This is a genomic window from Qipengyuania gelatinilytica, assembly GCF_019711315.1.
GTDB classification, from domain to species: Bacteria; Pseudomonadota; Alphaproteobacteria; order Sphingomonadales; family Sphingomonadaceae; genus Qipengyuania; species Qipengyuania gelatinilytica.
This window is the reverse complement of sequence record NZ_CP081294.1, coordinates 339,613-395,761: the sequence shown is the minus strand read 5'-3', so window position 1 is coordinate 395,761 and position 56,149 is coordinate 339,613. Positions and strand designations below refer to the sequence as shown.

55 protein-coding genes and 1 tRNA gene (2 of these 56 running past the window's edge) are annotated in these 56,149 nt (G+C 62.1%); 21 read left to right on the top strand and 35 right to left on the bottom strand.

The genetic code is table 11. The features are described 5' to 3' along the window. The 4 genes from carA to greA form a co-directional block, all read left to right on the top strand. Positions 1-449 carry the end of a glutamine-hydrolyzing carbamoyl-phosphate synthase small subunit gene (gene carA / locus K3136_RS01955; RefSeq protein WP_221431257.1) on the top strand. It extends 727 nt beyond the left edge of the window, so the window shows 449 of its 1,176 coding nt (coding positions 728-1,176); the start codon falls outside the window, past its left edge; it ends in the stop codon at positions 447-449. Next, positions 449-943 carry a hypothetical protein gene (locus tag K3136_RS01950; RefSeq protein ID WP_221431256.1) on the top strand — a complete coding sequence of 165 codons (495 nt, stop codon included), beginning with the start codon at positions 449-451 and terminating at the stop codon, positions 941-943. Before carA ends, K3136_RS01950 begins: the two co-directional genes overlap by 1 nt. A 12-nt stretch (positions 944-955) precedes the next feature. Continuing rightward, positions 956-4,279, top strand: coding sequence for a carbamoyl-phosphate synthase large subunit (carB, locus tag K3136_RS01945; RefSeq protein ID WP_221431255.1), 3,324 nt, complete (start codon positions 956-958; stop codon positions 4,277-4,279). Between the two features lie 114 nt (positions 4,280-4,393). Beyond that, positions 4,394-4,861 (top strand): transcription elongation factor GreA, encoded by a 468-nt coding sequence (gene greA / locus K3136_RS01940; RefSeq protein ID WP_221431254.1) that lies wholly within the window; start codon positions 4,394-4,396, stop codon positions 4,859-4,861. A 55-nt stretch (positions 4,862-4,916) separates the two neighbouring features. Here greA and K3136_RS01935 read toward each other — a convergent pair whose 3' ends face one another. The 6 genes from K3136_RS01935 to K3136_RS01910 all read right to left on the bottom strand — a co-directional run bounded on the left by K3136_RS01935 (position 4,917) and on the right by K3136_RS01910 (position 7,736). Further along, positions 4,917-5,417, bottom strand: coding sequence for a GNAT family N-acetyltransferase (locus K3136_RS01935; RefSeq protein WP_221431253.1), 501 nt, complete (start codon positions 5,415-5,417; stop codon positions 4,917-4,919). An 11-nt stretch (positions 5,418-5,428) separates the two neighbouring features. After that, entirely contained in the window at positions 5,429-5,659 is a 231-nt protein-coding gene (locus K3136_RS01930) for a DUF4170 domain-containing protein (RefSeq protein WP_221431252.1), read from the bottom strand. A 107-nt stretch (positions 5,660-5,766) separates the two neighbouring features. Beyond that, positions 5,767-6,276, bottom strand: coding sequence for a hypothetical protein (locus K3136_RS01925; RefSeq protein WP_221431251.1), 510 nt, complete (start codon positions 6,274-6,276; stop codon positions 5,767-5,769). Between the two features lie 49 nt (positions 6,277-6,325). Beyond that, the gene (locus tag K3136_RS01920) at positions 6,326-6,652 is read right to left on the bottom strand and encodes a hypothetical protein (protein ID WP_221431250.1); all 327 of its coding nucleotides are present in this window, start codon (positions 6,650-6,652) and stop codon (positions 6,326-6,328) included. Beyond that, entirely contained in the window at positions 6,645-7,076 is a 432-nt protein-coding gene (locus K3136_RS01915) for a phage holin family protein (protein ID WP_221431249.1), read from the bottom strand. Before K3136_RS01915 ends, K3136_RS01920 begins: the two co-directional genes overlap by 8 nt. 24 nt (positions 7,077-7,100) lie before the next feature. Then, on the bottom strand, positions 7,101-7,736 hold the full coding sequence (locus K3136_RS01910) for a hypothetical protein (RefSeq protein WP_221431248.1): 636 nt from the start codon (positions 7,734-7,736) through the stop codon (positions 7,101-7,103). Positions 7,737-7,911: 175 nt separating this feature from the next. Between K3136_RS01910 and eno the strand changes: the two genes are divergently transcribed. Continuing rightward, positions 7,912-9,201: a phosphopyruvate hydratase gene (gene eno / locus K3136_RS01905; RefSeq protein WP_221431247.1), complete on the top strand. Its 1,290-nt coding sequence runs from the start codon at positions 7,912-7,914 to the stop codon at positions 9,199-9,201. Between the two features lie 4 nt (positions 9,202-9,205). Here eno and K3136_RS01900 read toward each other — a convergent pair whose 3' ends face one another. Next, positions 9,206-9,457 (bottom strand): hypothetical protein, encoded by a 252-nt coding sequence (locus tag K3136_RS01900; protein WP_221431246.1) that lies wholly within the window; start codon positions 9,455-9,457, stop codon positions 9,206-9,208. 76 nt (positions 9,458-9,533) lie between these two features. On the opposite strand from K3136_RS01900, the gene K3136_RS01895 reads away from it, so the two are divergent. Continuing rightward, the gene (locus tag K3136_RS01895) at positions 9,534-10,568 is read left to right on the top strand and encodes an aminoglycoside phosphotransferase family protein (RefSeq protein WP_247711398.1); all 1,035 of its coding nucleotides are present in this window, start codon (positions 9,534-9,536) and stop codon (positions 10,566-10,568) included. Positions 10,569-10,579: 11 nt separating this feature from the next. Beyond that, on the top strand, positions 10,580-11,671 hold the full coding sequence (locus K3136_RS01890; protein WP_221431244.1) for an Rv3169 family protein: 1,092 nt from the start codon (positions 10,580-10,582) through the stop codon (positions 11,669-11,671). Here K3136_RS01890 and ribH read toward each other — a convergent pair. The 4 genes from ribH to K3136_RS01870 form a co-directional block, all read right to left on the bottom strand. Next, the gene (gene ribH / locus K3136_RS01885) at positions 11,668-12,090 is read right to left on the bottom strand and encodes a 6,7-dimethyl-8-ribityllumazine synthase (RefSeq protein WP_221431243.1); all 423 of its coding nucleotides are present in this window, start codon (positions 12,088-12,090) and stop codon (positions 11,668-11,670) included. The genes K3136_RS01890 and ribH overlap by 4 nt on opposite strands. 5 nt (positions 12,091-12,095) lie before the next feature. After that, on the bottom strand, positions 12,096-13,334 hold the full coding sequence (ribB, locus tag K3136_RS01880) for a 3,4-dihydroxy-2-butanone-4-phosphate synthase (protein WP_221431242.1): 1,239 nt from the start codon (positions 13,332-13,334) through the stop codon (positions 12,096-12,098). A gap of 117 nt (positions 13,335-13,451) precedes the next feature. Next, positions 13,452-13,527, bottom strand: a tRNA-Lys gene (locus K3136_RS01875). A 107-nt stretch (positions 13,528-13,634) separates the two neighbouring features. Then, positions 13,635-13,961 carry a hypothetical protein gene (locus K3136_RS01870; RefSeq protein WP_221431241.1) on the bottom strand — a complete coding sequence of 109 codons (327 nt, stop codon included), beginning with the start codon at positions 13,959-13,961 and terminating at the stop codon, positions 13,635-13,637. Positions 13,962-14,088: 127 nt separating this feature from the next. On the opposite strand from K3136_RS01870, the gene K3136_RS01865 reads away from it, so the two are divergent. Next, on the top strand, positions 14,089-14,799 hold the full coding sequence (locus tag K3136_RS01865) for a helix-turn-helix transcriptional regulator (protein ID WP_221431240.1): 711 nt from the start codon (positions 14,089-14,091) through the stop codon (positions 14,797-14,799). A 4-nt stretch (positions 14,800-14,803) separates the two neighbouring features. Here the strand turns inward: K3136_RS01865 and rodA are convergent, their stop codons facing one another. From rodA to K3136_RS01840, 5 genes are read right to left on the bottom strand one after another with little or no spacing between them, the layout of a single operon-like run. After that, positions 14,804-15,922: a rod shape-determining protein RodA gene (gene rodA / locus K3136_RS01860; RefSeq protein ID WP_221431239.1), complete on the bottom strand. Its 1,119-nt coding sequence runs from the start codon at positions 15,920-15,922 to the stop codon at positions 14,804-14,806. Next, positions 15,919-18,054, bottom strand: coding sequence for a penicillin-binding protein 2 (mrdA, locus tag K3136_RS01855; RefSeq protein WP_221431238.1), 2,136 nt, complete (start codon positions 18,052-18,054; stop codon positions 15,919-15,921). Before mrdA ends, rodA begins: the two co-directional genes overlap by 4 nt. Then, positions 18,054-18,605, bottom strand: coding sequence for a rod shape-determining protein MreD (locus K3136_RS01850; RefSeq protein ID WP_221431237.1), 552 nt, complete (start codon positions 18,603-18,605; stop codon positions 18,054-18,056). Before K3136_RS01850 ends, mrdA begins: the two co-directional genes overlap by 1 nt. Further along, complete coding sequence (locus tag K3136_RS01845; RefSeq protein WP_221431236.1) at positions 18,605-19,495, bottom strand: rod shape-determining protein MreC; 891 nt, start codon at positions 19,493-19,495, stop codon at positions 18,605-18,607. The genes K3136_RS01850 and K3136_RS01845 overlap by 1 nt, the downstream gene beginning before the upstream one ends. A 16-nt stretch (positions 19,496-19,511) precedes the next feature. Then, a complete protein-coding gene (locus tag K3136_RS01840; RefSeq protein WP_221431235.1) occupies positions 19,512-20,555 on the bottom strand; it encodes a rod shape-determining protein in 1,044 nt (347 codons plus the stop codon). Between the two features lie 196 nt (positions 20,556-20,751). Between K3136_RS01840 and mutL the strand changes: the two genes are divergently transcribed. Beyond that, on the top strand, positions 20,752-22,554 hold the full coding sequence (gene mutL / locus K3136_RS01835) for a DNA mismatch repair endonuclease MutL (protein ID WP_221431234.1): 1,803 nt from the start codon (positions 20,752-20,754) through the stop codon (positions 22,552-22,554). Beyond that, positions 22,554-23,039, top strand: a complete 486-nt coding sequence (locus tag K3136_RS01830; RefSeq protein WP_221431233.1) for a hypothetical protein — start codon at positions 22,554-22,556, stop codon at positions 23,037-23,039. The genes mutL and K3136_RS01830 overlap by 1 nt, the downstream gene beginning before the upstream one ends. A gap of 1 nt (position 23,040) precedes the next feature. Here K3136_RS01830 and K3136_RS01825 read toward each other — a convergent pair whose 3' ends face one another. The 11 genes from K3136_RS01825 to K3136_RS01775 all read right to left on the bottom strand — a co-directional run bounded on the left by K3136_RS01825 (position 23,041) and on the right by K3136_RS01775 (position 33,127). After that, positions 23,041-23,499 (bottom strand): MaoC family dehydratase, encoded by a 459-nt coding sequence (locus K3136_RS01825; RefSeq protein ID WP_221431232.1) that lies wholly within the window; start codon positions 23,497-23,499, stop codon positions 23,041-23,043. Positions 23,500-23,514: 15 nt separating this feature from the next. After that, the gene (locus K3136_RS01820; protein ID WP_221431231.1) at positions 23,515-24,255 is read right to left on the bottom strand and encodes a MauE/DoxX family redox-associated membrane protein; all 741 of its coding nucleotides are present in this window, start codon (positions 24,253-24,255) and stop codon (positions 23,515-23,517) included. A gap of 37 nt (positions 24,256-24,292) precedes the next feature. After that, positions 24,293-25,105 carry a DUF1206 domain-containing protein gene (locus K3136_RS01815; protein WP_221431230.1) on the bottom strand — a complete coding sequence of 271 codons (813 nt, stop codon included), beginning with the start codon at positions 25,103-25,105 and terminating at the stop codon, positions 24,293-24,295. A 63-nt stretch (positions 25,106-25,168) separates the two neighbouring features. Then, entirely contained in the window at positions 25,169-26,437 is a 1,269-nt protein-coding gene (locus tag K3136_RS01810) for an alkaline phosphatase family protein (RefSeq protein ID WP_221431229.1), read from the bottom strand. A 20-nt stretch (positions 26,438-26,457) separates the two neighbouring features. Beyond that, entirely contained in the window at positions 26,458-27,558 is a 1,101-nt protein-coding gene (gene ychF / locus K3136_RS01805; RefSeq protein WP_221431228.1) for a redox-regulated ATPase YchF, read from the bottom strand. Positions 27,559-27,623: 65 nt separating this feature from the next. Continuing rightward, positions 27,624-28,619, bottom strand: a complete 996-nt coding sequence (locus K3136_RS01800) for an SDR family oxidoreductase (protein WP_221431227.1) — start codon at positions 28,617-28,619, stop codon at positions 27,624-27,626. Between the two features lie 35 nt (positions 28,620-28,654). Then, on the bottom strand, positions 28,655-29,224 hold the full coding sequence (gene pth, locus K3136_RS01795) for an aminoacyl-tRNA hydrolase (RefSeq protein ID WP_221431226.1): 570 nt from the start codon (positions 29,222-29,224) through the stop codon (positions 28,655-28,657). A 90-nt stretch (positions 29,225-29,314) separates the two neighbouring features. Then, the gene (locus K3136_RS01790; protein WP_221431225.1) at positions 29,315-30,007 is read right to left on the bottom strand and encodes a 50S ribosomal protein L25/general stress protein Ctc; all 693 of its coding nucleotides are present in this window, start codon (positions 30,005-30,007) and stop codon (positions 29,315-29,317) included. Positions 30,008-30,132: 125 nt separating this feature from the next. Continuing rightward, positions 30,133-31,023 carry a TraB/GumN family protein gene (locus K3136_RS01785; RefSeq protein WP_221431224.1) on the bottom strand — a complete coding sequence of 297 codons (891 nt, stop codon included), beginning with the start codon at positions 31,021-31,023 and terminating at the stop codon, positions 30,133-30,135. 37 nt (positions 31,024-31,060) lie between these two features. Continuing rightward, positions 31,061-31,999: a TraB/GumN family protein gene (locus K3136_RS01780; protein ID WP_221431223.1), complete on the bottom strand. Its 939-nt coding sequence runs from the start codon at positions 31,997-31,999 to the stop codon at positions 31,061-31,063. A gap of 87 nt (positions 32,000-32,086) precedes the next feature. Continuing rightward, positions 32,087-33,127, bottom strand: coding sequence for a TraB/GumN family protein (locus tag K3136_RS01775; RefSeq protein ID WP_221431222.1), 1,041 nt, complete (start codon positions 33,125-33,127; stop codon positions 32,087-32,089). Between the two features lie 110 nt (positions 33,128-33,237). Here K3136_RS01775 and K3136_RS01770 point away from each other — a divergent pair, with 110 nt between their 5' ends. From K3136_RS01770 to ppdK, 3 genes are all read left to right on the top strand, one after another. Beyond that, positions 33,238-34,137 (top strand): glycine--tRNA ligase subunit alpha, encoded by a 900-nt coding sequence (locus K3136_RS01770; protein WP_221431221.1) that lies wholly within the window; start codon positions 33,238-33,240, stop codon positions 34,135-34,137. Further along, positions 34,134-36,305, top strand: a complete 2,172-nt coding sequence (gene glyS, locus K3136_RS01765) for a glycine--tRNA ligase subunit beta (RefSeq protein WP_221431220.1) — start codon at positions 34,134-34,136, stop codon at positions 36,303-36,305. The genes K3136_RS01770 and glyS overlap by 4 nt, the downstream gene beginning before the upstream one ends. Before the next feature lie 72 nt (positions 36,306-36,377). Then, positions 36,378-39,086: a pyruvate, phosphate dikinase gene (ppdK, locus tag K3136_RS01760; protein ID WP_425594357.1), complete on the top strand. Its 2,709-nt coding sequence runs from the start codon at positions 36,378-36,380 to the stop codon at positions 39,084-39,086. On the opposite strand, the gene K3136_RS01755 is transcribed toward ppdK, so the two are convergent. Then, positions 39,083-39,841 (bottom strand): class I SAM-dependent methyltransferase, encoded by a 759-nt coding sequence (locus tag K3136_RS01755; protein ID WP_221431218.1) that lies wholly within the window; start codon positions 39,839-39,841, stop codon positions 39,083-39,085. The genes ppdK and K3136_RS01755 overlap by 4 nt on opposite strands. Positions 39,842-39,856: 15 nt before the next feature. Between K3136_RS01755 and K3136_RS01750 the strand changes: the two genes are divergently transcribed. From K3136_RS01750 to K3136_RS01735, 4 genes are all read left to right on the top strand, one after another. Beyond that, positions 39,857-40,660: a double zinc ribbon domain-containing protein gene (locus K3136_RS01750; protein ID WP_345725179.1), complete on the top strand. Its 804-nt coding sequence runs from the start codon at positions 39,857-39,859 to the stop codon at positions 40,658-40,660. Positions 40,661-41,007: 347 nt separating this feature from the next. Then, on the top strand, positions 41,008-41,382 hold the full coding sequence (gene hisI / locus K3136_RS01745; RefSeq protein ID WP_221431217.1) for a phosphoribosyl-AMP cyclohydrolase: 375 nt from the start codon (positions 41,008-41,010) through the stop codon (positions 41,380-41,382). Between the two features lie 32 nt (positions 41,383-41,414). Beyond that, positions 41,415-41,858, top strand: coding sequence for a MerR family transcriptional regulator (locus K3136_RS01740; protein WP_221431216.1), 444 nt, complete (start codon positions 41,415-41,417; stop codon positions 41,856-41,858). 58 nt (positions 41,859-41,916) lie between these two features. Then, the gene (locus K3136_RS01735) at positions 41,917-43,722 is read left to right on the top strand and encodes an acyl-CoA dehydrogenase C-terminal domain-containing protein (RefSeq protein WP_221431215.1); all 1,806 of its coding nucleotides are present in this window, start codon (positions 41,917-41,919) and stop codon (positions 43,720-43,722) included. Between the two features lie 71 nt (positions 43,723-43,793). On the opposite strand, the gene K3136_RS01730 is transcribed toward K3136_RS01735, so the two are convergent. From K3136_RS01730 to tyrS, 5 genes are all read right to left on the bottom strand, one after another. After that, the gene (locus tag K3136_RS01730) at positions 43,794-46,208 is read right to left on the bottom strand and encodes an alpha/beta hydrolase family protein (protein ID WP_221431214.1); all 2,415 of its coding nucleotides are present in this window, start codon (positions 46,206-46,208) and stop codon (positions 43,794-43,796) included. A 104-nt stretch (positions 46,209-46,312) separates the two neighbouring features. After that, positions 46,313-47,233, bottom strand: coding sequence for a cysteine synthase A (gene cysK, locus K3136_RS01725; RefSeq protein WP_221431213.1), 921 nt, complete (start codon positions 47,231-47,233; stop codon positions 46,313-46,315). Next, positions 47,230-48,552, bottom strand: coding sequence for an MFS transporter (locus K3136_RS01720; RefSeq protein ID WP_221431212.1), 1,323 nt, complete (start codon positions 48,550-48,552; stop codon positions 47,230-47,232). The genes cysK and K3136_RS01720 overlap by 4 nt, the downstream gene beginning before the upstream one ends. A 74-nt stretch (positions 48,553-48,626) precedes the next feature. Next, positions 48,627-48,965: a PilZ domain-containing protein gene (locus K3136_RS01715; RefSeq protein WP_221431211.1), complete on the bottom strand. Its 339-nt coding sequence runs from the start codon at positions 48,963-48,965 to the stop codon at positions 48,627-48,629. Between the two features lie 112 nt (positions 48,966-49,077). Next, positions 49,078-50,307, bottom strand: a complete 1,230-nt coding sequence (gene tyrS, locus K3136_RS01710; protein ID WP_221431210.1) for a tyrosine--tRNA ligase — start codon at positions 50,305-50,307, stop codon at positions 49,078-49,080. Positions 50,308-50,339: 32 nt separating this feature from the next. Here tyrS and K3136_RS01705 point away from each other — a divergent pair, with 32 nt between their 5' ends. Genes K3136_RS01705 through K3136_RS01695 form a run of 3 tightly spaced genes read left to right on the top strand, consistent with a single transcriptional unit; the run spans position 50,340 to position 52,883 of the window. Then, the gene (locus K3136_RS01705) at positions 50,340-50,882 is read left to right on the top strand and encodes a DOMON-like domain-containing protein (protein WP_221431209.1); all 543 of its coding nucleotides are present in this window, start codon (positions 50,340-50,342) and stop codon (positions 50,880-50,882) included. Further along, the gene (locus tag K3136_RS01700; RefSeq protein WP_221431208.1) at positions 50,879-52,081 is read left to right on the top strand and encodes an exo-beta-N-acetylmuramidase NamZ family protein; all 1,203 of its coding nucleotides are present in this window, start codon (positions 50,879-50,881) and stop codon (positions 52,079-52,081) included. The genes K3136_RS01705 and K3136_RS01700 overlap by 4 nt, the downstream gene beginning before the upstream one ends. Positions 52,082-52,094: 13 nt before the next feature. Beyond that, positions 52,095-52,883 (top strand): energy transducer TonB, encoded by a 789-nt coding sequence (locus K3136_RS01695; protein ID WP_221431207.1) that lies wholly within the window; start codon positions 52,095-52,097, stop codon positions 52,881-52,883. A gap of 54 nt (positions 52,884-52,937) precedes the next feature. On the opposite strand, the gene K3136_RS01690 is transcribed toward K3136_RS01695, so the two are convergent. Next, positions 52,938-54,119: a vWA domain-containing protein gene (locus K3136_RS01690; protein ID WP_221431206.1), complete on the bottom strand. Its 1,182-nt coding sequence runs from the start codon at positions 54,117-54,119 to the stop codon at positions 52,938-52,940. 160 nt (positions 54,120-54,279) lie between these two features. On the opposite strand from K3136_RS01690, the gene K3136_RS01685 reads away from it, so the two are divergent. Further along, positions 54,280-55,680, top strand: coding sequence for a methyl-accepting chemotaxis protein (locus tag K3136_RS01685; RefSeq protein WP_221431205.1), 1,401 nt, complete (start codon positions 54,280-54,282; stop codon positions 55,678-55,680). 77 nt (positions 55,681-55,757) lie between these two features. Here K3136_RS01685 and K3136_RS01680 read toward each other — a convergent pair whose 3' ends face one another. After that, positions 55,758-56,149, bottom strand: the 3' end of a protein-coding gene (locus K3136_RS01680) for an AAA family ATPase (RefSeq protein ID WP_221431204.1). It continues 475 nt past the right edge of the window; only the last 392 of its 867 coding nucleotides appear in the window; its start codon lies beyond the right edge, outside the window; its stop codon occupies positions 55,758-55,760.

The following is a 56,149-nucleotide window of genomic DNA, read 5'->3' as shown; positions in this document are numbered from 1 at the left end:
CCGACGGGGTGTTCCTGTCGAACGGCCCCGGCGATCCGGCTGCAACCGGCGAATACGCTGTCCCGGTCATCCAGGGCCTGCTTGAACGCGATATCCCGCTGTTCGGTATCTGCCTTGGTCACCAGATGCTCGGCCTCGCGGCTGGCGCCAGGACCGCCAAGATGTTCCAGGGCCATCGCGGCGCCAATCACCCTGTCCAGCGTGTAGGCGAGGGCTGGGGTGAGAGCGAGGGGCTCGTCGAGATCACCAGCATGAACCACGGTTTCGCCATCGATGCCGAGACGCTGCCGGAAACGGTCGAGCAGACCCACGTCTCGCTCTTCGACGGCACCAATTGCGGGATCACGATCAAGGGCAAGAAGGCCTTCGGGGTCCAGTATCACCCCGAGGCGAGCCCCGGGCCGCAGGACAGTTTCTACCTCTTCGAAAAATTCGTGGGGATGCTTTGATGATTACTTTCAAGCGCACGCACTCGGCTGTCGTAGCAGCGGTACTGGCTTTGTCGCTCGCAGCTTGCGGTAGTTCCGATACTGCGTCGCATGCGGCAAATGGCGAGGCAGGTCCTGCAGCAGTCCCTCAGGTCGATACCGGCTGGGCCGTAGGGACCGACGATGATGGCGCCTTCCAGCTGAAGCGCCAGCTAAACCAGCTTACGCTGGCCTACTCGCTCGCACCCGGTTCGGATGGCCCGCGTGCTACCGTGCGGGCCTCGGTGTTCCCGTGCATGAACGGCGAGGGGAACGAGATGGCGGAGGAAAGCTTCACCCCCATCGATGACGAGAGCGGCCAGATCATGACCGTGCGCGACCGGATCGACAGCGTCATCGGAAGAGTGGCTTCCAAATGCCGCATCCCGGAAGAGGTCCGGACCGACATCACCGCCGGTTTCGACGGCAAGTATTTCTCCACCGACAGCCAGCGCGCAGCGATCAGCGGATCATAGACGAAAGCTCCCATGCCCAAACGCACAGACATTTCCTCGATCCTCGTAATCGGCGCCGGCCCGATCATCATCGGCCAGGCCTGCGAGTTCGACTATTCCGGCACGCAGGCGATCAAAGCGCTGAAGGAAGAGGGATACCGGGTCATCCTGGTGAACTCGAACCCTGCCACGATCATGACCGATCCGGAAATGGCCGATGCGACCTATGTCGAGCCAATCACGCCCGAGATCGTCGCCAAGATCATCGAAAAGGAACGCCCCGACGCGGTCCTGCCCACGATGGGCGGGCAGACGGCGCTGAACTGCGCGCTGTCGCTCTTCAATGACGGCACGCTGGAGAAATACGGCGTGCAAATGATCGGCGCCGATGCCGATGCGATCGACAAGGCCGAAAACCGCCAGCGTTTCCGCGAGGCGATGGACGCGATCGGGCTGGAAAGCGCGCGCAGCGGCGTCGCGAACACGGTCGAGGAAGCCTATGCCGTGCTCGAACGCACCGGCCTGCCCGCGATCATCCGCCCCAGCTTCACGCTCGGCGGCACCGGGGGCGGCATTGCCTACAACAAGGCCGAGTTCGAACGCATCGTGCGCGAAGGTCTCGACGCATCGCCCACCACCGAGGTCCTGATCGAGGAATCGCTCCTCGGCTGGAAAGAGTACGAGATGGAGGTGGTGCGCGACCGCAAGGACAATTGCATCATCATCTGTTCGATCGAGAACGTCGATCCGATGGGCGTGCATACCGGCGACTCCATCACGGTCGCTCCCGCGCTGACGCTGACCGATAAAGAATACCAGATCATGCGCACCGCCTCGATCGAGGTGCTGCGTGAAATCGGGGTGGAAACAGGTGGTTCGAACGTACAGTTCGCAGTCAATCCCAAGGATGGCCGCCTTATCGTGATCGAGATGAACCCGCGCGTTTCGCGGTCCTCGGCGCTCGCATCCAAGGCCACCGGCTTCCCGATTGCTCGCGTCGCCGCGAAACTCGCCGTCGGCTACACGCTGGACGAAATCCAGAACGAGATCACCGGCGCGACCCCAGCCAGCTTCGAGCCGACCATCGACTATGTCGTGACCAAGATCCCGCGCTTCGCATTCGAGAAGTTCAAGGGTTCGAAGAACGAGCTGTCGACCGCGATGAAGTCGGTCGGCGAGGTCATGGCGATCGGTCGCTGCTTTGCGGAATCGATGCAGAAGGCGCTGCGCGGTCTGGAAACCGGCCTCGACGGGTTCAATCGTGTTCCCGAGCTCGAAGGCGTGTCCAAGGAAAAGATCACCGCCTCGCTCAGCCAGCGCACCCCTGATCGTATCCTCAAGATCGCGCAGGCATTCCGCGAGGAATTCACGGTCGAGGAAATCGCGCAGATCACTGGCTTCGACCCCTGGTTCCTGCGCCAGATCGAAGCGATCATCTACGAAGAGAACATGCTCGGCCACAACGGCCTGCCGCGCGATGCGACGGAGATGCGCCGCCTGAAGGCAATGGGCTTCTCCGACAAGCGTCTTGCAACGCTTGCGGTGCGTTCGGTGGGTGTGGCTGGCGGCATGGCTGAAACGCAGGCCCGCCGCTCGGGCCTGCTGCACGACGCGCTGCGCGCCATGGCGGGCGCGACGAGCGAACAGGAAGTGCGCAAGCTGCGCCACAAGCTGGGCGTCTACCCGGTCTACAAGCGCATCGACAGCTGCGCCGCCGAATTCGAGGCGATCACGCCCTACATGTACTCGACCTACGAAGCGCCCAGTTTCGGTGAGAGCGAGGACGAGGCCGACCCCAGCGACCGCAAGAAGATCGTCATCCTCGGCGGCGGCCCGAACCGTATCGGGCAGGGCATCGAGTTCGATTACTGCTGTGTCCACGCCTGTTTCGCGCTGGCCGAAGCCGGGTTCGAGACCATCATGGTCAACTGCAACCCGGAGACGGTTTCGACCGACTACGACACATCGGACCGCCTCTATTTCGAGCCGCTGACCGAGGAGGACGTCCTCGAAATCATGCGCACGGAAATGTCCAGGGGCGAAGTGGTCGGCACGATCGTCCAGTTCGGTGGCCAGACGCCTCTGAAGCTTGCGGCTGCGCTTGAGCGGGAAGGCATCCCGATCCTCGGCACTTCGCCGGACGCGATCGACCTCGCCGAAGACCGCGAGCGGTTTGCCAAGCTGGTCAACAAGCTCAACCTCAAACAGCCGCTCAACGGTATTGCCAAGAGCCGTGACGAGGCCGCCGCAGCCGCTGCGCGCATCGGATATCCGGTCCTCCTCCGCCCGAGCTATGTGCTGGGCGGCCGCGCGATGGAGATCGTCGACAGCGAACCGCAGCTCGATGACTACATCAACACCGCAGTGAACGTGTCGGGCGACAGCCCCGTTCTGGTCGATCAGTACCTGCGCGATGCGATCGAATGCGATGTCGACGTCATTTCGGATGGCAGCGAAGTCCGCATTGCTGGCGTCATGCAGCATATCGAGGAAGCGGGCGTCCACTCGGGCGACAGTGCCTGCACGCTGCCGCCGTACAGCCTCCCCGACGAAATCGTGGAGGAAATGGAACGCCAGGCCACTGCGCTTGCCCAGGCGCTCGACGTACGCGGCCTCATGAATGTGCAGTTCGCAGTCAAGGATGGCGAGGTCTACCTGATCGAGGTCAACCCGCGCGCCAGCCGCACCGTGCCTTTCGTCGCCAAGGCGATCGGCCAGCCGGTCGCCAAGGTGGCAGCACGCGTCATGGCAGGCGAGCCGCTTTCGAATTTCGAACCCTTCAACCTGCGGCCCGATCATATGGCCGTGAAGGAAGCCGTCTTCCCCTTCGCCCGTTTCCCGGGTGCGGACCCCGTGCTCTCGCCCGAGATGAAATCCACCGGCGAGGTGATGGGCATCGACCGCAGTTTCCCGGCAGCCTTCTACAAGTCGCAGCTCGGGGCCGGTATGCGCCTGCCGACCGAAGGGACGGTGTTCGTTTCGGTCAAGGACAGCGACAAGGAAGTCATCCTTCCGGCGGTCAGGACCATCCTCGAACAGGGCTTCAAGGTTATCGCGACCGGCGGAACCCAGCGGTTCCTGTCCGAGCAGGGGCTCGACGTGGAACGGGTCAACAAGGTCGCCGAAGGACGTCCGCATATCGTCGATGCGATCATCGACGGCGAAGTGGCGCTGATCTTCAATTCCACAGAGGGCTGGCAGTCGCTCCTGGACAGCAAGTCCATCCGTGAAGCGGCGCTCGAAAAGAAGCTTCCCTACTACACGACCGCGGCCGGGAGCCTGGCCGCGGCACGTGCGATTGCGGAGGTTTCGACCGAGCAGCTTGAAGTGCGTTCCTTGCAAGACTATTATAGCTGACAAGAACACACGCGTACCCCTTCCTCACATTCGACCGCGCAAGGTTCCGCAAATTCGCGGACCGGGGTCGAATTGTCCGGGGAAGGTTCGCAAAGCAGGAAGGATTGAAGCCCCATGGATAAAGTGCCCATGCTGGCAGAGGGCTATGAGAAGCTGACCGCAGACCTCAAGCTTCTGCGCGCGGAACGGCCCCGTATCGTCGACGCGATCGAGGAAGCACGCGCGCACGGCGACCTCTCGGAAAACGCCGAATACCATGCCGCCAAGGAACGCCAGGGCCAGGTAGAGGCGATGATTGGCGACCTTGAAGACAAGATCAGCCGCGCGCAGATCATCGATCCGACCACGCTGTCGGGCGACAAGGTTATCTTCGGCGCGACGGTGACGCTGCTCGACGAAGACGACAAGCCGGTCAAATACCAGATCGTCGGTCAGACCGAAGCAGACGCCAATAAGGGCCGCATCAGCTACACCTCGCCGATTGCGCGTGCCCTGATCGGCAAGCAGCTGGAAGATGAAGTGGAAGTCACCGTGCCCAGCGGCGACAAGTTCTACCTGATCGAAAAGATCGAATTTATCTGATCTTCTCAGCGCGACCGAATATGCAAAAACCCCGCCTCGTGCGGGGTTTTTCTGTTCAGGCGGTGCGCCTGCCTCGTGCCGGGTCGATCGTCTTCACCATCGCCCAGTTCGTGATTTCCACACCATCGATCTCGAAGGTCCGCTTTTTCATCGCGTTATAGCCGGCTTTTTCGAAAGCGGGCTTTGCGATGTGGCTCGCCTCGGTGAAGAGGTGGGTGATCCCGTGATACTTGGCGTATAACGCTGCCGTCTCGAGCAGGCTGGTGGCCAGCCCTTCCTTCGTGTGGTCGGGATGGCAATAGAGATGGTCGAGATGGCCGGTCTGCTCCAGCATCGCATAGGCAACCGGTTCATCGTCCTCATCAGTGGCGATGAAGATCTGCGTACCTGCATCTGCCTGCGCCTGGTAGACCTCGGGCCCGGCGAAATTCGCCAGCCAGGCCTCTACCTGTTCTTCGCTATAGGCGTCCGGTCCGATGGCTCCGATCGCAGCGCGGCCGAGTTCGGCGAGCGCTTCCGCATCGCCGTCCTCGAATGAGCGGATCGAATAACCCATCGTGTTTGTCCTCAGGCGTCGGGATCGAGCAGCTTGTGGAGGTGGACGATAACGTACTTCATTTCGGCATCGTCGACCGTGCGCTGCGCGTTACCGCGCCATGCGCTTTCTGCATCTTCATAGGTGGAGTAAACACCGGCGACGTGGATGCTCTCGGGATCCGAGAAGGTAACGCTGCGCGGATCGGTCACGCGGCCACCCATCACCAGGTAAAGCGTCTGCTTGCTCTCTTTTTCTTCCATGATCGGTTCTTTCGCTTGGGGAGGAGGAAATTTGGCCACGCCAATAACGAAAGCGGCGCGACAGGCAAGCCCGTCACGCCGCTACGTGGTTTTGGTTTAGATTCGGTTTAGTTGGTCAGACGCGCGCGAAGGTCGCGATAGGCGCGCGAGGATTTGCGGCTTGCACGGCGACTGCTCGAGCGGACGGTGTCGCCCATCGAGTCGAGCCGATAACCGGCGTCGCGCTTGATGCGGCGGGCCTGCGTTCCGGCTGCGTCGCTGAAATCTTCGAACTTGTCGCCGGCACCTTCGATCATCGAAAGACCGTAGGCGATAGCGGCATCCGTCGCATAGGATGCAAGCGATCCACCACGACGGCCAAGCTCGCGGCCGCGGCGGGTCATGGCGCCGATAGCAAGCCCGACGACGACTGCGCCCGCAACGGTTGCAACCGGGTGCTTCTTTGCAAATTCGATGGCGCTGTCGGCGACGTCCTTCGCCTGATCGGCAAACGAGCGTTCTTCATTGCGACGTTCGCCTGCTTCGATGCGCGCGCGCAGCTGATCGCGCTTTTCAGCGTCGGTCAGCTTGCTGTCTGCGCTGATCGGGGTGACGTTGGTCTTTGCTGTGTCGGACATGGGTAAACCTCTTGAATTTGTGTTCGTAGCTATAACGGTTCGCGGGGGGTCAGCGTTCCGAGCCGTCTGAGGTTTCGTCCCAATCCTCGTCCTCTTCGTCGTTCACAATTCCCAACAGCTCCAGCAGCGGGTTCCTTGCGAACCACACAACGATGGCGGCGACCAAGGCGGCGAGGGCGCCCTTGTTGTCCTCCGCCACGTCGATGGCTTCTTCGTAGAGGTCCATCGCGCCCTCGGTCACGCGGTCCATCGCGCGTTCGCCAAGGCCCTTGTGGGCGAAGTCGGCCTTGATGTGCTTGATATCGGCTTCGACCAGCGCCCGCGCGGAGTCGCGCAGGTACTTGTCTTCGAGCATGCGAGCCTTGCGATCACTCATTGTTGCCGTCCGTGAAAGCATCGCGGATGTCGTCGATGCGGCCCTTGAGCAACATGAGCAGGACCACTCCGGCAATTATCAGGGCCAACGTTACCACTCCCGTTGCGCCCCACGGGCCGAGCAAGGGCATGAGCGCGATGACGGCACCGACGGTGAAGGAGATCAGGGCTAGGTGGAGCACGCCAAAGGCGCCAAGCCCGAAAGCAATGGCGCCCTTAAGGCGATTGGCCGTGAAGCCGGCGCGGCTCTTTTGGTAGGCGACTTCCGCCTCGGCGTAAGTCTTCCCGTCTTCGAGAAGAGCGAACAGGTCGTCGGTAAGCGAAGGACCGTGCTGTCCCTCGCCATCCTCTTCCGGATCGTAATCGTCGGGCAGGTCGAGCGGACCTTCGTAGTCCGCCCGATCCTGTGTTTCACTATCTACCATCGGGCCCCCAGCTGCTGATCGTTATCAGCGACGGAACAGGCGCGAGATCAGGAAGCCTGCAACAGCAGCGATGCCGATTGCAGTACCCGGGCTCTTGCGGACGAATTCGCGGCCGTCTTCGACGAGATCGTCGACGCTCTTCTGGTCGAGCTTGGATGCGTAATCGTCGAGCGCGCTCGAGGCGCTACGTGCGTAGTCGCCATATTTCGCACCGAGCTTCTCATCGACCTGGTGCGCGTTTTCGGTGATGGTCTTGCTCAGCGAACGCAGGCCTTCGCTGGTCTTCACCTTGCCTTCGGTGGCGAGTTCCTTGCCCTTGACCTTGGCATCGGCGCCATAGGCCTTGGCATCGGCAACCCAGTCTTCGCTCTTGCCCTTGGCCTGGCCGCGGTAAGCTGCGGCGCGTTCCTGACCTTCGGCCTTGAGCGCGGCTGCACCTGCCTTGGCTTCTTCGAGAGCGGCATTGAAACGGCTCTTGGCTTCGGCACGATGCGGGTTGGCGGTGGTGGTGTCGGTGGTTGCGGTGTTGGTCACGGGTGTCATCTCCTTGGCGGTACTGGTCTTGGCCACGGTCTTGCGCGGCTTTTTCGCAGTGCCTGTTTTCTTTGCGGTGGAAGTCTTGCGCTTTTTCGAAGCGCCTGATGCGGTGGAATCTGCCATTGCTCTCGTCCTTGCCCTCAATTCGTATTCATTCCCCGGCGTTTGTCACAAACCGGGTGTTCTATGGTGCAACGCAACTTGCGCGCCGTTGTTCCGACGAATAGAGCGCTTTCCAACCCTCGACTTGGGGGTGTTTTACTGAATTACAACACCTGTCTCCGGAGTCACGCTTCCAATGACCGCAATCATCGACATCCACGCTCGTGAAATCCTCGACAGTCGGGGCAATCCCACGGTCGAAGTCGACGTTTTGCTTGAAGATGGAAGCTTCGGCCGCGCTGCGGTGCCTTCGGGTGCCTCGACCGGCGCGCATGAAGCCGTCGAGCTGCGCGATGGCGACAAGGCCCGCTACCTCGGCAAGGGCGTCACCAAGGCGGTCGACGCGGTCAATACCGAGATCCGCGACCTGCTGATCGGTAACTTCGATGCCGAAGACCAGCGCGATATCGATCACTCGATGATTGCCCTCGACAATACGCCCAACAAGGGGCGCCTTGGCGCGAACGGCATCCTTGGTGTCAGCATGGCAACCGCAAAGGCTGCGGCAAATGCTCGCGGATTGCCGCTCTACAGCTACATCGGCGGCGTTTCGGCGCACGTCCTTCCGGTCCCGATGATGAACATCATCAACGGCGGCGAGCATGCCGACAACCCGATCGACATCCAGGAATTCATGGTCATGCCCGTGGGAGCCGACAGCCTGGTGGAGGCCGTGCGCTGGGGTGCCGAGGTGTTCCATACGCTCAAGAAGAAGCTGCATGAAAAGGGTCTCGCCACCTCGGTTGGAGACGAGGGCGGCTTCGCCCCGAACCTTGCAAGCACGCGCGATGCGCTCGATTTCATCATGGCATCGATCGAACAGGCCGGCTTCAAGCCGGGTAAAGACATCGTTCTCGCGCTCGATTGCGCATCGACCGAATTCTTCAAGGACGGCAAGTACGAGATCTCTGGCGAGAAGCTTTCGCTGACCGGCGTGGAAATGGCCGAATATCTCGACAAGCTGTGCGCCGAGTATCCGATCCGTTCGATCGAGGACGGCATGGCCGAAGACGACTTCGAAGGCTGGAAGGCCTTGACCGATCGGATCGGAAACAGCGTGCAGCTGGTAGGCGACGACCTCTTCGTCACCAACCCGCAGCGCCTGCGCGAAGGTATCGTCCAGGGTCTCGCCAACTCGCTGCTCGTCAAGGTCAACCAGATCGGCACGCTGTCCGAAACGCTCGACGCGGTGAACATCGCAAACCGCGCGGGCTACACTGCAGTCATGTCGCACCGTTCGGGCGAGACCGAGGATGCCACCATTGCCGATCTCGCGGTTGCCACCAACTGCGGCCAGATCAAGACCGGCAGCCTTGCGCGCAGCGACCGGCTCGCCAAGTACAACCAGCTCATCCGCATCGAGGAAGAGCTGGGCGACAGCGCGCTCTATGCGGGCCGCGACTGTCTCGGAAAGATCGTCTGCTGAAGACCTAGTTGTCGGCCCGGTTCTTCGGGTGCAACCAGTACTGATAGACACCCCAGCCGTTGATGAGCAGCAGCAGGCCGTTCATCGCGGCCAGGGGCAGTGCGCCCTGCGTGATGCCGATGTAGATCCACAGCGTCGATACGAGGCAGAACAGGACAAAGCCCCATCCAGTCGCACGGCGTCCGAGATCGAATGCGATCATCGACGCGGCAAGGACGGTGCCGATCGAGGCAATCCATTCCACCGGTCCGTTCATGATATCCTCTTCCCCATGTTTGCCACGACGCTTTCCGCAAGCTAGCGTTCCGCAATTGCTCTTGTGGGAGAGGGGCTTGGCAGGTTTTCCGGTTCTTCCTGACGAGGTGACGCCCGACTGGCTCGGCGCCATTCTGGGCACGCAGGTTTCATCGGTCCGCTGGGAGCCGATCGGAACGGGTCAGGTCGGCGACAGCGTCCGTTTCCATCTCGAAGGCGAAGGCGTTCCGCCAACATTGGCCGGCAAGTTTCCAGCGGCCGATGCGGCTAGCCGCGGGACTGCGGTCCAGTTCGGCCTCTACCGCAAGGAAGTGGAATTTTACCGACAGGCGGCGCCATTGGTCGACGTACGCGCGCCGGGTGTGCACTTTGCAGTCGTTACCGAAGATGGCGCGGAATTCTGCCTGCTCTTCGAAGATCTCGCTCCGGCACGGCAGGGCGACCAGATCGCGGGGTGCGGTATCGAAGATGCCCGGCAGGCCATTCGGCAGGCCGCCGCCATTCATGCGCCGAGCTGGGGGAGGGCGGACATCCTGCAGGCCGAGTGGGTCCAGCCGCCCGAAAATCTCGGCGCGACAGTCAGCATGATGTATCCGCAGGCCCAGGCCATATTCCGCGAGCGTTACGCCTCATCGCTGGAGCCGGAACTGATGGATTTGTGTGACGGGCTGGCACAACGCGCCGCGCAATATTTCCAGCGCGACGCGGAACCCCGGTGCCTCGTCCACGGCGACTTCCGCCTCGACAACATGCTCTTCGATGTACGCGGCGGGGCGGAGCCCATCGCCATCCTCGACTGGCAGACGACGACAGTCGGCAACCCGATGAACGATGTCGGCTATTTTCTTGGTTGCGGGATCGGCCAGCTCGGCCTCGATCATGAAGGCGAGCTGCTCGATCTCTACTATGCCGAGATGGCGCAGCGCGGGGTCGAGATCGATCCGGATCGGATGACCCGCGATTACAGCCTAGGCATTTTGCACGGGGTTTCGACTGCCGTGTTCAGCGCGGCCTTTGTCGAGAGGACGCCGCGCGGGGATGACAATTTCCTGTCCATGGCCCGCGGTGCCTGTTCACTGGCGCTCCGCCACGATAGCCTGTCCGTGCTTTAGGAGACCTGATCATGGCGCTTTCCAAAGGTGATGAATTCCCGATCCACCAGACGGCCGAACCGGTCGCCTACGCAGGCACGGACCGGAATTTCTACGATCGCTATTTCTTCAATGGCTATGCGCCCGACGGGAGCGGCTTCTTCGCGCTGGCATTCGGGGTCTATCCGCACCTGGATGTCGCCGATGCGCATTTCAGCTTCATCCGTGGCGACACCCAATATTGCCTACACGCCAGCGCCGAAATGGGGATGGAGCGGATGTCGATGCGGGTCGGCCCGATTGCGATCGAGGTGATCGAACCGCTCCATGCCCTCAAGGTTACCATCGACGAGACGGAGGATATCGCGGGCGAGTTTACCTTCACCGGACGCGCTTTCCCGATCGAGGAGCCGCGCTTCACCCACCGCATCGGACCGCGTGCCTTCATGGATTACACGCGCATGACCCAGAACGGCCATTACGAGGGCTGGATTTCACTCGATGGCGAGCGTCATGACATGGCGGAAGGGACCGCGGGAACGCGAGATCGCAGTTGGGGCGTCAGGCCTGTCGGCGCACGTGACCCGCAGCCTATGCCCGGGGCGCCGCTGCCGAGCTTTTTCTGGCAGTGGACGCCAATCAGCTTTCCGAACGGAAGCCTGTTCTTCCACGTCAATAACGACACGCAGGGCAGGGCGTGGAACACCCGCGCGGCCTGGGCGCCGGACGGGGCGGATGCGCAGGATATCGCGGAAGGCCACGGCAGCATGCGCACGCGGCTCCAGCCGGACACGCGCTGGCCGTCAGGCGGGACGCTTTCGCTTGCGGTCATGGGCGCGCCCGAACAGGTCACGTTCGACCCGCTCGGGCGGTTCCAGATGCGCGGGCTCGGATACACCCATCCGGAATGGAATCACGGCCTGCATCATGGCACCCTGGAGGTGGAGCGCGAGGACATCGCCCTCGATGCGCTCGACCCGCTCGCGCCCGAAAACCTGCATGTGCAGACGCTCGTCAGGGTATCCGGCAATGACGGCAGCGAAGGGATCGGCGTTTTCGAACAGCTGATCATCGGCCCATTCGCCCCGCTGGGGCTTACCGGCATGGTCGACGGGGCGTCCTAGGCTGCGAAGCGGCCCCGGAGATCGAGCAATGCGAGTGCTGCCTTCGCGGCTTCCCCGCCCTTGTCTTTCTTGGTCGGGTCGGCCCGCACGATAGCCTGCTCTTCGTTTTCGACCGTGATGATGCCGTTGCCGATTGCGATGCCATCCATGGTCAGCGCCATGATGCCGCGAGCGCTTTCGCCTGCCACGATTTCGAAGTGGTAAGTCTCGCCGCGGATGACCACGCCAATAGCGACGAAGCCGTCATAACGTCCGGTTTCGGCCGCCATGGCGATTGCACCGGGGATCTCGAGCGCGCCTGGAACGGTGAGTACCTCCACGCTGTGTCCGGCTGCCTCGAGCGCAGCTTTTGCACCTGCGACCAGCATGTCGTTCAGATGGTCGTAAAAGCGCGCTTCGACGATCAGGAAATTGGCCATGGGGTTCACTCCGGAATGGGCATGTGGTCGACGATATTGAGGCCGTAGCCCTCGATCGCGACGACGTTGGGTTGCGAATTGCTGAGCAGGATCATGTCCTCGACACCGAGGTCGGCAAGGATTTGCGAACCGATGCCGACATTACGTTCGGCCTCGCTTTCGCCGTAACCGGCGGCGGGACGCCCGGTGATGATCACGATCACGCCCGAGCCATGTTCGCCGACGGCCTGCATGGCGCGCTGCAGTGTGCGCTTGCGCGGCCCCGGCTTGCCAAGGACGTCATCGAAGATCGAAATCGGGTGTACGCGGGTGAGGGTAGGCGCGCCTTCCTTCACTTCGCCCTTCTGGAGGACATAGCTTTCGCTGCCGTCGACCGTGTTGCGGTACGTCAGCATGCGCCAAGCACCGCCGTAATCGGAATCGAACGTGTCTTCTGCAATCCGCTCGACCAGGTGGTCGTACCGCATGCGGTATTCGATCAGGTCGCGGATCGTGCCGATCTTCATGTCGTGCTTGCGCGCGAAGGTCACCAGGTCATCGAGCCGCGCCATGGTCCCGTCGTCCTTCATGATCTCGCAGATCACGCCAGAAGGATTGAGGCCGGCCAGACGCGAGATATCTACCGCAGCTTCGGTATGACCGGCACGGACGAGGACGCCGCCATCGCGTGCGGTGAGCGGGAAGACGTGGCCCGGCGTGACAATGTCGTCGGGGCCCTTGGTGGGGTCGATTGCGACCGAGACGGTGCGCGAGCGGTCTGCCGCGCTGATGCCGGTGGTCACACCCGTCTTGGCTTCGATGGAAATAGTGAAAGCGGTCTGCATGCTTTCCCGGTTGTCGCGGCTCATCGGCTCGAGGCCGAGCGCCTTCACGCGCTTCGTATCGAGCGAAAGGCAGATCAGCCCGCGACCGTGGGTTGCCATGAAGTTGATGGCATTGGGCGTCGCCATCTGCGCCGGGATGACCAGGTCGCCCTCGTTCTCGCGGTCCTCGTCATCGACCAGGATGAACATTCGGCCATTGCGGGCTTCGTCGATAATCTCTTCCGCGCCGACGATGACAGGCGTCTCGTCATTGGCTTCAAGGAAGGCCTCGAGCTTGCCGAGGGTTTCGGCCGTCGGGTTCCAACCTTCCTCGGTGCAGTCACGGAGCGTATTGGCATGGAGCCCGGCGGCGCGGGCGAGGCCGGCACGGGTCATGAGACCGTTGCCGACGATGGTGCGGACCTTTTCGATCGTGTTCATGCCTTGAGCGCCTATCACATCAGAATGTGACAGGCAATGATGTGACACATCGTATGTGATCAGCAGGGGTTAGGCGCACGAACAAGCGCCTGGCTGGATCATCTGGATGGGGAAAAATGGTGGACGCACTAGGGCTCGAACCTAGGACCCGCTGATTAAGAGTCAGCTGCTCTACCAACTGAGCTATGCGTCCACACTCACGGTCATTTCCGCGTTTCGCCCGGTGTTGCGGGCGGCCCCCGACTCGGGGGAGGCGCTCATATAGCGGCTGTCTCGACGAATAAAAGGGTCAAAATGCGATCAGGCCACATTGCGTCGTTTCATGGCTGCGAAACCTTCGAGCAGAAGGCGGATTTTCGCGCCGAAAGGATCGCTGGGATTGTCGACGATGTCGATGACCTTGCCGTATTCGAGCGTGCGCAGGGCGGCGAACGCTTCGTGGAGCGGCAGGCCCGTTACCTGGTGGATTTCCCAGACGGTGCTTTCCTGTCCGGTCCGGGAGCGCTCGCACACGCTTTCGAGTACTGCGCGGCAGGCGCCATCGCCTGCAAGATCGGCGATCGCAGCACAGTCTAATTCATCAATGTTGATCGGGCGTTCCGACGGAGCGCGATTTCGATCGGGCACGGTAATTCCCTTCGCGAATCATAACGCGCTCCCCCTTCGCTTGATTGGATAGTTTGAGGCAGATATATTCATGATTGGACGGATAAAGTCCCCTTGGTGGGTGACATCGTCCAAGGCCGTAGGTTAAATGCAGGAATTTGCAGCACATTTCGAGAAAATCGACGATGGCGAGGAGATCCTCGCATACGTATACGCGTTTGCCTCGGAACGTGGTGCTACGGCCCTGAGCTACCACTGCTTCCCGCGGTTCGAGACGCCCAACTCCGAGCGGACATTCGTACACGGCATAGGATTTCCGGAAGGTGCGCTGGAGACTTTCGTCGAGGAGGGGTTGATGAAAATCGACCCGGTACCTGCGCTCGTATTCGCAAATCCACCCATCCTTAGCTGGCACAAGGCTGTCGCCATGACCGCGGATGATCCGGTGGCCGTGAACTATTTCAAGCGTATGCGCGAATTCGGCCAGCTGAACGGCGTCAGCTTTTCGCTTTATGGACCACAGTCGCGCGATGGATATGCGGCGATGGTGTTCGAGAAGCCGCCAGGGGAAATGCCCGAAGGGTTGATAACTTTGCTTCACGGCATAATGCAGGCCGCGCACGTCAAGATTTGCCAGATCACGGTGCATGGCGAGGAAGCAGTGGATCTCTCCGAGCGCGAGCTGGAGGTCCTGCACTGGATGTCGTTGGGCAAGAGTGCCGCCAATATTGCGACGATCCTCTCGATATCGCCAGACACTGTGAAGACCTATGTGAAGCGCCTCTACGAGAAGCTCGGCGTGGGCGACAAGGTCGCCGCAACGGTCAAGGGACTAAGGCTCGGCCTGATCCACTTCTAGCAACCTAGGTTATCAGTCCCGTCCGCGGTGCGTTGCGGTTCCAGCGGTGCACCATCATCAGCACGCCGATGCAGATCATGTTGGTCATCATCGAACTGCCGCCGTGGCTGATGAAGGGCAGCGGAATGCCCACCACAGGAGCGAAACCCATCACCATCAAGAGGTTGATCGCGACGTAAAAGAAAATCGTCGCGGTCATCCCGGCCGCGAGCAGCTTTGAGAAGCGGTCATTCGCAGCGCGGGCGACCGACAGGCCCCAACGCAGGATCACCGCGAATGCGGCAAGAACGAAAAGGCCGCCGACGAATCCCCATTCCTCTGCCATGGTGGCGAACACGAAGTCGGTATGCGGTTCGGGCAAGTAATTGAGATGGCTCTGCGAACCCTCGTTGAAACCCTTGCCGAATATTCCCCCCGATCCGATCGCGATCTTGGATTGCGTGATCTGGTAGCCTTCGCCGAGCGGATCGCTTTCGGGATCGAGGAATGTCGTCACACGATCCTGCTGATAGGGCTGAAGCGCGAAGAAAAAGGCCAGGGGTATGGCCGCAAGGCCCGCTATTCCGGCAAATATGAACCACCTGATCGGCAATCCGGCCAAGAACATCACGACGCCGCCGCCGAAGGCGATCGCCAGCGAGGTGCCCAGGTCCGGCTGCAAGAGTACGAAGGCCATCGGCGCAAGGATAATCCCGCCCGCCGGCAGCAATGCGCGCCAGTTCGGGATCATGCCTACCGGGAGCGAGCCGTAGTAATGGGCAAGCGCCACCACGACGGCAGGTTTCATGAGCTCGGATGGCTGGAGACGGATCGGGCCGACTTCAAGCCAGCGCTGGCTACCACCGCCGACTTGCCCGACGATCTCCACCGCCATCAGCAACAGCAGGATCACGAGGTAGGCCGGATAGGTGAAGAAGCTGACCAGAGGCTTGGACAGGCGCGAGATCACCACCGCCATGGCGAAGAGCACGACAAAGCGGACCAGGTGGGATTTCGCGTAGAGATCGAAATTGCCGGCCGCTGCGGAGGTCAGCACGAGTGCGCCGAAGCCGATGAGCCCGAACAGCGGAAAGAGCATTTGCCACGGCTGCCGCGCAATCGGCTGCGGTACGATCCCGCTCATTGGCCGGAATCCTGCGCTGCCTCGTTTGCGGCTGCGGCTCCAGCCTGGCGCTCCGGAGTTTGGGCGGAGGGCGGAGCGCGGCTTATCTGGCTGCTCGTCTCGTCATCCTCGCGTCGCCGGTTGGTGCCTTCGGCCAGTTCCTTGTCGGGCCGTGCTGCAATCCTGGCTTCCGCCTCGACCTGGTCGAAGATGTCCTCGTCGCGTGTCGGGACCGGTGGAACCGAAGCGCCGGCCGCGGCTGCATAGGCACGGTACTTGGAATCGAGGCGTTGCTGTGCCGTACCGCCCCACTGTTCTTCCAGGGCACGCAGGGCTTCCATGCCCTTCGCCGGATCGAACAGGTAGGTCATCACATCGCGGGCGATCGGATAGGCAGAGCCCGACCCGCCGCCGTGCTCGATAACGACCGCGCCCGCATACTTGGGCTTGTCGAAGGGGGCGAAGAACACGAACAAGCCGTGGTCGCGATACTTCCACGGGCCGGTCTTGCCGTTTGAGATGCTGAGCGAAACGACCTGTGCGGTACCGGTCTTGCCGGCCATCTTGATATCATCGAAAGGCAGCCGCGCACGGCCTGCGGTACCCGGGCCGTTGACCACATCACTCATGGCCTGCCGAACGTATCCGATTTCCGCGTCACTGAAGGCGAAATGCTCGAACTTTGGCTTGTCTTCGGTCAGTCTCAGTCGCGGCATGACCCTGTCGCCCGTCGCGAGCCTTGCGCTCATAACTGCCAGCTGAAGCGGATTGACGAGATAATACCCTTGGCCGATCGACGAGTTGACCGTGTCATAGGGCTGCCACTCGCTGTCGCGCCGGCGTAGTTTCCATTCGGGTGAGGGGACGGTGCCGTAAAACTGGCTGGTCACGGGCAGATCGAACTCTTCACCCAATCCCATCTTGTGAGCCCACTCGGCGACTTTCTCGAAGCCGACCTGCTGGGCGAAATGATAGAAATAGCTATCGCAGCTCTGGTAAATCGCCTTCGCCATGTCGACGCGGCCGTGGTTGCTCCAGCAATTGAAGAAGCGATTGCCGATCCGGCGCCCGCCATTGCACATGATCGCCTCGTCGGGTCGCACACCCGCATCGAGGAACGCCATGCAATGCATCGGCTTGACGGTTGAGCCGGGCGGATAAAGCCCCTTCAGGACCTTGTTGCGCAGCGGCACGCGTTCATCGTCGCGCAGCATCGCATACTCGACGCGGCCGATGCCTTGAGAAAAGCTGTTCGGGTCGAAGCTCGGCATCGAGGACATGCACAGCACGTCACCCGTTTCGCAATCGAGCACCACGCATGACCCGCTTTCGAGACCGATGCGACGGGCGGCATAATCTTGCAGGGGGCCATCGATCGTGAGGCGGACCGGTTCGCCCTGGACGTCCTCGCGGGTCTCGAGATCGCGGACGATGCGGCCCGAGGCGGTTACCTCGACGCGCCTTGCACCGGGCTTGCCCTGGAGGTCCTGCTCGAACTGTCGCTCGAGCGCGTCCTTGCCGATCTTGTAGCCGGGCGTGATCAGGATCGGGTCGGGGCGCTCCTCGTATTCCTCTGCCGATGCCGGTCCGACGTATCCCAGCAAATGCCCGACGCTCGGCCCGGTGGGATAGAAGCGCGAGAAGCCTCTTTGCGGCACGACGCCGGGCAGGTCCGGAAGGCGCACGCTGATGGCCGCGAACTGATCGTAATTCAGGCCGACCGCGATCTCGACAGGCTGGAAACCGCGCGCGTCATCGATGCGCTTGCTGATGTCGGCCACGGTCGTATCGGGCAGGTCGAGAATGTCGGCGAGAGCCGAGAGCGTCTGCTCCGGATCATTCATCCGGTCGGGGATGACGTCGACACGGAAGTCGGCGCGGTTGGAGGCGAGCGGGGCGCCGTTGCGGTCGAGAATCCAGCCCCGGCGCGGGGGAATGAGCGAGAGGTTTACACGGTTACTCTCGGATTCGAGCACCCAGCGCTCGTTCTCGGCAATGGCGATATAAGCCATGCGGGTGGCGAGGATGGTACCGATTCCGCCCATCGCCCCGCCGATCACGAAAGTACGCCGGTTGAAGGCGTTCTCGAGCGTGGTCTGGCTCACCAGCTCGCGCGGCTTCGCGCCGATCTTGCGACGTCCGAAGATACCCATCAGACGCGCTTCCAGCGCTTCAGGCGCAATTCGTCGAGCCGCGCAACGATGCGGGCGAGGATGGGAAACAGCAGGATTGAAAGGACAAGTTGGGGCACGAGAGCGACAAGCGAAGGTATGGAAGGAGTGGCGCCGGACAACAACCAGCCGAACAGCAGATAGCTCACGGTTAATATACCGGCGGTGAACCAATCCTGCCAGAAAGCGCGCCACGGGAGGCGCAGTTCGATGGCCTCGATCACCAGCATCGTCAACGACCATAGCAGGATTGCGAAGCCGAAGGGCTGGCCGCTGAACAGGTCATCGAACAGCCCGAGCGGGAAGCCTGCCCAGATAGGCAGCAGTCCGGGACGCACAAGTCTCCATCCGACCAGCATCAGGTAACCGAGCGGCGGCACCATGGGCAGGGCTGCCGCGATCGCGAATACCGGGAGGAGCGATGCCAGCATGATACTGGCCCAGGGAATGACGTTGGCGAGAAACGGCGAGTGCGAGCGATTGATCCTGCTGCCGTATGCGTCGCTTCGCGCGCGCGGATCGTTACGCTCCATCAGTCGCCCAGCTCTTCTTCGATCGGCGTGGTGGCCCCTTGGGCTGCCTCGGGTTCGAAGATCGGTTCGATGGCAACGAAGTCGGTCGCGGCAGGATCGCTGACGATGCGGGCAAGGCCGCCGTCATCGGTAAGCTCCGTCACGATCGCCACGGCAATACCGGGCGGGTAATATCCACCCGCGCCGCTGGTGACGAACATATCGCCGGGCCTGAGCGGGTTGATCCCGAGATTGATGAGCTTGATCCTGAGCAGGCTGTCACCGCGTCCTTCGGCAAAGGCGACGATCTCGTCGCCAGCCCTGCGGACCGGAAGCACGCTTTCGCTGTCTGTCAGCAGGAGTACGCGCGAGGAACTGCCGCCGGTTTCGAGGATGCGCCCGACCACGCCGCGCGGGCTGCGAACGGGCATGCCGACAGTGACACCGTCATCCGAACCTGCGCCGAGGTAGGCGAACCGGCGCGTGCTTGTGGAAGAGGAGCCGATTAGGCGGGCAACTGCAACGGGCGTGCGATCCTTGTCCTGCAGGTCCAGCAAGCCCTTCAGCCGAAGATTTTCCTGACGAATGGCCTCGGCTTCTTGCAGGCGGATTCGCGCCAGTTCCATCTCGCGGCGCAGTTCGGCATTCTTGGAGCCGGCCCGGTAGTAGCCGCTGATCGAGTCCCACAGGCCCTTCGATCCGGTTCGCGCCGCCGCGACGGTTTCTGTCGCTGGTGAGGCGGCATCCTGCGCCGCGCCTCTCGGACCTCCGAACAGCGTTGGCTGGAAAAAGGACAACCCAAGCAGGATGGCGCCCAGCAGGGCGCCGATCCCGGCAAGGATATAGCCGGTGAACAGATTGTACTGCGCCCGCTTGGAATAGCTGGAGCGCCGCTGGCCACTCGGCGCCATTGCCTGCCCCCTTGCCTTATGCTGTCATCAATACGCCGCGATAGATCGGATCTTCCATGGCCCGACCGGTGCCGATCGCAACACAGGACAGCGGATCTTCGGCGATGGTGACCGGCAGGCCGGTTTCCTCGCGCAGATATTCGTCGAGACCGCCGATAAGCGCGCCGCCGCCGGTCAGGACGATGCCCTGGTCGACGATGTCGGCCGCAAGTTCCGGCGCCGTGTTTTCAAGCGCAATACGCACGCCTTCGACAATTGCGCCGATCGGTTCGCTGAGGGCTTCGGCGATGTGGCCCTGGTTGATGGTGATTTCCTTGGGCACGCCGTTCACAAGGTCGCGGCCCTTCAGCGTGATGCTTTCGCCAACGCCGTCTTCGGGCGGGCGGGCCACACCGTAATCCTTCTTGATACGCTCGGCAGTGCTGTCGCCGATCAGCAGGTTGTGGTGTCGTCGGACATAGCTGACGATGGCTTCGTCCATCTTGTCGCCGCCGGTGCGGACCGAGGTGGTATAGGCGAGACCGCGCAGCGAAAGGACCGCAACCTCGGTGGTGCCGCCGCCGATGTCGACGACCATCGAGCCGACCGGTTCGGTCACGGGCATGTCCGCGCCGATGGCGGCTGCCATGGGTTCGAGGATCAGGTAAACCTGCGAAGCGCCGGCGTTCGATGCGGCGTCGCGGATTGCGCGGCGTTCGACCGAAGTCGAGCCCGAAGGCACGCAGATCGTGATTTCCGGATAGCGCATCAGGCTCTTGCGGCCGGTGACCTTCTTGATGAAGCTCTTGATCATCTCTTCGGCGACGTCGAGGTCGGCGATCACGCCGTCACGCAGCGGGCGGATGGCTTCGATGGAGTCGGGCGTCTTGCCCATCATCATCTTCGCATCGTCACCCACGGCCTTCACGCGCTTCATGCCGTTGATGGTCTCGAGCGCGACCACGCTCGGCTCGTTCAGCACGATGCCCTGATCCTGCACATAGACCAGCGTGTTGGCGGTACCGAGGTCGATCGCCATGTTCTGCACGCCGAATTTGAAGAGGTTGTTCCAGAAGCCCATTTTAGTTCGATTTTCCGTGTACTGCAGGGGTTGCGCAAAGGGTGAATCACGCCGCGTGCGCGCGCCCGGGGGGAAGCGGTGGCGGTGCTTTAGCTATATTACGCTCCGAAAGCCAAAAATTTCCGTAAAAGCTGCGGGGGAAAGTGACACGCATTGTCTCGGATTTCCGGCACTTCGCCGCTATACCGGGAAATCCATGCCACAAATACGCCGACTGCCCGATAATCTCGTCAATCGCATCGCCGCTGGCGAGGTGGTGGAGCGCCCCTCTTCGGCGCTCAAGGAACTGGTCGAGAATGCGATCGACGCGGGGGCTTCGCGGATCGCGATCAAGCTGGTCGAAGGTGGCCTGACGAGCCTCGAAGTGACCGATGACGGTTGCGGGATGACCCCGGATGAGATGGCGCTCGCGCTCGAACGTCACGCCACCTCGAAACTGCCCGACGAAGCTATCGAACAGGTCGCCACGCTCGGCTTTCGCGGCGAGGCACTGCCCAGCATCGCCAGTGTCGCGCGGTTCACCCTGGAAAGCCGGCCGCGCGGGGCCGATGATGGGTGGAAACGCATCGTCGATCATGGCGAACTGGTTTCGGAAGGACCGGCTGCCCTGCCACCCGGAACGCGCGTGCGGGTGGAGAACCTCTTCGGCAAGATACCCGCGCGCCGCAAGTTCCTGCGCACGCCGCGCAGCGAATACGCCGCCTGCCTCGACGTTGTGAAGCGCCTCGCAATGGCGCGGAGCGATGTCGCGATCACCCTGGATCATGGCGACAGGCGCATTCTCGGCCTCCAAGGCGGAGAAGGGCTGGCGAACCGCGTGGCGCAGGTTGTCGCTCGCGAACTCAAGGAAAACGGGGTCGCGATCGACCTCGACCGTGGCACAATGCGCTTGACGGGCATCGCCGGCCTGCCGACATACAATCGGGGTATCGCCGATCACCAGTATCTCTTCGTCAACGGACGTCCGGTGAAGGATCGCCTGCTGACCGGTGCTGTGCGCGGCGCCTATGCCGATATGCTCGCGCGTGACCGGCACGCCGTCCTCGCGCTGTTCCTGGAGCTTCCGCCCGAGGACGTGGATGTGAACGTGCATCCGGCGAAGACCGAGGTGCGGTTTCGCGATGCGCAAGGCGTGCGCGGTTTCATCGTCTCGGGGCTCAGGCAGGCGCTGGCGACCGGCGATCGCAGGAGCGCGCAATCTCCCGATGCGAGCGCCATGTCGCGCTGGCAACAGGAACCTGTGCGCGACGAGGCTTCGCCTGCGCTTCGCTCGATCTTCGAAAGCCGCGACTGGTCCGCTCCGCAAACGCGCGTGTCCGAGCCCGTACAGCCGTGGCGAGGAACGGAAGGCGGCGTGATGGCTGCGCCGCAAGGCCGTGCAGAAGAAGCTGCGCCGGTGGCCGCAGAAACACAGGATTTTCCGCTCGGCGTTGCACGCGGACAGGTTGCGAACACCTATATCGTGGCCGAGGCGAAGGACGGTCTGGTCCTCGTCGACCAACATGCCGCGCACGAGCGCCTTGTCCTCGAACGGTTGAAAGCAGCCGGAGCCGAGGAAGCCGTGGCGCGCAGCCAGGCGTTGCTGATCCCCGAGGTCGTCGAGTTGGACGAGACCAGCTGCGACCGCCTCGAGGAAGCAGCCGACACGCTCGCGAAGCACGGGCTTGCGATCGAACGTTTCGGTCCCTCGGCGATGCTGGTTCGCAGCCTGCCGCATGCGATCGCGCGTACCGATCCCGAAAAACTCCTGCGCGATATCGACGACGATCTCGCGCTCAACGGGGAGGCGCTGCACCTCGGTGAGAAGCTCGACCTGGTCCTTGCGACCATGGCGTGTCACGGCTCGGTCAGGGCGGGGCGGGTGCTGCGCGTTGACGAGATGAACGCCTTGCTGCGCGAGATGGAAAGAACGCCGCGTTCGGGCCAGTGCAACCACGGGCGGCCCACGTGGGTTAAGCTCTCGATGGAAGACGTCGAGAAGCTGTTCGGGAGACACTGATGCGACTGTTGGTGATGTCCGCCCTGCTTGTGCTTGGAGCATGCAGCGATGGGCCGAGCGAGGAAGAGCGACAGGCGGATGTCGCCGAGGTCGAGGCCAACCAGCAGCCGCCGGCCGAGGAGTTCGAGCCCGATCCCATTCGCTATCGGGAAATCGAGAAATACGACCTGTTCGGGGCCGGTTGCAGCTTTGCACCGGATGGCGGTGGCCTCGGCGCGGTGGCGATTGCCATGGCAGACGAGGGCTATATCATTCGCAATGGCGACCTGCTGCGCTTTGCGGCGGATACCGGGAGCCGCGAATTGCCCTATCTGGCGCGCAACAAATATACCGGGCTGGAGTACAGCTTCATCCTCGATCTCGAAGAAGAAGGCGGCGAGCAGAGCGGCTACGAGACCACCGATTACCGTGGTTCACTCGTGGTGAGAGATGCAAGCGACCGGGTGGTCTACGAGGCCGATGGCCTCGTCCAGTGCGGCGCCTGAACTAGTCCGAACCGCCCGGCTCGCGCGTGCGGATCAGGCCGTTCGAAACCATTTCGAGGACGATGTCGCCGTCCTGGTTGAAGGTCCGGATCAGGCTCTTGAAGATGCCCATTTCAGGCCGCGAGGCACTGCGGCGCTTTTCGATGACCTCGGTCTCGCAGCGCAGCGTGTCGCCGGGATAAACGGGCTTTTTCCAGCGCAACTGGTCCACGCCCGGTGAGCCGAGGCCGGCCGACTTCTCGCCTTTCATGTTCTCGACCATCATCGCCATGGTCATCGAACACGTGTGCCAGCCGCTGGCCGAGAGCCTGCCGAAATGGGTTTGTGCGGCAGCCTCGTCATCGAGATGGAAGGGTTGCGGATCGTATCTGGAGGCGAAGTCCATCACCTCTTCGCGAGTGACCTCGTACCGGCCGAATGCGCTCTTCGTGCCGACTTCGATATCTTCGTAGAACGTCATGGGCCGGGTGATGGCTCACACGATTGGTCGAAGCAACATCCAAATGCCCATGCCGACCATGGCAAGGTTTTCCGTCAGCGACACGAAGCCCAGCGGGACATTCCCGCTTCCGCCAACGCAGGCGCACTTGATGTCGCGCTTCTGGATGTAGACTGCGTAAAAGACGCTGACCGCGCCCACTGTCCCGATGAAGAGGGCAATGGGTATCGATAGCCATGGCAGGATGCGTCCGGCCATGAGGACCGCCGCCGTCGCCTCCAGGAAGGGATAGGCATAGGCGTATGGAACCCAGCGCCTGCCGAGAAGGTCATAGCCGACGAACATGCTCGAGAACTGTTCGACATCCTGCAATTTGAGCATGGCGAGCATCGCCATCGAAAACGCCACGAACCATTCGCCGGTCCGGATGGTGAAGGGCGCGTCGTAGACGAAAAAGCTGAGCGCGACGGCAAGGGCCGCGCCTACCGCGAATACGGCGAGTACGGGCGTGTAGCTCTTGTCGCCCGGCTTGCTCTTGTCGTAACCGAAGTGCTTGCGCAGGTCGGTGTAACCGCCGATCCGCTGGCCATCGATGAAGGTCTGCGGCGTGGTTTCCACGCCATGACCTTCCTTGAAGGCATCGGTCATCTCGCGCGTGGTGAGGTGGTTGTCTTCCACCTTGAAGCCTTCGCGCTTGAGCAACCACTTCGATTTGATGCCATAGGGACAGACATGCTTGTCCATCACCATGCGGTAGAGTTGTGCTGTCTTAGCCATGGCGTTGAAGTATACCCCCCTGGGGTATGATTCAAGGTCAGGCGCGGAAGGAAGGTACGCCCGCGCTCTTGTCCAGATCCGGAATGATCCGGTAGCGTGCAAGAACGAGGCTGAAGAGACCGAACAGCATGAGGCCGATCGCTGTCAGCGTGAAGACGAAACCATCGTCGGCAAGGCTCGCCACGGCATTGCCAAGCGATTTCACTTCGCTCGCGCCGCTCGACATGAAGCCCGCCTTGAACAGCGACCAGCCGATCACCGTGTAGACTACGCCGCGGGCAAGATAGCCTGCGCCGCCCAGCCAGCGCGTCGCGGACGGGGCCTGGGCGCTGATGCGGTTCATGAACTCGCCGGTAATGCCCTTCTTCGCCTGGAAGATGGCCGCGAGGAAGAATGCGATGCCGAGGATGCCGAGCACGATGCCGCCAAACTCTACCGAAAGGACGCCGGAAGCCGCCTCCTGCGCGCCGCCGCCGCCAGAACCGCCCGAAGAACCCGAGCCGCTCGTGGCAAACTTGTACGCGGAGTAGGCAAGGACGATATGGGCAATCCCGCTACCGGCATGGCCGATGCGCTTGCCCCAGCCCTTGGCGTCGGAACCGTTGTTCTCGATATCGAACAGGGGCGAACAGAAGCGGAAAAGGGCGTAAGCCGTCAGTCCGACGACCATGATCCAGAGGATCGCCGTTCCGGCAGGATAATCCTTGATGGCCTGGAAAATTCCGTTCGTGCCCTCGGCGATCTTGTTGGCGCTTGTCAGCGCGATCAGGCCCAGCACGAAATAGAGGATTGCGCGGCTGAAATAGCCCACGCGCACCAGCCAGTTGAACTTTTCGGACTTGTCTACCACCGGAATACTCCCCTTGTTTGCATGCCTAACGGCAGGGGAGGGGTAAGCGTTCCGCCTTAGCTATCAATCGCTTGAAGAAAGGGCCGGTACCAGTGCGTCGATCGAGCCATCGGCCTTCTCTGCTTGGGGCAGGCCGACAAGGCGGCGCAGGAGCGGCGCGATGTCCGTGTTGTCGAAGATCGGCACAGTCGCGCCCTGTCGGAAAGCGGGGCCGTTTGCGATGAAGACGGCTTGCATTTCAGGCGCGAAACTGTCGTAGCCGTGGTTGCCTCCACTCCAGCTCGAACCCGATGCGGATCGCGCGATCGTCCAGCCGGTTTCCGGGAGGCAGAAGTAGGGCGGAATACGCTCGTGCGTTCCGTAGTTGTAGCGCGCGGGGATGTTCTCCTTCGCCCAGCAGGTCATGTGTTCATGATCTGCAAGGATCGCATCGCGGAACTCGGCTTCCTTGCCCTCGGCCGGTTCGAAGGTCGCATAGGCACCGGCTTCCACAAGCCGGTACAGCGAGCTGTCGAACAGTTCGTCGAGCGCGATGACACGCTCAGAACTGGTCGGGGCCATGCCATGATCCGACACGATGACGAGATTGGCGGGCTGGCCCAGCGCCTCAAGTCCATCGACCAGCATGGCGATATGGCTGTCGACATCGCGCAACGCGGTGTCGATTTCCTCACCGATAGGGCCGGCATCATGACCGGCGCTGTCGACCGTATCGAAATAGAGCGTCACGAATTCGGGGCGGATTTCTGCCGGACGGCGCAGCCAGTCGAGCACCGAGTTCACGCGCTGCGTGTTGGACACCTGCATCGAGAACTGCTGCCAGTCGCTCGGCAGGATACCGTCCGTCACCGGCCCATAACGCACGGCGGTACCGCCCCAGGGGACGGCAGAGCCGGGCCAGAACATCGCGGCGCTGCGAATGCCGGCTTCCTCGGCCTCCACCCAGACGGGCTTGGCCTCGCTCCACCAATAAGGATCGACCGTCGCCATCGTGAACGGCTCTGCCGGTTTGCCCTTGTCTTCCATTCGGTTGGCAGTGATGCCGTGATGGTCCGGCACGAGGCCGGTCACCAGCGTCCAGTGATTGGGGAAGGTCTTGGTCGGGAAAGAGGGGCGCATCGCAGCGCGCACACCGCCGTCCGCAAGCTTCGAAAGCGCCGGTGTAATGCCGCGATCGAGATAGCTGGGATGGAACCCGTCGATCGACACCAGGATCGTCACCGGTTCGCGTTCTTCCGCCTGCACTGCGGTAGAGGCACTTTCGACCTGCGGTGCACATGCCGGAAGCGTAACTGCCGCTGCCAGGGCGAGCGCGGTGACGAGGTTCTTCATTGCTGGCCCTCCTGCCGGGATCAGACGTTGAACTTGAACAGCATGACGTCGCCGTCCTGCACGAGATATTCCTTGCCTTCCTGACGCAGCTTCCCCGCTTCGCGCGCGCCGCTTTCACCGCCCAAGGCAACGAAATCGTCGTAGGCGATGGTTTCGGCGCGGATGAAGCCGCGTTCGAAATCGGTGTGGATTTCGCCGGCTGCCTGCGGGGCCTTGGCGCCTTCGGGGAAGGTCCATGCGCGGGCCTCCTTCGGGCCGGCGGTGAAGAAGGTGTTGAGGCCGAGCAGCTTGTAGCCCGCCTTGATCACACGGCTGAGGCCGCTTTCTTCCAGCCCCAGTTCGGCGAGATATTCCGCGCGATCTTCGGCATCCATCGCGACCAGTTCGCTTTCGATGGCCGCCGATACGACAACAGCCTGTGCGCCCTCGGCTTCGGCCTTCTTGAAGACAAGTTCGGAGAAGGCATTGCCCTTGGCCGCGTCTTCCTCGCCGACGTTGCAGACGTAGAGAACCGGCTTTGCGGTGAGGAGCTGCGCTTGGCGCAGGACGCGCGCTTCTTCTTCATCATTCGGTTCGGTGAGGCGGGCGGGCTTGCCGTCACGCAGGAGCTGGAGGGCCTGTCCAAGGACACTGGCGATGATCTTGGATTCCTTGTCGCCCGCCGTTGCGCGCTTTTCGGCAGCCGGAACGCGCTTTTCGAGGCTTTCGAGGTCGGAGAGCATAAGCTCGGTCTCGACTACTTCGGCATCGGTGATCGGATCGACCTTGTTGGCGACGTGCTGAATGTCGTCGTCCTCGAAGCAGCGCAGAACATGGACGATCGCGTCCACCTCGCGGATGTTGCCGAGGAACTGGTTGCCGAGGCCTTCGCCCTGGCTCGCGCCCTTAACGAGGCCCGCGATATCGACGAAGGCGAGCTGCGTCGGGATGATCTTGGCCGAACCCGCAATTGCGGCGATCTTGTCGAGACGTTCGTCAGGTACGGAAACCTGGCCCACGTTCGGTTCGATCGTGCAGAACGGATAGTTCGCAGCCTGCGCGGCCTGCGTCTCGGTCAGTGCATTGAAAAGGGTGGACTTGCCGACATTCGGCAGTCCGACGATCCCGCAACGGAAACCCATCGATTACTCCGGAAAAAATGTGTTGGCCGCGCCCTTAGCGCCGGTGCGCGCCGAATGCCAGAGGATCAGACGTTGTGGACCGCCTTGATCATCGGCCCGTAGGGACTTTCGCCGAGCCAAGCGAGCTGCACCTTGGCGCTGACCTCGTTGATCGGGACCTGCGGCTTGGGTCCGGGGTGGACCGGTCTGCGGAGCGGCCGGGTGCCCGGCGGCATTGCGATGATCGCGGCGATGGCATTGGGTACATCCATCGGATCGGTTTTCCCGCCTCCTGCGCCGCTTTGGCGCAATTGCTCGATCATCGCGGGATAGCCTGCAAGATGCTTGTCGTCGGCGCGCTCGAGCAGTTCCATGGTGAGCCGGTTGGCATTGTCCCAGATCTTGGTCGGGTAGCCGCCCGGCTCGATGATCGTGACGTCGATATTGTGAGGCACCAGCTCGTAAGCCATTTGCTCGCTCATGGCCTCGAGTGCGAATTTCGTAGGCGAATACTGGCCGAAACCCGGCACCATGACGCGGCCGAGCTGGGATGTGACATTGAAGATCTGTCCCGACTTGCGTGCGCGCATCGCGGGGAGGGCGGCTCTTGCCAGACGGTGCGGGCCATATACGTTCGTGTCGAAAAGCATCTTGGTCGCCGCCATGTCCTGGATCTCGATGGGACCTGCGGTGGAGATGCCGGCATTGTTGACGAGCACGTCGATACCGCCACCCGCTATGCGCTCCGCTTCGGCAACGCCGGCCGCGACCTGCGCATCGTCGGTGACGTCGATCTCGATCACGTGAAGATCGAGCGACTCGTCCTGGGCGAGGGTGCGAAGTTCCTCGGCTTCTGGACGCGGAAGGTTCCGCATGGTTGCAAAGACCTTTGCACCCTTGCGTGCGAAGTCCTCCGCCATCAGCCTGCCGAAACCCGAAGAACAGCCGGTTATGAGGACGCTTTTGCCCGACATGTCTGCCGGGGGCTTGAGCATGTCGTCCTGAGCGGCGCGGGCTGCGACTGCGACAACTCCGGTCGCGGCGGCTCCAGCGAGCAGGGTGCGTCGGTTGATCTGGGGCATGTGCGGGTCTCCTGTGTTGGATGACCCTTACCAGATCAATCCTGCATGCGCAGCGCCACATCGTTCATGAAGCGCGCATCGTCTCCCTTGGCGAGCCACTCGGCCTCTGCGCCGATTGCGCCCAGCATATCGGCAAGGTCGTCCATCTCGCTCTTGGCGTAATTGCCGAGGACATGGCCGGTGACCCGATCCTTGCTGCCGGGATGGCCGATGCCGATCCGTACGCGGCGGAAATCGGGGCCGAGATGCTGGTTGATCGAGCGCAGGCCATTGTGACCTGCAAGCCCGCCTCCGCGGCGGACCTTGACCTTGAACGGCGCGAGGTCGAGCTCGTCATGGAAGACGGTAAGGTCCTCGATATCGAGCTTGTAGAAGCGCGTGGCTTCGCCGACGGCGCGGCCGCTCTCGTTCATGAAGGTCGCCGGCTTCAGCAGGACGATTTTCTCCGTCCCGATGCGCCCTTCCTGCACCCAGCCGGAGAATTTCTTCTGCACCGGGCCGAAGCCGTGCATCTCGGCAATCGTATCGCACACGATGAAACCGATATTGTGCCGGTGCATCGCATATTGCGGTCCGGGATTTCCAAGGCCTGTCCAGATCTGCATTCGCGCCCTCTAGCGATAGCTTGCCTAAAAGCAAAACGCCGGCCTCTTGCGAGACCGGCGCCTTGGTGATTTCCGACAGGAAAGTGCGAATTAGTCTTCGCTCTTTTCTTCCTGCTCTTCGGCTGCGTCAGCGTCCGGACCCTGTTCGGTCGCAGCGACACCGTCTGCCGGTACTTCTTCCTCGCCTTCGCCTTCAGCGCCTTCGCTCTTCTTGAGCGCCGACGGAGCGACGAGGGTTGCGATGGTGAAGTCACGGTCGGTGATGGCGCTCTCGGCACCTTCCGGAAGCGTGACTTCGCTGATGTGGATCGAATCGCCGACTTCCTTGCCGGTGACGTCGATTTCGATTTCGCCCGGGATCTTGTCGTTTTCGCAAACGAGATCGAGTTCGTGACGGACAACGTTCAGCACGCCGCCCTTCTTGAGGCCCGGCGAGGCTTCTTCGTTGGTGAAGACCACGGGAACCTGGACTTCGATCTTGCCGCCCTTGGCGAGACGGAAGAAGTCGACATGCTCGGGGCGGTCGGAGACGGGGTGAAGCGACACGTCCTTGGGGAGGGTCTTGATCTTCTTGCCACCCAGCTCGATCGTGACGATCGAGTTCATGAAGTGGCCGGTGCCGAGCTGCTTGACCAGCTCCTTGGCTTCCACGTGGATCGTGATGGGTTCTTCCTTGCCGCCATAGATCACGGCGGGGACACGGCCTTCGCGACGCAGTGCACGGGAGGCTCCCTTGCCAGCCCGTTCGCGCGTCTCGGCCGGAAGTGTCAGAGCGTCGCTCATGTCGCTTACCTTTCGAATGCGTTTGATATCCTCGGTCCGCCACGCCTCCAGGGATGACCATGACGCCGAAGCGCGCGCCTATAGCGTGACCGTGGTGAAAAGCAAGCGCCCAGTTGCGCCTGCCGTTACTGGATGCGGCGGACGACGTAGCCGCGGGCTTCCAGGAAAGCCGGAAGTCCATCCGGCCCTACAAGATGCGCGGCGCCGACCGCTATCAGGGGGCGTTTCTCTTGCGCCAGCAACATGTCGAGCTGCGCGGCCCAGTAGCGATTGCGTTCGACGAGCAATGCCTCGCGCAGTTCGGGATCGCTCAGCATACCCTGGCGGCTGCGCGCTTCGAGAGTGTCGAGATCGCCGCTCTTCCAAGCCACGGCCAGCGCCTGAACGCCCTCGTCGCCGAGCGTCGCCTCTTCCACGACCGCGTTGAGCAGGTCGCGCTGCTCGGCTTCGGGAAGGTCATCGAAGATGGCGAGTTGCCGTTCCGGTCCCTCGAGCTCGCCAATGGGTTCATCAGCAAATTCGTCGATCAGGATACGATCGATCCCGTTCCGCGTGTCTCCGGTGCTTGCCGCGCGGGCAATCGCCAGCGCAGCCGCCCAGCTTTCAAGCCCGTCGAGTGCCGCGACGGACAGGTCCTTTTCGTCGGCAAATTCCTTGAAAGTATCGCGCAGGGCGGGGTCGAGGCGTGCGACCAGCCCCTGCTGCGGCGGTTCATCGGCGGAGATACGTCCGAAAAGCGCCGCAAGACCTGCGGTGTCATCAAGGCCGGCGGCCTCGACCACGAGGAAGTCGGCCTGTCCGGCGACCTTCTCGAACTCGGCAGAGCGCCAGGCAACATCGGCGGGGAGTGCGTGAATTGTCCCGTAGAGCCAGGCTTCGGTCTCTCCATCCGCATTCTCTACCTGCCAGAGCGCAGGATAGCCTTGCGCGAGCGATACTGCGGATGGTTCGTCCGGACTGTCGCACGATGCGAGCAGGAAGGCGGCCAGAAACGGAAAGAGGAAGCGTGCGGTCACGCTTCCTCTCTGCCAAGCCATCGCGGCAATGCAAGTCCTACTGGATGCGGCTCACACTGATGCCGCGCTGCCCGAGGTAATCCTGCACGCTGTTCTCGCCGGCGAGGTGTCCGGCACCGACTGCCATGAAGGCAGTTCCAGGCGTATCCAGACGCTCGTCGATCCATCCGGCCCAATTGGCATTGCGCTGGTGGAAGAGGCGCGCGGTGACCAGGGGATCGGACGCATTGGCTTCCTGCAGCATATTGCCAAGCGCCTCCGCATCGCCTTCGGCCCATTCGGCGATGATGCTGTCGAGCATCGCGATGCCGGCTTGCGGGTCCTCGACCGTCTGCAAGAGGAAAGCGATCTGGTTTTCCATCGGCAGTTCATCGAAGATCGACAGCTGGAAATCGACGGTTTCCAATGCGACCCTTTCGGTGCCCTCGGCCACGGTTGCCTCGAGCACTTTTTCCACGCCGTTCTCGCCGTCATAGCCTGCCGATTGCAGCAGGATCTGGGCGATGTTGATCGCTGCGAACCACGGCTCCAGCGGGTCGAGCGCCTCGGCGGGAATGCCGAGCTTGGCGATGCCTGCCTCGAACTTCGCCTGCTGCTCGTCGGTCATCACGCCGCGCAGGGTGCGTCCGTCGTTGAACATGCCCTTGGCGGCAATCGTCTGGCCCATCGATGCAAGGACTTCCGGGGTCATATCGACTTCGGTGACCAGCGAGCCGCTGCTGTCGAGCGCCGCCTTTACCGGGCCGCTGTACCAGTCGACCTCCGCGGGCAGGGCATGGACGGTGCCGAAGATATAGATCGTCGTATCTTCGTCCGCGACTTTCCAGAGCGCGGGGCCTCTCTCTGCCGCAAGTTCGGCAGCCGCTTCTTCCGCGACTGCTGCAACAGCAGCTTCGTCGGGCAGGGTCGAGCAGGCCTGTAGGGCGAAGAGGGTGAGACCGGCGGCCGTTGCCCGGAAAAATTGCTTGGCTTTCATTTGGCATCCTTTCGAAAGGTAGACCTGTTGCTTGGGCACCAGGAGAATCTGCGACACTTGAAGACCGGCGGTGTCGACTTGGTCGGATTACTGGATTCGCTTCACCTCGAGGCCGCGTTCACTGAGCATCGACTGCACCGAGACATCGCCGGCAAGATGTGCTGCACCCACTGCCAGCAGTATGCTGCCGGGTTGATCGAGGCGGTTTTCCAGCCAGACGGTCCATTTCGCGTTGCGGTTCTCCAGGAGTACTCGCTCGACCTCGAGGCCGAATTCGCTATCGCCAAACCCAAGATCGCTCAGGTCAGAGGTTTCACCCTGTGCCCAGTCGTGCTCGCTCTGGAAGGGGGCGATAGTTTCGGCAGGCTCTACGCTTTCCTCTTCCTCTACGCCGAGCGTGTCGATCGATCCGCCATCCCATGCGGCGAGATCCTCTTCGAGTTCTTTGATGAGCAGGTCCTCGTCGATTGCGAGGAGCGAGCGCAAGACGTCGAGCGAATCCTCGATCGACCCGATCGGCTTTCCGGCCGCGGCGAATTCCGCCTCCAGCACGGTCTCGACGCCGTATTCATGCTCCGACCCTTGCGCCTCCATCATCTCGAGACCCGCGCCGAACATCGCGAGGAGGGGCGGAGTGAGATCGAATTGTTCCTGCGGAATGCCCGCAAGCTGACCGAGCTTGAGCCATTTCTCGCCCGATTCAGGGGTGAGCCGCTGTGATGTGGGTGTCCTCGTGTCGGCATCGGCCATCAGTTCGGCGAAGAATGTCTGCATGCCCGCATCGGAATCGGCGTCGCTGGTTTCCACCACCAGCTCGTCGACTTCTCCGACGATCCGGTCGAAGACGCCGTTGCGCCATTTGAAGCCTTCGGGAAGCACGTGGATCGTGCCGAACATGTAGATCTTGGTGTCTTCGTCTTCCAGCAGCCAGATGGCCGGGGCAGGTTCGTAATCCTGGACGACCGGATCGGGCTTGCGAAGCGTGTAGGGCGTCACGATCCCGGCATTACGGATCGATTTTTGCTCCTGCGGCGCTTCGATAACGCTATTGTCCTGCGCCCAGGCAGGGCTGGTCATCGGCACAAGCAACATTGCCGATAGTGCGACCACGAACGGTGAATTCTTCATTGGACCCCTTCAAATACTTGGGGAGACCATAAGCACGCCTATCCGGAAGCGCAATTGTCGCTGCATTGCGGCATTGACCCGTTTTCGCCCTTGCGCCATTGCGCCGCTCCATGGACCGTAATCCGCAAAAATCCTTCCAGGACATGATCCTTGCGCTCCACGATTTCTGGAGCGCGAACGGGTGCCTTATCCTGCAGCCCTACGACATGCGTATGGGCGCGGGCACCTTCCACACCGCCACCACGCTGCGCGCGCTGGGGCCCGAGCCGTGGAACGCGGCCTTCGTGCAGCCCTGCCGCCGTCCGACCGACGGCCGCTATGGCGAGAACCCCAACCGGCTGCAGCACTATTACCAGTACCAGGTCATCCTGAAGCCGAGCCCGGCGAACATCCAGGACCTGTATCTCGAAAGCCTGCGCGTGATCGGTATCGATCCGCTCAAGCACGATATTCGCTTCGTGGAAGACGACTGGGAAAGCCCGACGCTGGGAGCGTGGGGCCTTGGCTGGGAAGTCTGGTGCGACGGGATGGAAGTCACCCAGTTCACCTATTTCCAGCAGATGGGCGGCTTCGACTGCAAGCCGGTCGCAGGCGAGCTGACCTACGGCCTCGAACGCCTCGCCATGTATATCCAGGGCGTCGACAACGTCTACGATCTCGACTTCAACGGGAAGGGCGTCACCTATGGCGACGTCTTCCTCGAGAATGAGAAGCAGATGTCGAAGTGGAACTTCGAGGTCGCCGAGACAGACGCGCTGTTCGACCTGTTCAACAAGGCCGAGGCCGAGTGCAGGAACGCGCTCGCGCACAACGTCCCCATCGCTGCTTACGAGCAGGCAGTGGAGGCCAGCCACATCTTCAACCTGCTGCAGGCGCGCGGCGTGATCAGCGTGCAGGAACGCGCCAGCTACATGGGCCGCGTCCGCGACCTCGCTCGCGGGGCTTGCGAAGCGCATATGGAAAAGGAAGCGCCCGTGTGGGCCGAGAAATATCCGGAGTGGTCGAAATGAGCGACTTCCTCCTCGAACTGCGCAGCGAAGAGATCCCGGCCCGTATGCAGGCTGGCGCGCGCGCCGAACTCGAAAAGCTGTTTCGCCGAGAGCTGGACGCTGCCGGTGTCACGACGGGCGAGATCACCGTCTGGTCGACCCCGCGACGCCTTGCGCTGATCGCGCGCGGTCTGCCCGAAGCTACCGAGGCCGTCAGCGAAGAACTGAAAGGCCCTCCGGTTGGCGCGCCCGATCAGGCTATCGACGGTTTCTGCCGCAAGGCGGGCGTCGAAAAGGGCGATCTCGAAGCGCGCGACGTGAAGGGCAGGGCGACCTACTTCGCGGTGAAGAACGTGCCCGGCCGCGCGACTAAGGACCTGCTCGCCGAAGCGATCCCCGCGATCATCCGCGATTTTTCATGGCCAAAGTCGATGCGCTGGGGCGCTGCCTCGATCAGCACCGAGAGCCTGCGCTGGGTCCGCCCGCTCTCGGGCATCGTCGCACTGCTGGGTGACGATGTGGTCGAATGCGAGGTGCATGGCGTCACCTCCGGCTCGGTCACGCTCGGCCACCGCTTCCACCACTCGGGCGACATCACCATCGGCAATGCCGACGATTACGCAATGAAGCTGCGCGCCGGTCATGTCATAGTCGACCATCAGGAACGGCAGGACGTTATCCGCTCGGGCGCTACCAAGGTTGCCGCCGAGGCAGGTCTCAAGCTGGTCGAGGACGAGGGTCTGGTGATCGAGAACGCCGGCCTCACCGAATGGCCCGTGCCGCTGCTCGGGCGCTTCGAGGAAGATTTCCTCGAAGTGCCGCCGGAGACGATCCAGCTCACCGCCCGCGTGAACCAGAAGTATTTCGTCTGCGAAGACGACGTTGATGGTTCGGGGGCGAAACTCGCCAACGCCTTCATCTGCACCGCCAATATCGAAGCTGAAGACGGCGGCGCACGCGTGGTCGACGGCAACCGCAAGGTCCTCGCCGCCCGCCTGTCCGACGCGCGTTTCTTCTGGGACGTCGACCGCAAGAAGAATCTCGCCGAGCACGCCAAGGGTCTGGAGCGCATCACTTTCCACGAGAAGCTGGGCACCGTCGCCGACAAGGTCGACCGCGTGGCGAAGCTGGCCGACTGGCTGGTCTTCGACGCCAAGGCTCCGAACGGAGATCACAAGCTTGCGCGTCAGGCTGCGGAGCTCAGCAAGGCCGATCTCGTCACCGAAATGGTCGGCGAATTCCCTGAACTGCAGGGTCTGATGGGCGGCTATTACGCGAAAGCCGAAGGTCTGCCGGTCGAAGTCGCGGAGGCGATCCGCGATCACTACAAGCCGGTTGGTGCGAGTGACGAGGTGCCGACCGCGCCGACTACCGTAGCTGTCAGCCTTGCCGACAAGCTCGACAACCTGCTCAGCTTCTTCAAGATCGACATCTTGCCAACCGGTTCGAAGGATCCCTTTGCGCTTCGCCGTGCTGCTCTAGGCTACCTGCGTCTGGTGCAGGCGAACGAACTCAAGCTCTCGCTGGACGAAGTCGTCCATGCCTGGGCGAGCAAGCCGATGCCCAAGCTCGCCGAAAAGCTGGCGGACTTCCTGCTCGACCGTCTTGCCGTACAATTGCGCGACGAGGGCGTGCGCCACGATTATGTGCAAGCTTCGCGCAGTTGGCGCGGGCGGCCCGACCAGCGCATCGACCGCGTCGAAGCGCGGGCAAGGGCGCTCGCGGCTTTCCTCGGCAGCGAAGACGGCACCAACCTCCTCGCAGGCTACAAGCGCGCGGCCAACATCCTCAAGAAGGAAGACTGGCACGGCATCGAAGGCGAGATCGCCCGGACCGGCGAGGAAGACCCGCTGGCGCTGGTCGACGATCCCGATATGCGCGCCGTCGTCGAAGCCAAGATGGCCGAGCGCCACGCGAAAGAGCTTTCCTACGAAGCAGAGCCTGCCGAAAAGGCCCTGATGGATGCTCTGGCGAAATCGGAACCGGCGGCCTCGCAAGCCATTGAGGCGGAAGACTTCTCAGGCGCTATGGCCGCGCTGGCCGCCCTTCGTGCACCGATCGACCGCTTCTTCGATGAAGTGACGGTAAATGCAGATGAAGAAAACAAGCGGGCACATCGTCTGGACTTGCTTGCAGCTTTTCGTGCTGCGGTGCACAAAGTGGCCGACTTCTCTCGAATAGAGGGATAGTTTCCCGGCGAGTGTCAACTTCGGCAATCGCCCGAAAAACCCCGGATTATCGGTGGTTTGCGGCTCGAGATTATGGGTGACCGACTGTCACCTTTGTCAAGTTTGAAGGATTTTTGCGTGACGGAAACAGTCTTCACCTTCGGCGGAAACGCACCGCATACGAATGCAAGGCAGAAGGACAAAACCGTGACAGGTGGCAAGGGCGCAAACCTTGCCGAAATGGCCAGCATCGGCCTGCCGGTCCCTCCCGGCTTCACCATCGCGACCGAGGAATGCCTCAAGTATCTCGCGGGCGGCAGCGACTTCAGCGAGAAGCTGCGCAGCGATGTTGCCGAAGCGCTGAAGCATGTCGAAGCGACCGTGGGCAAGGGCTTCGGTGATGCGTCGGACCCGCTGCTGGTCTCGGTCCGTTCGGGCGCGGCAGTGTCGATGCCCGGCATGATGGATACAGTCCTCAACCTCGGCCTCAATGACGAGACGGTTGAAGGCCTCGCCAGGACCAGTGGCGACGAGCGTTTCGCCTGGGACAGCTACCGCCGCTTCATCCAGATGTACGGCGACGTCGTGCTCGGCGTCGATCACGGGCTGTTCGAGGAAGCGCTCGAGATCGCCAAGGAAGACAATGGCTATTACGCCGACACCGAGCTTTCCGCCGAAGAGTGGAAGAAGCTGGTTGCCGAGTACAAGTCCATCGTCGAGCAGGAACTGGGCATGCCGTTCCCGCAGGACCCGATCGAGCAGCTGTGGGGCGCTATCAGCGCGGTCTTCGACAGCTGGGATACAGAACGCGCCAAGGTCTATCGCCGGCTGAACGACATTCCGCACGACATGGGCACTGCCGTGAACGTGCAGGCGATGGTCTTCGGCAATATGGGCGACACCAGCGCAACCGGCGTTGCCTTCACCCGCGATCCCTCGACAGGCGAGAAAGCCTATTATGGCGAGTGGCTGGTCAATGCGCAGGGCGAGGATGTGGTCGCGGGTATCCGTACACCGCAATATCTCACCAAGGCAGCGCGCGAGAATGCCGGAGCCGAAAAGCCGAGCATGGAAGAAGCCATGCCCGAAGCCTTTGCCGAACTGGCGCGTCTCTTCGACCTGCTCGAGCGGCACTATACCGACATGCAGGACATCGAGTTCACCGTGCAGCAGGGCAAGCTCTGGCTGCTGCAGACGCGCAACGGCAAGCGCACGGCCAAGGCCGCGCTCAAGCTGGCGGTCGACATGGTGGGCGAAGGGCTGATCGACGAAAAGACCGCGATCCTGCGCGTCGATCCGATGGCGCTCGACCAATTGCTTCACCCGACGCTCGATCCCGATGCGCCGCGCGATGTGATGACGACCGGACTTCCGGCATCGCCCGGTGCGGCAAGCGGCAAGATCGTACTCGATGCGGATACGGCAGAACTGTGGGCCAATCGCGGCGAGAAGGTCATCCTCGTCCGTGTCGAAACCAGTCCGGAAGACATTCACGGCATGCATGCTGCAACCGGCATCCTTACCGCGCGTGGCGGCATGACCAGTCACGCGGCAGTGGTTGCTCGCGGGATGGGCCGCCCCTGTGTCTCGGGCGCCTCGCAGGTCTCGATCGCGCGGGAGGGGCGCACGCTCACCATCGGCAATCGCGAGCTGAAAGAGGGCGACACGATCACCATCGACGGCGCGAACGGCCAGGTCATGGCGGGCGAGGTCGCGACGATCGAACCCGAGCTCGCCGGCGATTTCGGGACGCTGATGGAATGGGCCGACAAGCATCGCCGCATGCGCGTCCGCACCAATGCCGAGACCGAGAACGACTGCCGCATGGCACGCCAGTTCGGGGCCGAGGGTATCGGCCTGTGCCGGACCGAGCACATGTTCTTCGACGCCGACCGCATCAGCGCGGTGCGCCAGATGATCCTCGCCGATGACGAGGCAGGCCGCCGCGATGCGCTCGCCAAGCTGCTGCCGGAACAGCGCGCCGATTTCGTCAAGATTTTCGAGGTGATGACGGGCCTGCCGTGCACGATCCGCCTGCTCGACCCGCCGCTCCACGAATTCCTGCCGCATGGCGATGCCGAGTTCGAGGAACTGGCCACCGCCACCGGCAAGAGCGTCGAGCAGCTGAAGCGCCGCGCGGGCGAATTGCACGAATTCAACCCCATGCTCGGGCATCGTGGCTGCCGCCTCGGGATCACCTATCCCGAGATCTACGAGATGCAGGCGCGCGCGATCTTCGAGGCGGCTTGTGAAGTCGCAAAGAACAGCGGCGAAGCGCCGGTGCCCGAGGTGATGATCCCGCTGGTGGCGACGCGCAAGGAGCTCGAATTGCTCAAGGCCGTGGTCGACCGCGTTGCAGGTGAGGTCTTCGAAGCTTCGGGCTGCCAGGTCGACTACCTCGTCGGCACGATGATCGAATTGCCGCGCGCTGCGCTGATGGCGGGCGAGATTGCCGACGTGGGCGAGTTCTTCAGCTTCGGCACCAACGACCTCACGCAGACGACGCTTGGCGTAAGCCGTGACGATGCTGGCCGCTTCCTGACCGATTATGTCGACAAGGGCATTTTCGCCCGCGACCCCTTCGTCAGCCTCGATATCGACGGGGTGGGGCAGCTGGTCGAGCTCGCCGCCGAACGCGGCCGCAAGACCCGCGGCGATATCAAGCTTGGCATCTGCGGAGAACACGGCGGCGACCCGGCCAGCATCGCCTTTTGCGAACAGACCGGTCTCGACTACGTCAGCGCCTCGCCCTACCGCGTGCCGATCGCCCGGCTTGCAGCAGCGCAAGCCAGTCTTCGCTAGTTCTTCCAGCCGGTTAGGGTGAGAATCTCGAAAGTTTCGATCACCCGATCCTGCGCATTGGCGGCCGTCAGGAAGGCCGTTCTGGCCCTCTCGAGCGCGGCCTTACCGAGTGGCGGAGCAGGGCGGGCGAGGCTAGATCCAAGGCCTTGATCGCGCAGGTCCGAGACAAGCCGGTCAAGCGAGCCGAACGATACCTCGAGGCTGTGGCTGTCGACCACCTGTCGCTTGAACAGGGCACGCCGCATCAGCGCGGATGCGGCTGAATTGTCCACGAGCGGGTGCATGCGGGCCGCGGGCCTGTCGGGCTCTGCCGCAATCATTGCGCGGCGCAGGTTTGCCAGGCTTCCCGCCCCAATAATGCTGGCGATCATGATCCCATCGTCCGCCAGGGCACTGCGCATGTGGAGGAGTGCGCCCGGCAAGTCATTGACGCGGTCCAGCGAGGCCAGGCTGACGATCAGGTCGAACGGAGCACCCTCGAGTGGCAATTCCTCGTCGATCGTTCGCACGCTTCCCTCGACGACATCGGATCCCCGTCCCCGCAATGACAGCGCGAGGGTATCGGTCCAGTCGCCGATCACGAGAACCCGGGCAGGTTCGAAGCGCATGAACTCGAGCCGGTCGAGTACATCTTCGACCATGTCCTGAAGGACATAGCGCGCCGCATCGCGCTGTGACTGTCGAACGAGCGCGCGGCGGAGGCCGGCGCGGCGGCGGGTGCGACTGAAGATGCGGGGTGGGGCCTGCGAATCCATGCGGCGGGACCTGCCGTGCTTGCATCGACCTTGCAAGCGGTGCAGCAAGACCTTGTGGGGAGAGTAACCAAACTGCGCCGGACCATCGGGGAGGGAATCGCTCCGCTCGTCGATCTCGTTTACCCGCCGAGGTGCCCTGCCTGTGGCGAGAGTGTCGGCGAACACGGCGGGCTTTGTGCGGAGTGCTGGTCGGGCCTCGCGATTCCCGGAGACCCGAGCTGCGCAAGCTGCCAGCGTCCTTTCGGCGAGAGCGGTCCGCAGGGGGAAGCGATCTGCGCACCCTGCCTTGGCTCCCCGCCGCCACATGACGGTATCGCCGCCGGAACCCTGTATACCGACACCTCGCGCAAGCTCGTGCTCGCATTCAAGCATGGCAAGAGGATCGCGCTGGCGCCTTTGTTGGCCCGCATGATCAGCGCGCGCCTTCCCAATAGCGAGGAGGAGCATTTGATCGTGCCGGTGCCGCTGCACCGCTGGCGCCAATGGCAAAGAGGTTTCAATCAGGCGGCGCTGCTCGCCCGCGAACTGGAAAAGCTCGGCTGCGGAGAATTGCTTGTCGATGGTTTGAGGCGGACGAAGCGGACTCCGAGCTTAGGCGGAATGGGAGCGAAGGCCCGGGCCAAGGCCCTTTCAGGCGCGATCGAGGTTGCTAAACCATCGGCAGTCAAAGGACGGCACATCGTGCTGGTCGATGACGTGTTGACGAGCGGTGCGACCAGCACGGCATGTGTGAAGGCACTAAGGCGGGCAGGGGCGAAGTCCGTGGTGATCGCGTGCTTTGCACGGGTTCTCGATGAGGCGTTGGAGCACGCTGCATAAGCGAAACGCCCGGAGTCCGAAGACCCCGGGCGCCACGTGACGAAATTCACCGGACCTGTCTTGCGACGTTGGTGCTTGCCCCCCAGCTAGCACCAGGCCCTATCCCTCATCGTTACCGGGTGCGCCGCACTTAAACCCCCATGCGGCTGCGGACCCGGGACCCCCTGAACCTGGCACTCTGTTGGCACCACATGTTCCGGTGGACAGGCCTCACATGACCTGTGAGAGCGTTCTCTCCCAAATCGGTCATTCCTCCAACAGACTTGTGGCCCTATGTTCGATTTCGAGACCCGCTTGTGGTTATCCTGCAACAAGATGTCGTAAATATACAAAATCCGGAGCCAACATTGTCCGAGACGCAATCAGATCGCGAAAGCGGCACGCAGTTCATACCGAAGTTCGACGACAAGGGCCTGTTGAGCGCCGTCGTTACCGATGCCGAATCCGGTAGGGTCCTGATGGTGGCATTCATGGATGAAGAAGCACTCTCCGCCACGCAGCAGACTGGTGAAGCGCACTTCCACTCCCGCTCTCGCGGCAAGCTTTGGAAGAAAGGAGAGAGCTCGGGGAACGTCCTCAAGGTGGAAGAAATGCTCGTCGATTGCGACCAGGATGCGATCGTCCTGCGGTGCCGGCCTGCCGGGCCCACCTGCCATACGGGCGCGACCAGCTGTTTCTATCGCAGGCTGGAAGACGGCATTCTCCAACCCGTCAAGTCTTGACGCTTACGTAAACGTTGCACTATGCAGGCGGCATGAATCAGCCGCTTCCAAACGCCGACAAGGATCGCCGCCACGCCGGCGCGCATCTCGATCGGCCCGACAAGCTTGAGCGCGAACAGTTTTCGATCTCGGACCTCACCAGCGAGTTCGGCTGCACGGCGCGTGCGTTGCGTTTCTACGAAGACGAAGGGCTGATTGCCCCGTCGCGCGTGGGGCTGACCCGCATCTATTCCAAGCGCGATCGTGCGCGTCTCGCATGGATCATGCGCGCCAAGAATGTCGGCTTCTCGCTGACCGAGATCCGCGAGATGATCGATCTCTACGATCTCGATGACGGGCGGGCCGAACAGCGCCGCGTCACGCTCGAAAAATGCAGGAAACACGTCGCGAAGCTCAAGGCGCAGCGCGCGGACATCGACAGTTCGATCAAGGAACTGTCGGAGTTCATCTCGCTCGTCGAAGACCAGATCGACTGAACCGAAAAGCCTCCCCGGCGAGTTGCCGCCTTAACGACACTCTCTCCAAGGACCTATAATGCCCACCTACACTGCTCCTACCCGTGATACGCGCTTCATCATCAATGAAGTCCTCGAGCTTGGAAACTACAGCAACCTTCCCGGTTTCGAGATGGCGACCGACGATGTGACCGATGCGGTCATCAACGAAGGCGGAAAATTCTGCGCCGAGGTTCTCGCCCCGCTCAACCGCGTCGGCGACGAACATGGCTGCGTACGCAATGACGATGGTTCGGTCACGACACCTCCGGGTTTCAAGGAAGCTTTCGACCAGTTCCGCGAGGCGGGCTGGGGCACGCTCGCCCATGCGGAAGAATTCGGCGGACAGGGCATGCCGCACGTCCTCGGCTTCGTGATGGAAGAATTCATCTCGAGCGCCAACCAGGCCTTCGGTATGTATCCCGGCCTCACCAATGGCGCGATCTCGGCGCTGGTTGCCAAGGGCTCGGACGAACAGAAGGCGATGTACCTGCCCAAGATGGTTTCGGGTGAGTGGACCGGCACCATGAACCTGACCGAGCCGCATTGCGGCACCGACCTCGGCATGATCCGCACCAAGGCCGAACCGCAGGGCGACGGCAGCTATTCGATCACCGGTACCAAGATCTTCATCTCGGCCGGCGAACACGACATGAGCGAGAACATCATCCACCTGGTTCTCGCCAAGACCCCAGGCGCGCCCGACAGCACCAAGGGCATCTCGCTCTTCGTGGTGCCCAAGTTCATCGTGAACGAGGATGGCACCCCGGGCGAGCGCAACGGCGTCATGTGCGGCTCGATCGAGCACAAGATGGGCATCCACGGCAACTCGACCTGCGTGCTCAACTATGACGGCGCGAAGGGCTGGATGGTCGGCGAAGAGAACAAGGGTCTCGCAGCCATGTTCATCATGATGAACGCCGCGCGCCTCGGCGTCGGCATCCAGGGCCTCAGTCAGGCTGAAGTAGCGTACCAGAACGCGGTCGCCTATGCGCTCGACCGCCGCCAGGGCCGCGCCCTGACCGGTCCGGCAGAGCCCGAGGCGCAGGCCGATCCGATCTTCGTCCACCCCGATGTTCGCCGCATGCTGATGGACGCTAAGGCCTTCACCGAAGCCATGCGTGCTCTGGCCCTGTGGGGCGGCCTGCTGGTCGACCTGACGCACAAGGCCTCGAGCGAAGAAGAGCGTGAGCAGGCCGACCTCCTGCTCGGCCTGATGACCCCGGTCATCAAGGGCTATGGCACGGACAAGGGCTATGAAGTCGCCACCAACATGCAGCAGGTCTTCGGCGGCCATGGCTACATCGAGGAATGGGGGATGAGCCAGTTCGTTCGCGACGCGCGTATTGCCCAGATCTACGAAGGCACCAACGGCGTGCAGGCGATGGATCTTTGCGGCCGCAAGCTCGCCCAGAAGGGTGGCGCGGCAGTGCAGGCCTTCTTCAAGCACGTGGGCGATGAAATCGCCGCTGCGAAGGAAATCGATGAACTCAAGGACATGGCAGAGCAGCTCGAAAAGGCTCTGGGCCAGCAGCAGGCTGCAACCATGTGGTTCATGAACAATGCCATGCAGAACCCGAACCACCTCGGCGCGGGCGCGCATCACTACATGCACATCATGGGCATCGTGACCCTCGGCCTGATGTGGCTGAAGATGGCCAAGGTCGCCGTTGCCAAGGTAGACAGCGCCGGCGACGAGAAGGCATTCTACGAGCAGAAGATCGCGACCGCGCGCTACTACATGGATCGCTACCTCCCCGATGCCAGCGCACTGCGTCGCAAGCTCGAAGCGGGCAGCGACAGTCTGATGGCGCTGGGCGAGGACGCATTCGCGACCGCCGCTTAAGCATCGGATTACAGCAACAAGAAAGGGCGCCCCCGCTAAGGGAGGCGCCCTTTTCTTTTGTCCGGCGTCTTCTACTCGGCAGCGACGTCGGGCTCGGCCACTTCTTCCGGCTTCACATAGGTGTCGAACCAGTCGATCATTTCGGCCAGCGTGTGGAGCACGCTTTCGCGGCCGCGATATCCGTGGCTCTCATGCGGAAGCATGACGAGGCGTGCCGTCCCACCCGTTCCCTTGATCGCTGCAAACATGCGTTCCGACTGTTGCGGGAACGTGCCCGAGTTGTTGTCCTTCTCGCCGTGGATCAGGAGCATGGGCTCGTTGATCTTGTTGGCGGCCATGAATGGCGACAGCTTGTAGTAGGTTTCCGGCGTGTCCCAGAAGATGCGGCGCTCGGACTGGAAGCCGAACGGCGTCAGCGTGCGGTTGTACGCGCCCGACCGGGCGATGCCGGCACGGAAGATGTCGCTCTGCGCGAGCAGGTGCGCGGTCATGAATGCGCCATAGCTGTGACCGCCGACACCGACACGTTTTCCATCTCCGAAGCCGCGGCGCACGGTCTCGTCGACAGCAGCCTGGGCCGAGGCGACAATCTGTTCGATGAAGGTGTCGTTCACGGTCTCCGGATCGTCACCGATCACCGGCATCGCGGCACGGTCGAGCACGGCATAGCCCTGCATGAGGAAGAAGAGGTGCGAATAGCCCCCGACACGGGTGAAGCGATATTTGGAATCGCGGACCTGTCCGGCCGTCGCAGCATTGTTGAACTCGCGCGGGTAGGCCCAGACGACAACAGGCAGCTTGTCGCCTTCCTTGTAGTTCGGAGGCAGGTAGAGCGTTGCTGTCAGGTCGACACCGTCGTCGCGCTTGTAGGTGATCAGCTCTCGCTCGATGCCGCTCAATTCGGGGTGCGGATCGGGGAAATTGGTCACGAAGCGGGCCGCGGCGCCTTCGTGAAGGCGGAAATTGCCGGGGTTTGTGGGGCTTTCGTAATAGGTGATGAAGCGATCGGCGCTATCGCCGGCAAGGTCGATCACATATTCGAAGTTTTCGCCCACGTTGCGCCACAGCTCGGTGGTCTCGGTTGTCGCGATGTCGAAACGGCGGAGGAAGGGGCGGTAGCCATCGGGGCTTGCGCCCATGCCGGACAGCAGCATGGTCCCGTCTTCGACCTTGGCGACGCCGTAGCCGGCTTCGTTGCGAACGAAGATCGGATTGCCCGGATCGGCATAGGCGTCCTGCACATTGCGCAGGTTGAGCACACGCGGTGCATCGTTGCCTGTCACGTCGGTCAGCGTCTGGCGGACTTCGCGGGTGTCGCGGTCGTAATCGATCAGGATGATGTCGTCTGTATCCTCCATCCCGAACCAGCCCGAATAGCGGTCTTCGAGCTTCGCAATTTCGCGCGGAGAACCGTCGAACGGGGCGGAAAGCGTGAAGACAGCGTCGCGCACATCGGTTTCGACCCGCGGATCGCCGCCATCCTGCGCCTCGGCCCAGAGAAGGAGCGACCCCTCGTTGGGATGCCATCCGACCGAACGTCGTCCTGTCGGCACACCCTGTACCGGGAGGTTATCGGCAAGGGGTTGCTCGGCAATCGTCTGCAGCAACTTGCCATCTGCGGTGAATACGGCAGTCGTCGTCGGGAAACGGTAATAGGGAACCTGATAGGAGAAGGGCTTCTCCAGCCAGCTGGCGAGGAGATACTTTCCATCAGGCGAGGGCGCGATTCCCGTATAGATCCGTGCGGGCAGCACATTGCGTGCCTTGCCGCTTGCCGGGTCGATCAGCTTTGGCTGGCTGGTGACGAGCCATTCGAAGGTCGCCTCGTCATGCGCGTCTTTGAGCAAGTCCTGATAGGTACGCGTCTGGGCTTCTTCCCCGCCGGTCGCATCCTGGATCGCGGGGCCGACCGGTGTGAGGCTTTCGACGGGCTTGGCACCGCGTCCTTCGGGAATGGTTAGGACCAGAAGCTCGCCACCGGGCGTCCAGCGCGGTTCTGCAAAAATGGCATTCACGCCATTGCGCATGACCGTCTTCGCCCGGCCGCTCGCAATGTCGAGGACCATCAGCGCCATTCCATCGGCCATCGTATTGGTGAACACGATCTGCGACCCGTCGGGCGACCAGTTCATGTCCGAAATGTCGGCATTGGCAGGAAGAGCGACGCGGCGCACTTCGCCGGTCTCGATGTCCTGCAGCGACAGGCCGACGACATTGCGCGGATTGTGCCGATCGTTGATCGCGGCATCGAGCCGAAGGCCGGCCAGACGCTCCATCGGCTTTGCAAGTTCGGAGACGGGTGGAAGCGCCTCGCGCTCCATCAGCAACATCGTCTTGCCATCGGGCGAGATCATCACGCCGGGCGAGGGCGCGCGGGTAACGATGTCGGCAATCGCGGCAGGCGGCGTATCGTAGGCCGTCTGAGCAGCGAGCGGAGTTGCGACGGTAGCTACGGCAAGCGCCGCGAGGCTGACGAAATTCTTCATGGGGCAGTCCCTCCCAGTTCCCTAACCTTCAATGGGTTAGCGAGAAAAAGGAGGGGCTGCCAATACCTTGGTGGTCGGATGACGACCGTTCGTAGAAAACGTTTCTATTCGGTCGGAAGGAAATCCGGCACCGACAGGTAACGCTCGCCCGTATCGTAATTGAAGCCCATGACCCGCGAACCGGCGGGTAGTTCGGGCAGCTTCTTGGCGATGGCCGCGAGCGTCGCGCCGCTCGAGATGCCGATAAGAAGCCCTTCCTCTGCCGCGCAACGGCGCGCCCATTCCTTGGCATCCTCAGGTTCGACCTGGATCGCACCGTCGATTGCCTGGGTGTGCAGGTTTGCCGGCAGGAACCCGGCACCGATACCCTGGATCGGGTGCGGACCGGGCTGGCCGCCGCTGATGACAGGGGAGAGCGTGGGTTCGACCGCATAGGCCTTCATGTCGCTCCACGATTCCTTGAGCACTTCGGCGCAGCCGGTGAGGTGACCGCCGGTGCCCACGCCCGTGATCATCACGTCGATCGGGCTGTCGGCGAAATCGGCGAGGATTTCCTTGGCCGTGGTGCGCTTGTGCACCTCGTAATTCGAAGGATTGTCGAACTGGCTCGGCATCCATGCGCCCTCGGTCTGCTCGACCAGTTCCTGCGCACGTTCGATCGCGCCCTTCATGCCCTTTTCCTTGGGCGTGAGGTCGAAGGTCGCGCCATAGGCCAGCATCAGGCGGCGGCGTTCGAGGCTCATGCTTTCGGGCATGACCAGCACGAGCTTGTAGCCCTTGACGGCGGCGGCCATGGCGAGGCCGATCCCGGTGTTGCCGCTGGTCGGCTCGATGATAGTGCCACCCGGCTTGAGCTTGCCTGATTTCTCCGCATCTTCGACCATGGCAAGGCCGATGCGGTCCTTGATCGAGCCGCCCGGATTGGCGCGCTCGCTCTTCACCCAGACCTCGTGATCCGGGAACAGGCGCGAGACGCGGATGTGCGGGGTGCCGCCGATGGTTTCGAGGACGGACTGGGCTTTCATGGGATCTGCTCCTGCAGTTTATTCTCTGGGGTCTCTTCTACCAATTCATCGGGCGGATCGAAGGTCCGCGTCGTGCGCAGCACAGGAAAAACCCGGCTCCACAAGGCGACCGTCGCGATCGCGCCCGCACCGCCGCTGACGACGGCTGCAACAGGACCTATCGCATATGCGAGGCTCCCGGAAAAGAAGTCGCCGAATTCGTTGGAAGCGCTGATCGTAAGCAGGCTGACCGAAGACACGCGGCCGCGCTTGTCGTCGGGTGTGTGAAGTTGGATCAGCGACTGGCGGATATAGACGCTGAACATGTCCGCCGCACCGACGATGAAGAGCATCGCGAGGCTGAGCGGCATCGAAGTCGAAAAGCCGAACACGATGGTCGCGAGTCCGAATATCGCGACAGCCCAAAGCATCTTCGGGCCGACATTGGTCTTGAGTGGCTTGAACGAGAAATACAGCGCGGTGAGCGCAGCGCCGACGGCCGGTGCCATTGCCAGCTGCGCCAGGCCGGTCTCGCCAACCTCGAGAATATCACGAGCATATACGGGGAACAGCGCGGTGGCCCCAGCGAGGAACACGGCGAACAGGTCCAGCGTGATCGCGCCGAGCACCATCTTGGTCTTCACCACGTAGCGCAGGCCCTCGACCATGGCGTGGATCGGGCGCTGGTTCTGGGGGCGGGGCGGTTGAGGCACCTTGCCGATGAACGAGAGCGAGGTGATCGACACCACAAACAGCGCGAAGGCAGCAATGTAGGGAAGCGCCGGAACAAGGGCGTAGAGATAACCGCCCAGCGCAGGACCGACGATCATCCCCACCTGCCACGAGATGCTCGACAGTGCGATCGCATTGGGCAGGATCGACTTGGGAACGAGGTTGGGGGCGAGGGCGGAGAGCGCAGGTCCGGCAAAGGCCCGTGCGATCCCCAGCAGGATTGCGATGCCGAAGATCCACGTCAGCGCCACCTGCTCGGTCCATGTCAGCCATGCCAGCAAGGCCGCGCAGATCATTTGCAGCATGACGGTCAGACGGCCCAGATTGCGCCTGTCGAAATGGTCGGCGGCCCAGCCCGAAAACGGCGTCAGCAGGAAAAGCGGGACGAATTGGAGCAAGCCGATCAGGGCGAGCTGGCCCGACGCCTCGGCCACTCCCATGCCGCCATCGCGCGCGATATTGTAGGTTTGCCAGCCGATGATCAGCATCATCGCATATTGGGCCAGTGTCATGGTCAGTCGCGCGACCCAGTAGGCGCGGAAGTTCGCTATGCCCAAGGGATGTTGGCGCGGCGATGTGTCGGGCGAGGGTTCGGCTGCGGAATTCACGCCAGACGCATGACAGGCGCCCCTTCGGTTGTGAAGAGACGCCTGCTTTTTCGTTCAGAAACGAATGTTGGCTGTCAGCGCATCTTCCGCAAGCGCGGATTGGGCTGGATCGTGTCGATCAGCGACAGGAAATCGTCGACGCGGATAATGCGTTCGAACTGGAAGCCTGCGCGATTGTCGCGGCACCAGATGCAATATGCCTCGATACGGCCGATGACCGGCAGTCGAACCACGATACGCTCGCCACGATTGATCGACTGCGCATCGTCGATCATGAAACCGTTGGCAGAGATATTCGCGATATGCATGCGCATGTCGCCCTTGCCGAAATGCTCGGCAATGACGGGGTGGTCGACCGGGTGGCGCGCCATCCGGCGCTGGTCGGTTACGCTGAGTTGTGCTCCGGCGCTCATGCGGTGTGAACCCTTTTAATGTTCTCGTGACCCGCCACTTATTGCCGCACAAAGGCTGATAATTGGTAAACCGCTCGGTCAGATTTTCGCAAAAGGGTTAACCAAGCGCTTGTCATCGCCGGATAATCGCGTGCTTCTTCTTGCCAAGGGAAAGCTTGGTTTCACCGCCTTTGGGCACCTCGACCAGATAGCCGGGATCGGTGACGGTTTCGCCATCGAGCTTCACTGCATTTTCTGCCAGCTTGCGTTTTGCCTCCTTGCCGGAAGAGCAAAAGCCGAGCCCGGTCAGCACCGCGCCGATACGCATGCCTTCGGCACCCACCTCGAGCGAGGGGAGGTCTTCACCGGCACCGCCGCCGGCGAATGTTTCCGCAGCGGTCTTCTCCGCCGTCTCGGCAGCCTCGCGGCCACGGACCAGCGCGGTGACCTCGTTCGCGAGGACTGTCTTGGCCTGGTTGATATCCGCACCCTCGAGCGCTTCGAGGCGTGCGATCTCGTCGAGCGGCAGGTCGGTAAAGAGGCGCAGGAAGCGGCCCACGTCGCGGTCGTCGACATTGCGCCAGTACTGCCAGAAATCGTAACTCGGCAGCTGCGCATCATTCAGCCAGACTGCACCCGCAGCCGTCTTGCCCATCTTGGCGCCGTCGGCGGTGGTCAGCAGCGGCGTGGTGAGGCCGAAGAGCTCGCGCCCGTCCATCCTGCGGGCGAGTTCCATGCCGTTGACGATATTGCCCCACTGGTCGCTTCCGCCCATCTGCAGGCGGCAATCATAACGCTGCGCCAACTCGCGGAAGTCGTACGCTTGCAGGATCATGTAGTTGAATTCGAGGAAAGTCAGCGGCTGTTCGCGATCAAGCCGCAGTTTCACCGAATCGAAGGTCAGCATCCGGTTGACCGTGAAATGCGGGCCGACATCGCGCAGCAGTTCGATGTAGCCGAGCTGGCTGAGCCATTCGTCATTGTTGACCATTACGGCATCGGTCGGACCGTCGCCGAAGGTCAGCAGGCGTTCGAAGACCTTACGGATACCGGCGATGTTGGCATCGATATCGTCATCGGTGAGCATCTTGCGGCTTTCGTCCTTGCCGGAAGGATCGCCGACCTTGGTCGTCCCGCCGCCCATCACCACGATCGGCTTGTGACCGGCCTGCTGCAGGCGGCGCAGCATCATGATTTGCACGAGGCTACCCACGTGAAGGCTGGGCGCAGTGGCATCGAAGCCGATATAGCCGGGCACGACCTGCCGCGCGGCAAGGGCGTCTAGTCCTTCCGCATCGGTAATCTGATGGATATAGCCGCGCTGTTCGAGCAGACGCAGGAGTTCGGATTTGTAGGTGCTCATGATGAAGCGCCCGCTAGCATGGGGATTCGCAATTGGAAACGCATGAACTGGTAGTGCATCCTGCCTATCCGCCGTTGGAGGTGTCGAAGGTCCATGCGAGCATCATTTCGCGCGATGCAAACTGGCTTCGCCTGCGCTGGCGTATCGATGGAGCGGCGAAGCTGGTGGTTCCGGCATTTGCCGGTAAGGGAAGGGCGGACGAGCTCTGGCGCGCGACGTGCTTCGAACTCTTCCTGATGCCGCGCGGTGGCGACGCCTATAGCGAGTTCAACCTCTCTCCATCGGAGCGCTGGGCGGCGTATGATTTCTCTTCCTATCGCGACGGCATGGAAAACCGTCCATCGCCGCGCGAGCCGGACTGCACCATGCGGAAGGGCAGCAGTTTCGCGATCTTCGATGCTGCCATTCCCGCAGGCGCTATTCCGGTCGAAGAATGCGAGGCCGGTTTGACCTGCGTTCTGGAAGAAGAGGGTGGTATCAAGAGCTTCTGGGCGCTCTGTCATCCACAGGAGCAACCCGATTTCCACGATCCGGCTTGCTTCACCGTCCAGCTTGCGGCACCGAGCGCTGCATGAAATTCGGTATCGACCGCCTTCTCACCCAAGACGATCTGCGCGCCCCATTAGAGGGGAAACGTGTATCTCTTGTCGCCCATCCGGCTTCTGTCACCGCCCAGCTTGATCATTCGCTGGATGCCCTGATCGCAAAGGGGGTGAACGTCACCTCGGCCTTCGGACCGCAGCACGGTCTCAAGGGCGACAAGCAGGACAACATGGTCGAGACGACGGACGAGATCGATCCGCGCTACGACATTCCCGTTTTCAGCCTGTACGGTGAAGTGCGCCGGCCCACCGGCCAGTCCATGTCGACGGCGGACGTGTTCCTGTATGACCTCCAGGACCTCGGCTGCCGGATCTACACTTTCGTCACGACACTGCTTTACCTGCTCCAGGAAGCTGAGAAGGCGGGCAAGTCTGTGTGGGTGCTGGACCGGCCGAACCCCGCGGGCGGCCCGGTGGAGGGAACGCTGCTGCTGCCCGGGCAGGAAAGTTTCGTCGGCGCGGCTCCGATGACCATGCGTCACGGGATGACCATGGGCGAGATGGGCCACTGGTTCGTCGACCATTTCAAGCTCGACGTCGATTACCGGGTGATCGAGATGGAAGGCTGGAAGCCGGGCAAGTCGCCCGGTTACGGATGGCCCGAAGATCGCGTCTGGATCAATCCGAGCCCCAATGCCGCAAGCCTCAACATGGCGCGGGCCTATGCCGGGACCGTCATGCTCGAAGGCACGACGCTGAGCGAGGGGAGGGGAACGACACGCCCGCTCGAAATCCTGTTTGGTGCGCCCGATATCGATGCGGGCGCAGTGCTGGCAGAGATGAAAGCCATGTCACCGGTGTGGCTGCGCGGCTGTCATTTGCGCGAATGCTGGTTCGAGCCGACCTTCCATAAACACGCAGGTACGCTGTGTAACGGGTTGATGATTCACGCAGAAGGCCCGTTCTACGATCACCACGAATTCAAGCCGTGGCGTCTCCAGGCGCTGGCCTTCAAGGCGATCCGCAAGCTCTATCCCGATTACGAAATCTGGCGCGATTTCCCCTACGAATACGAGTTCGACCGGCTCGCTATCGATGTCATCAACGGCGGTTCATCACTGCGCGACTGGGTCGACGACAGCGAGGCCGAACCGGGTGATCTGGAAGCGATCGCCAGCACCGACGAACAGGAATGGCGCGAAACAATTGCGCCGCATTTGATCTACGGGTGAGGGCAGCACTTCGATGAAAATATTCGTCACACTAGTCCCGATTTTAGCGGCATCTTCTGCGACAGCTGGCCAACCCGTGGCCGAGCACGGCGAGCCGCCGATCTTGGAATCGAAGGGCGAAGCTCCGGGCGATCGCATCTTTAAGCAAACCTTTACGGCCGACGAGCAGCAGCTATCGCTCGACCATCTGACGGTCGCCGACATGTACAGCATGTTCGGAGCTAATGGCGGGAGCATCGCGGCACATACCGTCAGGATGCGCTGTCGATTGGGGGCTGACGGGCAAGTTACGCCCTACACCTGTTCGCCCAGCGAGAGCGAGGAGCCGAACATCCTGGCGGTCATCCGCGTTCCGAAGTTCGAGGAACGTCTGGTTGGCCTGCCGGCATTTCGCCCCCTTGGGGAGCAGAGCGGCGACAAGTGGGAATTCTATCGTTTTGTCGAATTCGACCTCGCGGTGCCTGAGGTATCGAGCGGCCCGATCGACCTCACCTCCGGGCCGTTGGTCGATCACAAACAGTTCCTCGATTACATAACTGACGAGTACAAGCACCTGTCCTATCCGGCGCGGGCACTCCGGAGAGGGCTTTCAGGCGTTCAAACTCTCGAGTGTCAGATCCAGATGGACACCTCGGTTATTTGCAGATCGATCGACTTCACCGTTCCTGAAGCCCATGGCATTTTCGCCGCAGCCACAAAGCGCTTCTTCCGGAACGCTCGGATCAGCAGCAAGCTGGACGACGGCAGCGACCAGCGTGGTGCGCGGTTCCGGGTACCGATCAGGTGGTCTTTGCCAAGTTAGCTGTGATCATTGGGCCTCATGGTCGTGTGAGACAGCTAGATCGGATCGCGCCGCTTATCCCTGCTTGCGGCTCAATTCGCGCATCGCGTCGTCCAATCCGTCGAGAGTGAGCGGGTACATGCGGTCGTTCACGATCCGCTTCATCACCTTGGTCGACTGGGAATAGCCCCACTGCTTTTCAGGTACGGGGTTGAGCCAGACGGTCGCGGGATAGGTGTTGACCACACGCTGCATCCACGTGGCACCAGCTTCCTCGTTCATATGCTCGACACTGCCGCCGGGATGAGTGATCTCGTAGGGGCTCATCGCAGCATCGCCGACGAAGACGACCTTGTAGTCATGCCCGTACTTGTGGAGGATATCCCAGGTCTTGGTGCGCTCCTGCCAGCGGCGGCGGTTGTCCTTCCACACGCCTTCGTAAAGGCAGTTGTGGAAGTAGAAGAACTCGAGGTTCTTGAACTCGGTGGTCGCGGCGCTGAACAGCTCTTCCGTGATTTTGATGAAGGGATCCATCGAACCGCCGACATCGAGAAACAGCAGCAGCTTCACGGCGTTGCGCCGCTCGGGACGCATATGGATGTCGAGCCAGCCCTGCTTTGCCGTACCGTCGATGGTCGCATCGAGATCGAGCTGGTCGGCTGCACCCTCTCGCGCGAAGCGGCGCAGGCGGCGGAGCGCCATCTTGATGTTGCGCGTGCCCAGTTCCTTGGTGTTGTCGAGGTTCTTGAACTCGCGCTTGTCCCACACCTTGATGGCGCGCTTGTGCCTGCTTTCGCCGCCGATCCGCACGCCTTCCGGGTTGTAGCCCGAATTGCCGAAGGGTGACGTGCCCCCCGTGCCGACCCACTTGTTGCCGCCCTGGTGGCGCTTTTCCTGTTCTTCGAGCCGCTTCTTGAGCGTCTCCATGATCTCGTCCCAGTCGCCCAGGCTCTTGATCTTCTCCATCTCTTCTTCGGAGAGGAATTTTTCGGCCACTGCCTTCAGCCAGTCTTCCGGAATGTCGACCGGGTTCTGGCCGTAATCGGTCATTATGCCCTTGAAGACCTTGGAGAAAACCTGGTCGAAACGATCCAGCAGCCCCTCGTCTTTCACGAAGGTCGCGCGCGATAGGTAGTAGAAGCTCTCGGGCGACTGGCCGATCACTTCCTTGTCGAGCGCCTCCAGCAGGGTGAGGTGCTCCTTGAAGCTGGCGGGGATGCCCGCGGCGCGCAGTTCATCGACGAAGTTGAAAAACATGAACTCTCACTAAGCAATCCGAGGCCGCGAGGCCAGTGGCAATCTGCAACTTGCCGTCTGGCGAACAGCCCGCTGCTGTAAATTTCCGACAGTCTTAAGCGCTCGGTAACCATTATTCCGTAGTGACCACGCTGCAAAAGACCAAAGGGGGTCCGCGAATATGGAACTGAATGCGATCGATGCGCGGGGAGCATCGGCCCTGGACAAAATTCCCGAGGCTTGCGGCAAGGTAACCGTCGGCTGCTCGGATGTCGCAGGTATCGTACAGGCCGTGATCGACAGCTCGGGCGTCCTGCGCGCCGAGCATATCGAACTTCAGGGTACCGTGAAGGAACTGGAGGCGGACCAGCGCAAGGTCGCCGAAGCCAGCGATGAAGCGCGCATCCTTTCCGCACGGGCCATCGAGCGCCTGGGGCAGGGCACCAGCCAGATCCAGTCGTCACTCCAGCAGATCACCGACCTGCTCGATCTTGTCGAAACGCTTGCCACCCACGTCACCGGCTTTGCCGCCGCGATGGACCAGGTGAAGCGCTGTTCGCAGGATATCGAGCAGATTGCAGAAACCACCAACATCCTCGCCCTGAACGCGACCATCGAAGCGATGCGTGCAGGTGAAGCCGGCAGGACCTTCGCGGTCGTGGCGAACGAGGTGAAGACGCTTGCCGGAGAAACCCGCAAGGCGACGGACGAGATCTCGGACGTTATCGAGACGCTGGGCTCCGAAGCATCGACCGTGATTGAACGGATCGAAGCAGGCGCCAAGGCATCGAACGAGGCCAAGACCTCGGTCGCGAGCATCGATGCAACGATCGCCGGCGTCAGCCAGCTGGTCGAGGAAGTCGATCAGCAGAATGACCAGATCACCCGTGCAACGGGCATGATGACCGAACACGTCGACCGTGTTTCCAACGTGCTTGAAAGCTACGACCGGGCCGCCAACGAGAACGAACAGCGTCTGGAGACCGCACACGAGCGGATCGAGGAACTCGAACTCACCGCCAGCGAAATGTTCGACCGCATAGTCCAGGCCGGCCTCTCGCCGCAGGACAGCGCCATGGTCGAAGCAGCACAGAAGCGTGCGCGGGAGGTCGAGGAGCTGGCCGAACAGGCAATCGCCGACGGCAGGCTCACGCTCGACCAGCTGTTCGACCAGAACTACGTCGAAATCCCGGGAAGCAATCCGAAGCGTTATCGCACCGGCTTGATGGACTGGGCGCATGACAACTGGCGCGCCGTGCTCGACGGGGCAGCCGAGGGCGATCCTCGCGTGATGGCCGCAGCATGTACCGACATGAAGGGCTACCTGCCGACGCACTTGAGCAAGTGCTCGCAGAAGCCGACCGGCGATATCGACCACGACACAAAGTTCGTTCGCAACGGTCGCATGATCCTCGACACGATCGACCAGCGCGCCAAGGAAAGCCAGGCTCCCTACATGATGGCCGTGTACCGTCAGGAAAACGACGGTCGCACCTATCGGGTGGTCCGCAACGTCTACGTTCCGGTCACGATCAAGGGCCGCCGCTGGGGCGATTTCGAACTCGCCTACAGCTTCGGCTGATTACGGAATTCCCCAAGCAAAAGGGCCGGAAAGCACCAAGTCGCTTTCCGGCCCTTTTCGTATCGATGATCGCTGGATCAGGTCTGGCGACGCGCCATGAAAGCGAGGCGTTCGAACATCATCACGTCCTGCTCGTTCTTGAGCAATGCGCCGTGCAGCGGCGGGATCGCGCTGTTCGGATTGCTGTCCTGCAGGACTTCCAGCGGCATGTCCTCGTTGAGGAGCAGCTTGAGCCAGTCGAGAAGTTCGCTCGTGCTTGGCTTCTTCTTGAGGCCGGGCACGTCGCGCAGCTCGTAAAAGGTTTCCATCGCCTTGGTGACGAGGGTCTTCTGGATGCCCGGGTAGTGAACATCGATGATCTCGCGCATCGTGTCGCGATCGGGGAACTTGATGTAGTGGAAGAAACAGCGGCGCAGGAATGCGTCGGGCAGTTCCTTTTCATTGTTCGATGTGATCACGACGATCGGGC

Coding starts and splice junctions, on each gene's coding strand:
- K3136_RS01755 (WP_221431218.1), bottom strand. CDS start 39,841: ATGGATTCGCAGGCCCCACCCCGCATCTTCAGTCGCACCCGCCGCCGC.
- K3136_RS01840 (WP_221431235.1), bottom strand. CDS start 20,555: ATGGGCTTCTGGAACAACCTCTTCAAATTCGGCGTGCAGAACATGGCG.
- K3136_RS01925 (WP_221431251.1), bottom strand. CDS start 6,276: ATGTCCGACACAGCAAAGACCAACGTCACCCCGATCAGCGCAGACAGC.
- ribB (WP_221431242.1), bottom strand. CDS start 13,334: ATGAACACGATCGAAAAGGTCCGCACCATCGTCGGCAACGGTCTCATG.
- K3136_RS01950 (WP_221431256.1), top strand. CDS start 449: ATGATTACTTTCAAGCGCACGCACTCGGCTGTCGTAGCAGCGGTACTG.
- K3136_RS01850 (WP_221431237.1), bottom strand. CDS start 18,605: ATGGAGCGTAACGATCCGCGCGCGCGAAGCGACGCATACGGCAGCAGG.
- mrdA (WP_221431238.1), bottom strand. CDS start 18,054: ATGGGTATCTTCGGACGTCGCAAGATCGGCGCGAAGCCGCGCGAGCTG.
- pth (WP_221431226.1), bottom strand. CDS start 29,224: ATGCAGATCTGGACAGGCCTTGGAAATCCCGGACCGCAATATGCGATG.
- cysK (WP_221431213.1), bottom strand. CDS start 47,233: ATGAAAGCCCAGTCCGTCCTCGAAACCATCGGCGGCACCCCGCACATC.
- mutL (WP_221431234.1), top strand. CDS start 20,752: ATGCCACAAATACGCCGACTGCCCGATAATCTCGTCAATCGCATCGCC.
- K3136_RS01920 (WP_221431250.1), bottom strand. CDS start 6,652: ATGAGTGATCGCAAGGCTCGCATGCTCGAAGACAAGTACCTGCGCGAC.
- K3136_RS01800 (WP_221431227.1), bottom strand. CDS start 28,619: ATGCCCCAGATCAACCGACGCACCCTGCTCGCTGGAGCCGCCGCGACC.
- ychF (WP_221431228.1), bottom strand. CDS start 27,558: ATGGGTTTCCGTTGCGGGATCGTCGGACTGCCGAATGTCGGCAAGTCC.
- rodA (WP_221431239.1), bottom strand. CDS start 15,922: ATGAGCGGGATCGTACCGCAGCCGATTGCGCGGCAGCCGTGGCAAATG.
- K3136_RS01735 (WP_221431215.1), top strand. CDS start 41,917: ATGCCCACCTACACTGCTCCTACCCGTGATACGCGCTTCATCATCAAT.
- K3136_RS01685 (WP_221431205.1), top strand. CDS start 54,280: ATGGAACTGAATGCGATCGATGCGCGGGGAGCATCGGCCCTGGACAAA.
- eno (WP_221431247.1), top strand. CDS start 7,912: ATGACCGCAATCATCGACATCCACGCTCGTGAAATCCTCGACAGTCGG.
- K3136_RS01910 (WP_221431248.1), bottom strand. CDS start 7,736: ATGGCAGATTCCACCGCATCAGGCGCTTCGAAAAAGCGCAAGACTTCC.
- K3136_RS01780 (WP_221431223.1), bottom strand. CDS start 31,999: ATGAAAGCCAAGCAATTTTTCCGGGCAACGGCCGCCGGTCTCACCCTC.
- ribH (WP_221431243.1), bottom strand. CDS start 12,090: ATGGCCAATTTCCTGATCGTCGAAGCGCGCTTTTACGACCATCTGAAC.
- K3136_RS01900 (WP_221431246.1), bottom strand. CDS start 9,457: ATGAACGGACCGGTGGAATGGATTGCCTCGATCGGCACCGTCCTTGCC.
- K3136_RS01825 (WP_221431232.1), bottom strand. CDS start 23,499: ATGACGTTCTACGAAGATATCGAAGTCGGCACGAAGAGCGCATTCGGC.
- K3136_RS01810 (WP_221431229.1), bottom strand. CDS start 26,437: ATGAAGAACCTCGTCACCGCGCTCGCCCTGGCAGCGGCAGTTACGCTT.
- K3136_RS01930 (WP_221431252.1), bottom strand. CDS start 5,659: ATGGAAGAAAAAGAGAGCAAGCAGACGCTTTACCTGGTGATGGGTGGC.
- K3136_RS01715 (WP_221431211.1), bottom strand. CDS start 48,965: ATGAGCGCCGGAGCACAACTCAGCGTAACCGACCAGCGCCGGATGGCG.
- K3136_RS01890 (WP_221431244.1), top strand. CDS start 10,580: ATGGCGCTTTCCAAAGGTGATGAATTCCCGATCCACCAGACGGCCGAA.
- K3136_RS01845 (WP_221431236.1), bottom strand. CDS start 19,495: ATGGCGCCGAGTGGCCAGCGGCGCTCCAGCTATTCCAAGCGGGCGCAG.
- K3136_RS01740 (WP_221431216.1), top strand. CDS start 41,415: ATGAATCAGCCGCTTCCAAACGCCGACAAGGATCGCCGCCACGCCGGC.
- K3136_RS01700 (WP_221431208.1), top strand. CDS start 50,879: ATGAAATTCGGTATCGACCGCCTTCTCACCCAAGACGATCTGCGCGCC.
- greA (WP_221431254.1), top strand. CDS start 4,394: ATGGATAAAGTGCCCATGCTGGCAGAGGGCTATGAGAAGCTGACCGCA.
- K3136_RS01935 (WP_221431253.1), bottom strand. CDS start 5,417: ATGGGTTATTCGATCCGCTCATTCGAGGACGGCGATGCGGAAGCGCTC.
- glyS (WP_221431220.1), top strand. CDS start 34,134: ATGAGCGACTTCCTCCTCGAACTGCGCAGCGAAGAGATCCCGGCCCGT.
- tyrS (WP_221431210.1), bottom strand. CDS start 50,307: ATGAGCACCTACAAATCCGAACTCCTGCGTCTGCTCGAACAGCGCGGC.
- K3136_RS01730 (WP_221431214.1), bottom strand. CDS start 46,208: ATGAAGAATTTCGTCAGCCTCGCGGCGCTTGCCGTAGCTACCGTCGCA.
- K3136_RS01915 (WP_221431249.1), bottom strand. CDS start 7,076: ATGGTAGATAGTGAAACACAGGATCGGGCGGACTACGAAGGTCCGCTC.
- K3136_RS01790 (WP_221431225.1), bottom strand. CDS start 30,007: ATGAGCGACGCTCTGACACTTCCGGCCGAGACGCGCGAACGGGCTGGC.
- K3136_RS01690 (WP_221431206.1), bottom strand. CDS start 54,119: ATGTTTTTCAACTTCGTCGATGAACTGCGCGCCGCGGGCATCCCCGCC.
- K3136_RS01775 (WP_221431222.1), bottom strand. CDS start 33,127: ATGAAGAATTCACCGTTCGTGGTCGCACTATCGGCAATGTTGCTTGTG.
- K3136_RS01865 (WP_221431240.1), top strand. CDS start 14,089: ATGCAGGAATTTGCAGCACATTTCGAGAAAATCGACGATGGCGAGGAG.
- K3136_RS01770 (WP_221431221.1), top strand. CDS start 33,238: ATGGACCGTAATCCGCAAAAATCCTTCCAGGACATGATCCTTGCGCTC.
- K3136_RS01695 (WP_221431207.1), top strand. CDS start 52,095: ATGAAAATATTCGTCACACTAGTCCCGATTTTAGCGGCATCTTCTGCG.
- K3136_RS01830 (WP_221431233.1), top strand. CDS start 22,554: ATGCGACTGTTGGTGATGTCCGCCCTGCTTGTGCTTGGAGCATGCAGC.
- carB (WP_221431255.1), top strand. CDS start 956: ATGCCCAAACGCACAGACATTTCCTCGATCCTCGTAATCGGCGCCGGC.
- K3136_RS01820 (WP_221431231.1), bottom strand. CDS start 24,255: ATGGCTAAGACAGCACAACTCTACCGCATGGTGATGGACAAGCATGTC.
- ppdK (WP_425594357.1), top strand. CDS start 36,378: ATGGGTGACCGACTGTCACCTTTGTCAAGTTTGAAGGATTTTTGCGTG.